Below are 44,973 nucleotides of genomic sequence, written 5' to 3' on the forward strand. Positions count from 1 at the left end.
CAATGACAGTCGTCGATCTCAACTTCAAGCTGAATATCGCGCTACCTCAGGATACTGGCATTTTGGAAGCTTTCGGATACTGCATCTGTTGCAATACCATCCTGTTTATCAAAATAATTATCTTTTGTAATATCCAGTTCTTGGCGTGCCTTTCGAGCACCAAACAGATGCTTTACTGTCAAAGATAGTCCCTTGAAAGCAGTTGTTAATGCATGAAAAGCCGTTTTGAATATCATATCGAATTAACCAAATTAAACAATTACTAAAATTCTCCAGATCGCTGATATAGCCATACATAAAAACGCGAGAGGTGTTAAAACCTTCCAGCATAAATTCATCAGTTGATCTGCACGTAAACGCGGTAAAGTCCATCTGATCCACATCTGAACCCCAACTAAAAAGAGGGATTTGGAAAAAGTCCAAAATATTCCCCAGCCAAAGCCTGTTGTCCAGTCAGCCAGTTTTAATGGGCCAATATTCGGAAGAGGTGTATTCCAAGCGCCTAAGAATAAAACGACCCCCAACATGGATACCAGAAACATCATAGCATATTCAGCTAGAAATAAAAATGCAAACTGTATCCCCCCATATTCGGTATGAAAGCCACCAACAAGTTCTGATTCTGCTTCCGGAATATCAAAAGGAGCACGGTTACACTCTGCCAAAGTCGCTATAAAAAATATAATATAGGTGACGATCATATGGGGTGCTTGAAAAATATTCCAAGCAAATATACCACCGACATTTTTAACAGACCAAATACCTAAAAACTTGATTTCTTCTGTTGATAATACACCTTGATTCGTCGCAATATCATTCAGATTTAGCGTCTGCGTAAGCATCACGGCTGCGATTAAGGATAATCCTACAGGAATTTCATAAGAAACCATTTGTGCAATTGCACGCATAGAACCAAGCAATGAAAATTTATTGTTAGAACCCCAACCGGCCATTAAGATACCAATAGCATCTATGGAGACTATAGCCATAATTAGGAATAAGCCAGTGTGTGTATTAACTGGAATAAAATCCTTAGACCATGGCATAACAGAAAACCCCGTGAAAACAGCTACGAAAATAACAATAGGAGCCATGCGGAATAAAATTTTATCCGCTAGTAGCGGAGTAATCAATTCCTTTTGTAGGAGCTTTAAAATATCTGCTATGGTCTGGAGAGATCCATATTTTCCCGTTTCCATAGGACCAAGTCTATCTTGAACAAAGCCTGCAATTTTACGTTCCGCATATACCGCAAACAACGTAAAAACTGCTATAAACATGAATATAGCAACAGGAACAAGGATATGATGAATAAATCTAACAATTCTTATTTGTAATGATTATTAATAAGTGAAATTCTAGTAGGCAAATTTAATGAAAAGGTATGAATTAAGAGAAGGAAAAACAAATTATATACTGGTTTAATAGACATTTGTTTATGGAAATAAAAAAAGCATCTCGAAAGATGCTTTTTTATTAAAATATTTTAAGAATTAACGTTGTGTTATTTCAACATAATCACGTTCCGTCGGACCAGTATATACTTGTCTTGGACGACCGATAGGTTCTTTGTTTTCACGCATTTCTTTCCATTGTGCAATCCATCCCGGAAGACGACCTAAAGCAAATAATACGGTAAACATTTCCGAGTTGAATCCTAATGCACGGTAAATAATACCTGAGTAGAAATCAACATTTGGATATAATTTTCTATCGATGAAGTATTGATCATTTAATGCCGCTTCTTCTAATTTTTTAGCGATATCTAAAACAGGATCATTAACACCTAATTTTTCTAAGATATCATCACATGCTTTTTTAATGATTTTAGCACGAGGATCGAAGTTTTTATAGACACGGTGACCGAATCCCATCAAACGGAAAGGATCATTTTTATCTTTTGCTTTCGCTAAATATTTTTCAGCATCTCCGCCATCATTTTTGATCGCTTCAAGCATTTCAATTACAGCTTGGTTTGCTCCACCATGTAACGGTCCCCAAAGGGCATTGATACCAGCAGAAATAGAAGCATATAAATTTGCGTTTGATGAACCTACAATACGTACTGTAGAAGTCGAACAGTTCTGTTCGTGGTCAGCATGCAAAATCAATAATTTATGCATTGCATCAATCACAACAGGATCAAAAGTTTTATCCTGATTGACTTCACCAAAGATCATATTTAAGAAGTTGTCGATATAACCTAAATTAGTTTTAGGATATACAACAGGATGACCTAAAGATTTCTTTTGAATCCAAGAAACAATCGTAGGCATTTTAGCCAATAAATTGATAATTGTTTTGTCTTCTTCTTCAGGTATTGGATTTGGATCTAAAGATTCAGGGTAAAATGCTGATAAAGCTCCAACTAGACACGATAATTGTCCCATTGGATGGGATTTTGAAGGAAAGCCTGCAAAGAAGTTTTTCATGTCTTCATGAATCATCATCTGTGATTTGATGTCCGTTCTGAATTGTTCTAAAACTGCTTTTGTTGGAAGGTCTCCGTATATCAATAAATAAGCAACTTCCAAGAAGTTGATTTTTCAGCTAATTGTTCGATAGGGTAGCCACGGTATCTTAAAATACCTGTCTCACCATCAAGGAAAGTGACAGCACTTTTTGCTGCACCAGTGTTTTTAAAACCTGGATCTAATGTAATATATCCAGATTGATCTCTCAATTTAGAGATGTCAACTGCTTTTTCGTTTTCTGTACCAGTAATAACTGGAAATTCGTATGACGAACCATTTAAAATAATAGATGCTGTTTCAGACATAAGCTTCTTATGTTATCATGTGTTTATGCAAATGTAATAAAATTGAGGGCTAATATACTAGGTTTTCGTAATAATAATGCCATAATCTAAGCATTTTTGACATTATTTTTAATTAAAAATCTTAGTTATTACTGATACGCGCCATTTGTTTATCCAAAAGTTTTCAATTGGTTGATAAGGTAAAAATCTAATTTTTTAAGCATAATGTTGCTTATGCACATAATACAAAAAAAGCCCTTACAATTTGCCTCTTCGATGAGTATAAAAGGAAAGACTTTTTTGATTCTTCCACGCAGAAACCTGAAACAAAATTTAGGCAATGCTAAAGCTTAATCTACCTGAAAACCATATTTTTTATAAATGTTTTTTGCAGAATCTGATTGGAGGTAAGCCATAAAATCACTAGCAGCTTGTTTATTTTTAGATTTTTTCAATTTACCAGCCATATATTTCGCCGTAATGTTTTCATTATCCGGAATGGTAATACTTTCTACCGGATGATTGATCATTTTTTGAAAAAATGCCTCTGAGTACCATACTGGAGCAACATCGGCTTGACCTTCTAATATTCGAAGTGGACTTTCTCGATGATGTATTTTAGTGAGATAAGTAGATTTATCTGCAACCTTGTCTTCCATAATGGTATGTACGAGTTCTTCTCCACCAACTTTGCGATAAGCGGTTTTTATCTGCTCGCCAACACCTTCCCAAGCTGGATTCGGCATGCTGATACGAACATCCTTACGTTTTAAATCCTTCAAGGATTTGATGTTTTTCGGATTACCCTTTGGAACCATTAAGGTAAGTTTGTTGGTTGCATAAGCAATAGTCTGATCAAAATAGTCAGCCATCTCTGTGATCCGTCTTTGACCCGCAGTGTAAATATCTGGCGTGTGCGTAATCTTCAAATTGCCGATTGTTAGTGATCCACCTTGAATTTGTTTTGCCAGTATTCCCGGAGGTAATGTTTCGACAAATATGCGCTCGTACTGTGGATGTTCTTTCTTGAAAGTTTTGATCAGATCATCGATAACCATAAACTGGTTTCCGGCAAAGAAAATAACCAATTGTGGCTTTTCAATTTCACCATAAAGATCAGGGATGTTGTCAATCCCAGGGATCGTAAAATTAACAGCAGATTCAGGAGGGGTATTCCAAGGAGGATGAAATTGATGATCTTGTGCATAGGAACATGAAGTTCCAAGTAACAGAGCAAGTATAGTTTTAGTGAGTTTTTGCATGTCTTGTTTTCAAATTATGGTTTAACAATTGTCCAGCCTTGATGAGCTCTGATCACCAATTCACCATTACCGCTGGGAACATAACCGATGAAATCAAACAGTTGTTCCTTGGTCAGATTACGTTCTTTTAACGAGTTGGTACATTGTGCTACTTGGACCCCTCTTGCGATTAGTTTTTTGAACTGTTCTTCATATTTAGAAGTACTTTTTAAAAATGCCTCAGTACCACCAGAAAAAGCTATCAGCTCAAGCGTTAATTTTCCTTTTAATCGTGGATCATCCAGCACATTGTTGATGTTGCGAATTGCTTTCTCAATTGTTTTTGGATCATTGCTATCCAATTGGTAGATCGCATGATACGATTTTTTTTCAGCAACAGCTCCTTGAAATGACGCATTTTTCACCAATGCTTCCTCTTGCGTTTGTGCCGCTAATTTACCCATGCTACAGATAGCAAGGATCATAATCATAATTGTTTTATTCATTTTTTAAAAATTAAAAGGACCGAATTTATGTTGTATTGCACTTATCTCGTCGTTATAAGGTGGATAAGGTGAGTCTTTTGGTTTTTTTGCTAAGTTAGGATAGTCATTTTCCTTATTTGCTTTGATTGGTCTAGAAAAAGAATTGATATAAGCAGCCACATCAAATGCCTGTTCATCTGTTAAAATCGGACTGTCGTGAGTAGCACCTAAAGGCATATTTGCTTTGATAAATTTCATTGCTGTTAACATACGTGCCATTCCTGCACCATCATTGTAGGAATCATTTCCCCATAGAGGTGGATATTGGTATCCTTTAGTTCCAGCAAGTTTTTGGCCTTCTCCATTTGTACCATGGCAACTTTGGCAATGCTGTTGAAAGACAGTAGCTCCATTCTTTTGATCGGCAGCTCTTTCCGGAATGGTCACTTTGACAAATCCCTGCCCAGTAATTCGCTTTCCAATTGGCGTATCTTTACTGATATGTTTAATATAGGTAACAATTGCCCTCATTTCGGTACTGTTCACATCAATAGCTTTTCCGTTCATGCTACGTTCAAAACAACCGTTGATACGCTCTTCTAGTGATTCCACTTTATCTTCTCTGCCAATGTAAATCGGGAAAACACCTGTAAGCCCAACATAGGGAGCCGCAAATGATTTTGTTCCGCCATTGAGGTGGCAATTGGTGCAGGCCAGATGATTACCAATTTTACTTCCATCTTTTTCATAAAAATAGTTGTAAGTCTCCCTTATCAGTTTTTCACCATAGCTTGCCATTTTATCTTCGGCATTGTCAGCATAAGGTGTCAGTTTTAATTGATCAACATGGTTAATTATTTCGCTCTGTTCAGACTCTTTATCAGGAGATTTATGCGCAAAAGCATTTGTCATATAAGCAGATAAAACAATGAAGCATAATAATATGCTCGTCACGATAATAATGGTATTGCTGCTCCTCCTAATTTTTTTAATATCCTCTTCCATTCATACTAGGTTTTAAACAAATGTACCCTATTACAGAATGCTGTTATAATTCATAATTATTATCTGTTATAACGAAATGTTATGAGTAGATTTTACCCTTATGCTGTTGAATAAAGTTCATGAATTTTAGTGGAAGGCTAGCAAGTCCTCCAACCAAATGGGTGATGTAGAAATAACGCTCTATGCTAAAATCTTCTAACTCAATGATTTTTAAATCACCGTTTTTAAGCTCTTCTTGTATCGCATGGATCGAAAGAAATGCTGCGGTATTACTGTATTTAAGATACCTTTTAATACTTTCGGAGGATGATAAAATAATTTCTGTATGGAGATGCTGTAACGAAATTCCAGCTTCTTTCAATTTGCAATCGATGATATCACGAGTTCCAGATCCAGGTTCCCGGAATACGAGTGCTAATTTATAGATGTCATTTAAGACAAATCTCTCTTCTTTACATAAAGGATTAGTATAGCGGGTGACCAAAACAATTTCATCTTTGATATAGGGTGTGAATTTTAATGATCTATTATCTGGCAATCCCTCTGTAATCCCCAGATGAATTTCGTTCTTGATGAGAAGTTGCTCAACCCGTTTTGAATTAGCCTGCGTGACTTTTATTTCATTTTGTGGAAAATGGAGATTAAACTCCACTAACATTTTAGGAATTACATATTGAGAAATCGTTGTGCTGATTCCCAGGAAGAGATTTCCATTTTGCTTTCCTGTTATTTCGTTGATTTCATAAGTCGCCTGATTGTATTGTTCCAAAATGACCTGCGCATGTTTATAAAGAATCTTTCCAGCAGGAGTAAGGGCAAGCCGGTTGCCTAATCGTTCAAATAACGGTGTACCAATGGAGTTTTCAATCTCCTGTATATTTTTACTTACAGCTGGCTGTGAGATAAAAAGCTCTGATGCCGCTTTTGTGAAGTTGAGCGTATTGGCTGCAACGTAAAAAACTTTTAACCTAAAATCGAAATCCATAAATGAAATACCCTTATCGTAATGAAATGTATAGAACCAAATCTAAAAAAAATTGAATGCGTTTTTAGCTATTAACAAAATTGTCACAATTATAAATGTAAGTTGTTTTCAAATTTATTGAAGATTTGAATAGCATGATAGAATATGGTTTGGATTTAGAATATTAATTCAGGCCCAGTCAAAGCATGTTTATCAGCCATAGATCTATTGACAGTTTACTTTTATCGGGAATTACTAGACAAGGTGGATATCTTGAACTTGATCACAATATTGAATTCTGATAATAATGCTCTTAAACTATAAGCAAGGACAGCTTTGGCATTTCGTGTTTCATTTTTTTCAATGGAGAAATAGTATTTGAAAATCCAGAGAATAAAAAAAAGAATTATTAATTTGAATTATTACGATTATTTCGTAGACTTGTGTATAATTAGTAGTTTAATAATCAGGTATGGAAAAGTTAACAGCACAAGAAGAACAGGCGATGCAGGCCATTTGGAATCTTAAGGCATGTTTTGTGAAAGAGATTTTGGACAATATCAAAGGCGAGAAGATGCCTTATACGACATTGGCCTCTACAGTTAAAAATCTAGAAAAAAAGGGATTCGTAAAGTCAGTTAAGTATGCAAATGCAAATCGATACGAACCGTTGATTTCTGAAGAAGATTATAAAGAGACATTTATGCATTCTTTCGTAGGAGACTATTTTAAGAATTCATATAAGGAGATGGTTACATTTTTTGTGAAAGAAGAAAAGCTATCTGCATCCGAATTGGAAGAAATCATGCAAATGATCAAGGAAAATAAAAGCTAGTAACCATGGAAAATATCCTAAATTATGCGATCCAGATTAATGTATTACTAAGTGTTGTATACTTAGGATATGTATTGTTATTAAAGAACCTGACATTTTACCTGCTTAACCGCATGTATTTTATTACAGGTATTTTATTTTCATTTACCTATCCGTTCTTAGATATTCAATCTTGGTTTAGAAAACCAATTCCATCAGTAGGGGAGATCGCGATGGATTGGTCAATGGATCTCGGACAAGAGGTGGACAAATCGGTCTTTACCTTAAATAATGTATTGATCCTTTTACTTTTCATAGGGGTAACGATTTTATCAATTCGCTTCTTAATTCAGATGATTAGCCTATTGCGAATTCATATTTATTCTGAACCTGCACAGTGGCAATCTTATCTTTTTAGAAATGTTTTTATACCCATTGTACCCTTTTCGTTTTTAAATAAAATATACGTTAACAGAGATCATCATCCAGAACCGGAGCTCATGGATATTTTTAAACATGAAGATATTCATGTAAAGGGTTTGCATTCTATTGATATCCTGATCAGTGAGTTTACTTTAATCAGCAGCTGGTTCAATCCTTTTGTATGGCTCATGCGAAAGGCAATCCGTGAAAATTTGGAATTTCTAACAGATCAGCAAGTACTCAATAATGGCGTAGATAGACAGACCTACCAGTATAGCTTGCTACGTGTCAATGCTAGCGGCGGGTCGGCGACATTAGGAAATCAGTTTAGTTTTAAGACACTAAAGCGAAGGATAATGATGATGAATAAAAAAAGATCTGCAAAAATACAGCTCGGAAAGTACGCATTTATGTTGCCTATTTTTGTATTGACAGCTGGTGCATTTACTCTAAATAAAGCAGAGGCTAAGATAACGCAAGCGACAGATGCCGCGAAAGAGATTGATTTAGAGCCTGCAGTATCCACTTTTCAGTCCGCGAAAAATACCATTGAAGAAGCGGGTTTAGTTCAAGATACGTTAAAAGGAAAAGTAATCGGTGTAAATGTAAAAGAGGAAGCCGTTTCAATTATTGGAATTAAGACAGATACCTCAAAGTTTACTGCTCATGGAGCAAAGACTAATATTGGTACAAGCCTCGACATTAAACCTACAGATTTATTGTATTTTGTGGATGGGAAGGAAGTTGATTCAGACGCATTTAAAAGCTTAGACAAAAATAATATTGAAGCGATGACTATTCTTAAGGATAAAGCTGTATTATTAAAATATGGAGAAAGGGGGAAGAAGGGTGCTATTGAAATCGTAACTAAGGGAAAAAAGAGTGCATCTTCCATTTCGAATGACTATAAACAAACAAAAACCGGATTTTTTAATACAAAAGGAGATAAAATTGGATTGATCCTTTTGGATGGTAAAGAAGTGACGATGGATGAGGTGAATAAAGTTCCAGAAAATAAATTAAGTATAAAGGCACTTAGTACTGGTGATTATGCAATTCAACAATATGGCGAAAAAGGTAAAAATGGCGTTGTTGAACTTAGAGATAGATCTAGAACAAAAGCTTTAAGAGATACTTCAGTACGCATTATATTTGGTAAATCGAATAAGCTTCCACCATTATATGTACTTGATGGTAAAATCTATGAGGGCGATATCAATACAATAAAGCCCGATAATATAGAAAGTATAACTGTATTAAAAGATGCTTCTGCTCAAGCTCTTTATGGTGCTAGAGGTGCTAATGGCGTAATTTTGATTGTCACCAAGGCTGGAAGTAAAAATAATCAGGTATCTGAAGAGTCTAAAACTAATGAAGTTATGGTTCTAGGGTCTGGGAAAATAAAGAAGTCCGAAATTGATTTTTCTAAAAAATATAGCTACATGGTAGATAATCAGGAGGTTTCTTTGAATTATTTCACATCTATTCCTGAAAATAGTATACATTCCTATTCAATTGTTAATCCAAATCAAAAAGTGTCAAAAATAAAAGTGGATGGTAAAGAACTTGAACATGTAGGTACTGACGGGCTAGTTATGGCAATAAGTAAAGCTAAACACGATAGAATGCAATCAAGAGCTAGATAAAATGATTAAAATCCTCAAAATCCATAAATTTTGAGGATTTTTTGTGAAAGAATTTTTATCTCGGTTCAGCTACCGTGAAGGGTTGATAAGGACTTAGGTTAAAAGTAAAGTTGCCATTTGAATCAGTACCGCCTACACTTCTAACTTGCGCTCTGATTGTATATTTTGCATTCGGATTGTACTGTCTCACTTCAAAATTGAAGAAGAAAGGTTTAATCTTATTTGTCCCTCTAAATTTATCTGCTAATGCGTGATGTTTGTCTGCGCTGATCACCTGACCATTTTCCAAAAGTTCGACACCATCTATTTCCAAAAAGTTTTACCTGCTGTAAAGAGGAAGCCCGCCTGCACACGACCTGTAGTATACACCTTTTTAGTCATATCAATTGTCATTTCTTTAAACTCTTCAGTAACTGTTGCAGGACTCCATTTAGCTACCGTAAAACCGCCCTTTTTATAGTAGTCGACTTCAGTTCGTCCAATCGATCAGAATGTTTTTCCAATCGGGCTGTAAAATCTGCAAAATCTTTTTTATTCTTCACTGTCCATCCCGTCTCAGCTAGTGCCAGTAAGCGCGGGAAGTTATGGATATTCATATCCTTTAGTTCTTGTGTTAATGCAGTCCATTGATTAGCCTGTACACCTAACACCAGTTTTTCCTCATCTTTAGTTAATCCTTTACTCGGATCATACTCGTATACTTTTTCAAGCGTATTGATATTACCGTAGGCTAGATCACTCATAGTACCGTCATTTCGATCTGCTTGTGTAATATCAAAATACAAAGGATCAGTTGGCGTTGTTACACTTTCAAATCCATTTTCTACAGCCTTTTTGATCGCATCAGCTCCGAGCCAGCTCATAATAGCTGTTTCTTTAGGTAGATTTTTAACATCTGTCAAGATATCATTCCATCCCAATGGTTTTCTCCCTTTACTCGTGATAATTTTAGAAACGCGGGTCACAAAGTAACTCTGTAATTCAGTAACCGTTTTAATATTATTCTTTTTCATGAAGTCGATCACGTGTTGTTCCTTTTCCCATAGGTCGTGTCGTACCTCATCACCACCGAAATGTATGTATTGGCCTGGAAATAATGCGGTAACTTCCGTAAATACATCATCAAGAAATTTATAAACAGCTTCTTTTGTTGGGTCTAAAGTATTCGGTGTAAATTGATTTCCCCAGTATCCCCAAGAAGAGAGAAAAGGAAATACATGATTGGGGTAGCTATTATTATTAACGCCGAGTTCCGGATATACCAAAATCGTTGGCCAGGAGTGTCCCGGAACATCAATCTCAGGAACAATCGTGATATGTCTTGCTTTGGCATAAGCCACAACATCCTTAATTTGCTCCTGAGTGTAGAAACCACTCCTTTCAGCAGGTTGGTGAGTTGTATGGTGGAAAATTGTTGCTTTTTCAGATGTTAGTTTAGGATATTTTTGATCTCTATGCGCCAACCCTGATCGTCAGTTAGATGCCAGTGAAAAGTATTCAGTTTATAGAGTGCCATTACATCCAGATATTTTTTGATCACATCCACGCTATAAAATGTCCGGCTTACATCTTGCATATAGCCACGCCAGTTGTACCTTGGAGCATCACTTACCGACACGTTGGGAATAGACCACTGAATCGTATTTATAGTAGATTGACTTTCAATAGCACTTGGTAACAGCTGTCTGAGCGTTTGGGCACCATAATACAAACCTGTGGCAGTTCTAGCTTTCACAACAATATTATCCGATTTAACATCCAGCGTATAGCCCTCTGCTGAACTGTTTTTTAAGCCCTTGTCCAAAACAAAGTGTATCCCTTTTTTACCGGTATTTTCCTGTTCTATTTTAAGATCAAAACCTGTAGCAATTTTTATTAAACCTGCCAGTTCCTGTATTTCAGATCGATTTTCCTTATTGATGAATATCTTGGTATTGGAGGTTAAAGAAAACGCTCCATTTTGAGCAGTTAGCTCACTTGGTTTCGGTATAATAGAATAACGCGAATCCTGGGCCTCTACCTGATGAGAAAGCAATAAAATGGCTAATACAGTAAGACATTTCTGCTTTGTTTTTTGGAAATAAAACATGCTTTAGTCGGTTTTATATTGATTTAAGTCTGCTTAAAGGTAGAAAATCATTTTAAATTAAAACCAGGCTTTCGAATATCAAACGTTTGCGCTTTTTGAGCATCGCTTTATAAAAGAAACAAAGCCGTTAACAGGTTAACGGCTTTGTTTTATTTTGTGTTCAGATTGGTCATGGTCAGTTCAATACCGATATTGACAAAGCTATTGATCATCTTTACAGCATGATCGATAAGCTGTGGCAGTTCTTTTTGCTCTTCAGGATCAAATGGCCCAAGCACATAATCCACCTGTCTGCCTTTGGTATAATTATCACCAATTCCAAAACGCAGACGCGGGTATGCCTGCCCGCCACATAGTGCTTCAATAGACTTTAAACCATTATGTCCGGCAGCAGAGCCCTTAGGCTTGATACGTAAGGATCCAAAAGGAATAGCAAGATCATCCACAATAACCAGCGTATTTTCGATAGGAACTTTCAGCAGTTGCATGTAATAATTCATAGCCTTACCGCTTAAGTTCATATAAGTAGTCGGTTTAATTACATATACATTATGGCCCCGTTGCTTATACTCCGCATATGACGCAAGTTTTAACGTTGAAAAAGAAGCGTTAGCTTCCTTAACAAGTTGATCTGCGACCATAAAACCGATATTATGACGTGTGTCGGCATATTCCCTTCCGATATTGCCCAATCCTACGATAAGATAATTCATTGTTTAATACTTAGCCTGCAAAAGTAAGGAAACCTTTTCATATACAATAGTTCTTCCATGCTTTAACAAACAAAATAGCACACTCAGTTCTTATCCAAAGTGTCCGCTAATATAGTTTTTCGTAATTTCATGTTGCGGATTGTTAAAGATATCATAAGTAGCACCCTCTTCCTTCACTTCACCCAGATACATGAAGATCGTTTTATCAGCCACACGTTGTGCCTGTTGCATATTATGTGTCACAATAACAATCGTATACTGTTCTTTTAACTGATGGATCAGTTCCTCTATTTTTAGGGTACTAACCGGATCCAAAGCCGAACAAGGTTCGTCCATTAAAATAACATCAGGACGAAGTGCAACTGCACGGGCAATACACAGACGTTGTTGCTGTCCACCAGATAAACGGGTTGCCGGTTTTTTAAGATCATCTTTCACCTCATCCCACAGATACACCTCTTCAAGAGCTTTTTGAATAACAGCAGGACTTGCATCTAGATTGTTCATCTTCAGACCGTAAGCGATATTTTCCTGGATACTTTTTGGAAATGGGTTCGCTTTTTGGAAAACCATGCCGATTCTCTTGCGTATATCCGTAACCGAGATACCTTTTTCATAAATATTTTGACCGTCGATACTGACAGTTCCTTCAATTCTAGCATCAGGAACGAGGTCATGCATGCGGTTAAAGGAGCGAAGTAAAGTACTTTTCCCACATCCGGAAGGACCGATCAATGCCGTTACTTTTTTCTCAGGAAACTCAATATCAATTCCCTTTAAAACATGTTTAGAACCAAACCAGATATTCAGATCTTTGGTATATAAATTATTGGTCATTTTTTCTGTATTTATAACGAATGTAAAATGCGGTTAAATTCATTAAGAAAACCACGATAATAAGTACGAGTGCAGTTCCATAAGCCAATGGACGCACTTCTTCTATAGATTGATGCTGTGTCGACAGCATGTAAAGGTGATAAGGCAAAGCCATAAATTCCTGACTAGTGTTAACAGACACATCTGTGATGTAGAATGCAACACCAGTAAACAAAATTGGAGCTGTTTCACCTGCCGCCCGCGATAATGTTAAAACAACACCCGTGAGGATACCGGGCAATGAAGCCGGAAGCACAACATCTTTAATCGATTCAAATTTTGTAGCCCCTACAGCAAGTGCCGCTTCACGCATACTCGCAGGAATACGTAGTAAGGCCTCTTCCGTTGTCGTTATGATATAGGGCAAGGATAAAAGCCCCAATGTCAAACCAGCAGATAAAAGTGAAGTTCCAAAATGTAGGCCCTGCACAAATAATGCTAATCCGAATAAACCATAGATGATCGATGGTACACCTGATAAGTTACGGATAGAAGCTCTGATGGTACGTGTCAGCCATGTATTTTTGGCATATTCATTTAAGTAGATCGCACAGCAGACACCAAAAGGAATTGAAAATAGCGCCGTTATCAATGTCAAGATAACTGTTCCGATTATTGGCGAAAGCACGCCACCTTTAGTCATACCATCGGTTGGTAATTCAGTGATGAAAGACCACGAGATCGCAGACCAGCCTTTTGAAAAAATTTCGTAAAGGATGACAATAAGGAAAAAACAGACTAATCCAGTAGAAAGCAATAATGAACCCCATTCAATAATGGGAGTTATTTTTTTAAAATTAAGCCGCATGATATTTTCTAAAACGATTAATAAAATATTCACCAACCAGATTGGCTATTAAAGTCATGAAGAACAATACAATTGCGATGGCAAATAAAGCAAAGTAATGTGTTGTCTGAAAAGGCACTTCCCCCATTTCTATAGCAATTGTTGCTGTAATGGTTTTGACCGAATCAAAGAAATCCTCAGGAAAAAGTGCGGCATTGCCAGTCGCCATTAATACCGTCATGGTTTCACCGATGGCTCTTCCAAGTCCGAGCATAACGGCTGCAATGATTCCGGGAGCTGCTGCTGGAATAGTAATTTTGATCAACGTTTGCCACTTACTTGCGCCAAGTGCATAGCTACCTTCGCGATATGTTTTTGGAATAGCATGGATGGCATCTTCAGAAATTGTGATGATGGTTGGTAATGCCATAATAGCAAGTAAAAGAGAACCGTTTAAAGCATTTAGTCCATTTGGAAGATCTGTAAGCGATGCTATTTTGGGTCCTACCAATACAATTCCTAAGAAACCAATGACAACAGAAGGAATAGCAGCAAGCATTTCGATTAAGGGTTTCAATATATTTTTAACTTTAGGACTTGCATATTCCGAAATGTAAGCTGCTGTACCAATTCCCAAAGGGATCGCAATTACCATAGCGCCAAATGCAACAATTGTTGTACTCACGATCAATGGTAAAATACCATAGGTAGGAATTGCAGCTGTAGGGTTCCATTCACGTCCCGTTAGGAAATCCAATGGTTTTACTTCTAAAAAGAAAGAAATAGCATTGTAGAGTAACATTCCGAAGATACCACCTAAAAGTGCTAACACAAGATATCCTGTCAATTTGAAAGTGTGCTGGGCGACACGATCAATTAAAATTCTATTTTTATACTTCATAACCTTTATTAATGAATAACGTAATACCCCGACGATTCGATTAAAGCTTTGCCTTTCGTATTTTTTTCAAATGAAATGAAAGGTTCTACTTTTCCCATGATGATTCCGGAATAAATTGGAATAACGGACGCTGGAAGTAGTATCGATTTTGACGGATGGCCTCTTGGTCTAATGGCGATACAGCTGTATTCGTTTTATCAATGATTTTTAAAACTTTGATTCCTTGCTGAACATTGGTGTTTTGAGATATATAACCTGCGCCAACATACCCAATACCAGATTTATCCAGTTTTACGCTTTCTAAAATCTGCGAATTACCAGTCATCTCCTTCGCTGCTTGACTGAATTTGATTTTTAATTTTTTCTTGACAAAAGAATAAGTTCCAGAACTACTCTGTCTTCCGTAGATGGTGATCGGTAAATTGCTATTTGACAATTTAGACCATGAATCCTGTGTACCATCTAAAATTTCTGCTAGATCTTTTAGGTTGATGGAGTCAATAGGATTGTCTTTATTCACCACAAATGCCGTAGCATCTTCCGCAAACACAACCGTTCTTAAAGGAATATTTTTTTCTTTGAAGAGATCAATCTCGTCCTCTGTAAGTGGGCGTGAGGAATTTGCAATATCAGCCTGCCCATTGAGGAGAGCAGTGATACCTAGACCTGAACCTCCACCGGAGATAGCTATACTGAAATCAGCGTTTTCCTTAGAGAACTCTTCTGCAAGATTAACAGCTAAGTTCACTTCGGTGTCTGAACCTTTCATTTTGATCGCATGATCGGAATCAGCACAACTTTGAATCAAAATAAGGATGGAGAACAGGAATATCTGAGGATATCCAAAAATGTGTTTTTTCATTACTTTTATAAAACAAGTCGAGACCTGAAGATGATCTCAAAAGTAATGATACACTGTTAATTCGTGATAAATTCAATGTTAAGATGGTGTTAAGAATTAATTCCCTAAACTTTTCTTAACAAAAAAAGGCATCGATAATTCGATGCCTTTTAATAAGCTGTTTAATAAATCCCGAAAGATTATTTTTTACCACCTTTAGTTGCTTTCGCAGCTTCTGTTTCTGCTTGACGTAAAGCACGTGACATGATAACAGATACGATCGTATCGTCAGAGTTGTTTAAAACTTTAGCGTTTTCTAAAACTACTTGAGCTACGCGGAAAGATTTACCAACTTCTAAAGATTCCATAGGAACTGCAATTTCTTGAGGTAAGTTTCCAGGTAAAGCTTTAACACGTAATTTACGTAATTTTTGAACTAATTTACCTCCTAATTTAACACCTGGAGAAGTACCAGTTAATGTTACAGGGATATTTAACGTAACTTCTTTCTCATCATTCAACTCTAAAAAGTCAACGTGAGTAACTAAGTCAGTTAATGGGTGGAATTGAGCGTCTTGAACGATAGCCTTTACAGTTTTTCCATCAAGGTTTAATTCAATGAAGATAACCTCTGGAGTGTAAAGTACTGCTTTCAAATCAGCTGCGGATACAGAAAGGTGAGTTTGTGTAGAACCACCATAAAGAACTGCAGGAATATTACCTTCGTAACGCAATTCTTTCGCATCTCTTTTCCCTACGCTCTGTCTTACAGAACCGCTAATAGCAATTGATTTCATCTTTAATTTGATTAAATTTTAAGGTGCAAAGATATGTTTTTTTTGTTATAATGTTATTGTAATTGCTAATATTATAACAAACCTTCCTCCATAAAGAGAAAGGTTTATATATGTTTTGAATTCTAAGTGGTTAACTTATTCAACTTCGAATAAATCAGAGATAGAACCGTGTTGGTTAACATTCTTAATTGCTTTTCCAAATAATTCTGCAGTAGATAACACTCTAATTTTAGTCGACTGTTTCATTTTTTCTGGATCCAATTGAATGGTATCAGTAACAATCATTTCAGACAATACAGAGTTCTCAATTGTTTCGTAAGCTTTACCTGATAATACAGCATGTGTACATACTGCTCTTACAGATTTAGCACCGCTTTCCATGATCAATGCTGCAGCTTTTGATAATGTACCTGCAGTATCACAGATGTCGTCAATCAAAACAACGTCTTGACCAGTAACATCACCAATGATAGACATTGATTCAATTTCGTTGGCACGTTTACGACGTTTGTCGCAGATGATTACTTCTGCATTGAAGAATTTTGCAAATGTACGTGCGCGGTAAGAACCACCCATGTCTGGAGATGCAATCGTTAAGTTAGGAAGATTTAATGATTTGATGTAAGGAACAAAGATAATCGAACCGTCTAAGTGATCAACAGGAATATCGAAGAAACCTTGGATTTGCGCCGCATGTAGATCCATTGTCATGATGCGGTGTGCACCTGCTGCGGTAATTAAATTAGCAATCATTTTAGCGCCAATGGCTACGCGTGGTTTGTCTTTACGATCCTGACGTGCAAAACCGAAATAAGGAACTACAGCAGTAATGTAATGGGCTGAAGCACGCTTTGCTGCATCAATCATCAACAATAATTCAAATAAATTGTCTGTTGGTTGATTTGTTGATTGAACAATAAATACATCGCTTCCACGAACTGATTCATTGTAAAAAGGTTGGATTTCTCCATCGCTAAAACGAGATAACGTTTTATCTCCTAGAGGTTTCCCGTAGGAGGTAGCGATTTTTTCTGCTAATTCTGTAGTGCCAGAACCGGCGAATAACTTAACCGTGTTGAATTGCAAAGGCATGGTTTTTTATTTTTGATATAGTGGATTAGAATAGAATTTTCTGTTTGTATGTTGCCAATTACTTTCTAATGACTTAAAAAAAAGGATTGTTTTTATAACAATCCATTTTTTTCTTTTTAAAGTTGCTCGACCTGGATTCGAACCAAGACAAACAGTACCAAAAACTGTCGTACTACCCTTATACTATCGAGCAATCTATCTTATAGATTCGATTGACATGTCAACCTTTATCCTTTCGATGGTGCAAAGTTAGATAAATGTTTTTAATTTCAAAATTTCAATCGAAAAAAAAATGTAAAAATTTAAATAATGCCTCATTATGAGCAGGAAAAAGTAAAAGTCAAGCAGATTGCATAATTTTGTTATTATAATAGTTCGACTGTTACCCACGATATTTTTAGTGTTAAACAAGTGTAGAATTTCAAAATCTTATCCCAAGGTGTATAATGTATGATAACCTCTTTTGAATAGTATCTACTAACAGGTGTCATATTTACTACTGGTGGAAATATTTATTGAGAACTATCTTTTTGGTGTAGTATACATTATGGACATACTCCCTTTAGACAGGATTGGATTAATACATCATGAAAGTATTTTTGAAAATGTATTAAAACAAAAAAGGCTTACCGAAGTAAGCCTTTTTTAATGTTGCCCGACCTGGATTCGAACCAAGACAAACAGTACCAAAAACTGTCGTACTACCCTTATACTATCGGGCAAACATTCTCAAAAGTGTAACACTATGGAAGCGTGTTGGTCACTTTTGATGATGCAAATATACGGCACTTTTTTATTTCTGCAAATAAAATGAACGGTAAATGCCTTTTAATTGATTCTCAGGCTAATAATTTTTTAATTTATTCTGAAAGACCAGTTCTTGGCCTAGTACAGAGCCTATCTGGCAGTAACAAATTTGAGTTTAAGCGTATAAAAAAATATAATTTATTCGTTTCTTATTAAATATCCTTATTTTCGGAACGTATTATAATCTTTATACAGTATAATTATATGAACTATACTAAAATTAACAATGTTTTAGGGTGGGCCTGCGCAATTATTGCTACCGTCACTTATATGTTAACCGCAGAAAGGTCAACGAGTTGGTGGGACTGCGGTGAGTTTATCGCTTCAGCATATAAAATGCAGGTGGTTCACCAACCAGGTGCTCCGTTATTTTTGATGATTCAAAATATATTCTCGAACCTTGCAGGGGGAGATGTTACAAGAATTGCTTTTTGGATGAATGTGGGATCTGGAGTATGCAGTGGTATTACCATTTTGTTTTTATTCTGGACCATTACAGCATTAGCTCGAAAAGTGGTCACAAAATCTGTAGATGGAACATATTCAAGTGTAGATTTGATCAAGATCTTCGGATCGGGATTGGTAGGAGCTTTAGCATATGCATTCTCAGATACATTCTGGTTCTCAGCAGTAGAATCCGAAGTATATGCCATGTCTTCTTTATGTACAGCTGTCGTATTTTGGGGTATTCTAAAATGGGAAAACCATGCAGATGAACCTGGTGCTGACCGTTGGTTGATTTTTATCGCTTACGTAATGGGACTTTCCATAGGCGTTCACTTATTAAACTTACTTGTTATCCCTGCTATTGCAGTTGTTATTTACTTTAAGAGAGCAAAGACAATTACAAGCAAAGGAGCTATTCAATCATTCTTATTAGGAGTAGTGGTTTTAGCGGTGATCTTATGGGGTATCATTCAGTACTCGGTTAAATTCGCGGCTTATTTTGATTTATTCTTCGTCAATACATTAGGATTGGGATTTGGATCAGGATTCACATTTTTTGTTGTGTTATTGGTGGCATTATTAGCTTATGGTATTTGGTATTCGATCAAAAAAGTAAAACCGATCTTAAATATCGTAATGATCAGTGCTTCTTTTATTATTTTCGGATACAGCTCATTTGCCATGATTATGATCCGTGCAAAAGCAAATCCAACGTTAAATAATAGTGATCCAGAAAATGCCTTTACTTTCTTAAGTTATCTAGGACGTGAGCAATATGCTAGTGAGCCATTATTTAAAGGTCCTAACTTTGATTCTAAAGTTACAGGAGTAGAACCTACCTATTCTTACAGAAAGATAAAGATAAGTATACAAAAATCCAGACAGGATCTACTTACCAATACGATAAAGAAGTTTTATTCCCTCGTGTGTATAGTAATAGAGATGGTCATCCTGGCTATTATCAGGACTATTTAAGATTAGGTGAAGGACAGTCTCCAACATTTGGTGATAACTTAAAATTCTTCTTTAATTACCAGATCGGTCATATGTACGGTCGTTATTTCCTTTGGAATTTTGCAGGTCGTCAAAATGATCAGCAAGGACACGGCACTTTTACAGAAGGAAACTGGATCTCTGGAATTAAACCGATCGATCAAATGTTGGTCGGTGGACAAGATGCGCTTCCTGACTCTTTAAATACCGATCCATCAAATAACAAGTATTTCTTCTTACCGCTAATTATAGGATTGATAGGTGCTTTCTGGCACTTTGGTAAAAGACAAAAAGATGCTGGTGTTGTTGGATTGTTATTTTTCTTTACAGGCTTAGCAATTGTTCTTTATTTAAATCAAAGTCCTTTACAACCACGTGAACGTGATTATGCCTATGCTGGATCGTTCTATGCATTTGCCATCTGGATTGGATTAGGGGTTTTTGCGATAGCAGATTTCTTAGGTAAGAAAATGAATCCTAAAACAGCGGCAGGACTTACGACAGTGGTTTGTTTACTTGCAGCACCCGTTTTATTAGCAAAAGAAAACTGGGATGATCACGATCGTTCACATAAATTAACGGCGCGTGATCTAGCTAAAGATTACTTAGAATCTTGTGCTCCTAATGCTATTTTATTCACTTACGGGGATAACGACACTTATCCATTGTGGTATGCACAGGAAGTGGAAGGTATACGAACAGATGTACGTGTCGTAAACTTAAGTTTGTTAAGTGCCGATTGGTATATGGCTCAAATGCAGAAAAAGGCAAATGATGCTGATGCGTTACCGATCAATATTGATAAAGAGAAATTTAAAAAAGGAGTGCGTGATGTGATGTACTTTCAAGATGTTCAAATTCCAGGACATGCTGATTTAAATTTAGTTTTACAGTTTATGCTTTCGGATGATGCTAAAAATAAGGCACAGCTGAACTCTGGTGAATTTGAGAACTTCTTACCAACTAAAAATCTTGCTTTAGCGGTAGATAGAAATGCGGTTATCCAAAATAAAACAGTACCAAAGGAATGGGAAAATACGATTCCAGATACTTTAGCATGGACTTATAATAAGAATTATGTAACCAGAGCCGAACTGTCGATCTTATCTATTTTAGCAGATAACAATTGGAAACGACCTATTTACTTTGCCGCTACAGTTCCAAATGATAATTACTTAGGTCTAGACAAGTACCTAGTGCAGGAAGGTTTTGCATATCGTTTGATGCCTATTCAGGTTGCAAAAGAAAATGCAGGAGCGCTTGTAAATACTGAAGCTGCTTATACTGATATTACCAAGAAGTATGCTTGGGGAAATATGGCAACATCACCTTACTTGGATCCAGAATCATACCGTATGATTGGTTTAATTGTCAACTCAATAACGGGAAGTACTGCAACACAGCTCTTGGAACAAGGAAAAGAGAAAGAAGCGAAAGAAATCGCTTTGTTAGTGTACGACAAAATGCCGAAACGTGTTTTCTTGATGCGCGATGTTTTAAACTATACACCGATCATTAATGTTTTATACAGTGTCGGTGAAACTCAAAAAGCAAACGACATTGTTAAGCGTAATTTGCAGTTCTTAACTCAAAATATGTCTTATTATAATGCTATTGCGCAGACAAAACCAGAATTGGAATATTCAAATATTGAAACTGCTTTAAGAACACTGGGTGTTTATAAGAGTATTTTATCTCAGACAAAAGAGACGAAATTACTACAAGAAATACAACAGCTTGAAGAAAATTATAAAAAGCAGTTTGGAATATAATGGATTAGTAGAAAAAAAGAGGGGCTTGCAATTTTGTAAGCCCCTCTTTTTTTCTCTATTATTTTTGTTAGCAGACAGCTACTAGAACAAGTGATCGACCATGGAGGTATTTTTTTACAAGATTAAAAATATTTGAATGAACAAGCATTAATACTGACATTTTAAAAAGTCATTTTCTTAACTGCACCTTTATACTAACTTTATTTTAGTCTTGATATGGTTTATGGTTATAAAAAGGGGATGATGGGAGGGTAATTGTAAAGGCTTGTTTACAAAGCGCTAAAACGATAAAACGGTTTTGTGATTTTGAGTAATTTTACCTAATTTGTCCTTTCATCTATACAATTAATTATAACCAAACAGATTTGAAGTGCATGTTGTTTTATTTTTTTCAATCGTAAGATAAACGGCTTCTAAGAAAATTAAAAATTGATTATGGTAAATTATCAAATAAAGGAAAGTACAGAAGTCTATGATGCTATTGTCGTCGGTTCGGGAGCCGGTGGTGGTATGGCGGGTTATATACTTGCCAATGCAGGCCTTAAAGTGCTGATGTTGGAAGCTGGTCCTTTTTATGACCCGGCAAAAGATTCTCAACAGCTACGCTGGCCTTGGGAATCTCCCGACGCGGTGCCTCGACGACCCGTCCTTTTGGCGACTTTGATGCCGCATACGGAGGATGGCAACTTGAAGGAGAGCCTTATAGTAAAGTAGGAGGTACTGAATTTGAATGGTTTCGTGCCCGTATGTTAGGCGGTCGTACCAACCACTGGGGCAGAATATCATTGCGCATGGGGCCCGATGATTTCAAACCTAAAGATGGTGTTACTGATGCATGGCCAATTACCTATGATGAAGTTAAACCTTTTTACGACCGTGTAGATCGCATGATCGGTGTTTATGGAACTGTAGAAGGCATTCATAACGAACCTGATGGAATCTTTATGAAACCACCAAAGCCACGGTTAAATGAACTTTATATTGCTAAAGGAGCGAAGAAAGCCGGCGTGCCCGTTATTCCAGGACGTGGAGCAGTATTAACAGAAGTATCCAAAGAAATAAAAGGTAGAGGTACATGTTTTTATTGTGGTCAGTGTGGACGTGCCTGTAAAGTATATGGCGATTTTTCGTCATCTTCCTGTTTAGTAATACCAGCAATAAAAACCGGAAATCTAAAAGTTATTGATAATGCAATGGTTCGTGAAGTATTGACCAATGATGAAGGAATTGCCATTGGAGTTTCATACGTTGATACCAAAGATTTACAGGAATACGCGGTTAAAGGTAAAACGGTTATTTTAGGAGCTAGTGCATGTGAGAGCGCACGAATTATGCTGAACTCAAAATCTAAAGCACATCCAGGTGGTGTCGGAAATAGTAGTGGTGTAGTCGGGAAATATCTTCATGATTCAACGGGAGCAAGTCTCTCCGGTTTTTACCACAATTGTTAGACCGTAAACGCTATAATGAAGATGGAGTTGGAAGCGTACATATCTACTCACCATGGTGGGAAGATAATAAGAAGCTTAATTTTCCTCGTGGCTATCATATTGAGTATGGAGGAGGTTTACACATGCCTTCTTATGGTTTTTTAAACTGGGTGCCCAATGTAAATAACAATGCAAAAGGTCCTGATGGTAAGCAAAAGCCATTAGGTGGATATGGAGAATCTTTAAAACAGGATTATAACAGTTTTTACGGTGCTAATGTAGGTATGGCAGGAAGAGGAACGGCATTAGCCAGAATAGATAATTATTGTGAAATAGACCCCAATAAAGTCGATAAATTTGGAATACCCGTCTTGCGCTTCCATTATAAATGGGCAAACGAGGAGATTGCACAGGCAAAGCATATGCAAGAAACATTTCAGTCTGTTATGCACGAAATGGGAGCTGTGATAACCTCAAAGATTCCGGGAGCAGATACATTGTATGGTTTAGAAGCACCAGGAAAAATTATCCACGAAGGTGGCACCACACGTATGGGAAATGATCCTAAAACTTCAGCTCTGAACAAATGGGGGCAAGCACATGATTGTAAAAATCTGTTTGTTGTAGATGCCGGGCCATTTGTACAACAGGGTGATAAAAATTTGACTTGGACTATCCTGGCCCTGTCAATGCGTACAGCAGAATATATTTTACAGGAAAAGAAAAATTTAAATAGCTAGAACTCATGAATAGAAGAGAATCACTAAAAGCATTAGGGCTGATCGCTGCTGGGACTGGTCTATTGGCAGGCTCCTGTAAAACCGATAATAGTAAAATTGCTGTTGCAGATGCAGCAGACAGAATCCCCGGAATTCAGGATTTTGAATATGAACGTACTAAAGCATTACAAGAAGAAAAATTCTTTAATGAACATGAGTTTGCAACAATAACTGTTTTAGCAGATATCATCATACCAAAGGATGCATCTTCAGGAAGTGCTACAGATGCTGGAGTACCAGATTTTATCGAGTTCATTGTAAAAGATTTACCAGATAATAAAATTCCAATGCGTGGCGGATTGAAATGGCTGGATGTACACAGTCAAAAGAGATATGGACAAGCGTTTGTAAACTGTAAACAACAGGAGCAATTGGCGATTGTAGATGATATTGCATATCCCGAATTAGCAAGACCTGAAATGCAACAAGGAGTTGCTTTTTTCTCGCTGATGCGTAACCTAACTTCTTCTGGATTTTATACCAGTGAAATCGGTGTAAAGGCTATCGGTTTTAAAGGAAACACACCAGGAGTGTGGACAGGTGTGCCCGACGATGTTTTGAAAGAACATGGTTTTGATCCATCTAAGTTCTTTGGATAGGACTAAAATTCACTTTAATAAAGCGTTTAAATATACGCAAAACTGTTATGCCTTCATTTCTATTTTAGTTAGAAATGAAGGCATTTTTTATTTTTCGACAACCTGTTGTTTTTCAGGAATATTTGTAAGTTTGTTGTCAGGTAACCAACCTAAAATATATGAATCGACAACTCAAACTTTGGGATGCCATTATGATTGTAATGGGATCAATGATTGGAAGCGGTATTTTTATTGTTTCATCGGACATGATGCGGCAATTGGGTTCCGGATGGTGGGTGATTATTGTTTGGATTATTACTGCAATAATGACTGTATCGGCGGCAATCTGTTATGGTGAGTTATCAGCTTTATTTCCAAAAGCAGGAGGTCAATATACCTATTTAACGGAAGTTTTTGGAAAAATGACGGGCTTCCTATATGGTTGGAGTCTCTTTACCGTCATTCAGACAGGAACTATTGCTGCGGTCGCTGTGGCATTCGGTAAATTTACAGCCTATCTCATTCCTGAACTTAATAATGCCCCTCCCTTATATGAAAATGGATCATTTAAGATCACCTGGATTCAGGTATTAGCCATGTTCATTATTTTAGCCCTCACCTTTATTAATACGAAGGGAGTGCGAAGTGGTAAAATGATTCAGTCTTTTTTTACATCATCAAAAATAATTGCATTAATTCTGTTGATCATAGGTGGTATATTTATGATTAAAGAGAATCATTTTTCAGAAAATTTAAGTTATGGATTAAGTTCCTATCAAAATTTAAAAGGCCTTGGTTGGACGGATATCAGTGGTGGTATCCTTTTAGGAGGTATAGCGGCGGCAATGGTTGGATCGGTTTTTAGCAGTGTAGCCTGGGAAAATGTAACATTTATAGCAGGAGAAATTGAAAATCCAAAACGCAACGTCGTACGTGCAATGGTGATTGGAACTTCTTTAGTTATGGTATTGTATCTGCTATGTAACTATGTTTATCTTGCCGCTTTAAGCAGAGATGAAATTGCATTTGCAGTCAATGATCGGGTTGCAGTAGCAACAGCACATAAAATTTTAGGGGAAACAGGTACGATCATTATGGCCATTTTAGTCATGATATCCACATTTGGTTGTGTCAACGGTATTGTGTTATCCGGCGCAAGAGTATTTCAGCGTATGGCTAAAGATGGACTGTTCTTGAAACAAGCAATCCCCAATAATAAGTATGAAGTTCCCGAGCGCTCTTTATGGTTGCAAGGTATATGGGCATCCTTGCTATGTTTAAGTGGTCAGTATGGCGATTTGCTCGATATGATATCCTTTGTTATTGTGCTTTTCTACATGATCACGGTGTTTGCCGTTATTTGGTTAAGATTTAAAGCACCAACATTGGATCGCCCTTATAAAACTGCGGGTTATCCCATTGTTCCGGTTATTTATCTTGTTATTGGCGCCACTTTCTGTATTTTGCTCATCCTGTATAAACCACAGTATACCTGGCCAGGATTTATTCTTATTATTTTAGGACTTCCTGTATATTGGTTGATCAATAAAAAGAAAGCATCTCCGATTGAATAAAGATTAGGGACGTTGGATATATTAAATTCATCTTTTATTCGGATTTTTTCAAAAAAAGTGGTACGTTTGCTTAAACATTCCCTTAATGAAACAGTCGACTTCATTCAACTATTTTATCTATCTTTGAGGCACTTTAAAGGTGTTATTGCTCCTGGTAAACATACTAAAATAGCACTAAAAACAGGGGTAAGGGACACATTTAGGGACACATAGTGAATGTGTATAAATATAATATAACTATTTGATTATGAGGATGGAGAATGAAGTTAATAAAATAGGAAACCCTTATTTAATTAAAGAAAAAAGAACAGGTCTTTGGAAAGTATGCTTTAAATATACTAATAATAAGGGTAAACAGGCTAAATATTATTACTCTGATGGTTTGAATGATATCACCTTTTTGCATTAGATAGAGAGGGTAAGAAGAAAATTAATGCAGATGGTGCAATATTAAAAAACATAAAAGAAAGGGAAGCATTAGCAAAAAAAAGGATTGAAAGATTAAATCTTGACTTAGCAACTAGAATATTTAACATAAATAATGATAAACCTTATTTTGTTGTTGGTGACATGGATAAGTCAATTGTTGAATTGATGAGAGAGTTCGTAACCTTCAAACAAAATGAGAATACTGTGAATGAAAAATCTATTTGCAATACATTTCAAAAGTTAATGGGTTTGAAAAATGGTTAGAAATGACTAATAGAGATGGTATTGGATTAAAAGAATTAACAAAAGAGAATATTTCAGATTTTTACACTTATTTATTCACAGAAACAGACACTAAAAAAGCATTTAGTAAAAAATATAGGAATGATTACAACAGGTTTTTTATAGCTTTTTACAACCACCTAACAAATTACAAAGAATTAGATGTTAAAAACCCTGTAAAAAATATTAAAAACTTAAAAATAGGGAAAACAGTAATGCATAAAGCTACTAACATAGAAGATTTTGAAGAGTTAATAAATGAAATAAAGACATCAAATTATTATCTAGGTGTAATGTATGAGTTCCAATTTTTTACACTAAATAGAATAGAAACATTAGTGAATATAAAAAGAGAATATATTGATTTAGAGAGGAATACAATCTTTCTCCCTGCATCAATAATGAAAAATAATGAAGAAAATGAAATTGATATTGCAGAAGAATTACAAGATATTTTAAAGGATTATTTAAGTAAAAATGAAGTATCCCAACAAGATTATTTGTTTGGTAAAGATGCTAATGGTGTAACTCAATTATTTGGAAGTATACAATCTAGAGCTAATACATTTAGTGCATTATTCAGTAATTTGAAGAAAGCTAAATTAAAATCAAATACGCCTACGCTAATACACGCTAATACAACACTCTATTCAGCCAAACACTCAGGTATTAAGTTCCTTATGGACAATGGATATAGTGCTAACCAAATAATTACAATAAGTGGTCACAAAGATGTTAAGCAACTTGGAACATATGCAAAAGATTATAAGCCTGAAAAGATTAAATTTCCAGCAAGACCAAAGGTCAATAAATAACCTCGTAATAACCCCCTTTTACTCACATTTAACTACCATGTATAAGCCCTAGGAGGGCTTTTTTCATGGTTAATGTTTAGGTATCCCCCTACTTAATCCCTCCTGTACTCCTGTATGCCCACATATGTAGTGACTGCACTTTCAAATCACCTAATAAAAAATTTTCTATAATTTTTCGGCTCCCCATATAGCACTTTTAAGCCCTTTTTTTCTGCTCCTATATTACTTTATCACTTTTATATTTAAATGCTTTATAGAGCTTGTCAGTAGCCCTATTTTCAGTGTTATACATTAGATTATCCCAATAATATTAATAACAATAAGGTATGTCCCGATATCCCAATATGCTTAATTGAATAAATATTGATATAAAGAACTGGTTTAAGATAATTAGGTGAAATTAATCTGTCTCAATATCAATAAGTTAGCAAATAGTTTGCTGTTGGAACTTGATAAATGCTCTTTTGTATATTATATTAATTAAAAAGAAACATATTTATTTAAACAAGTTGCGTAGTTAATAGTCAGGAAAATACTTCTTGATTCTATTAGTATAAAAAAATGACTTGACATTAATATAATAAATATAGATGAATGTATAAATAAAACATTCTAAAAGACATGTAACAGGTTGATTATTATCTACTTGATTCTGATAGGTCTGAAATAATAGGTAGATAGTAATTAATTAAAATATGATATATAAACTAATTAAAAATAGTAAAAAAGATGAATTAACAATAAAATATAATACGAGATACGTCACTACGGTAACAAGTAATGATATTAAAATAGTATTAACTCATAAAGTTAAAGAAAGTATAATAAAGGTTGTGAAAAAAAATATTAAAGTAGGTAGGGTAACAGTGTTAACACCCCTACAGGCTAAGCAAAATATACTAGAATCAAAAAATAGATGGAAGAAGAAACAGCGTAAAAATACTAAAATATTCCAACCATCAAATAAAAAATTACCATCAAATAAAAAATATCATATAATTTGATGAATACATTGAGCAGATTTGACTATGATTATTTTGTTACACTTAATTATTGTGATAGATATGTTTTAGATAAATTCGATTCTAAGGGCACTCTTAGTCAATTAGAATACGCCTACTTTATACAGCAAGACAAATATGTTAAGCAAGGTAATATTACATTACTAGGCTTAAAAGAAAAGGTAGAGGAATACATTACATTTATTAAAAAAGAAAAAAAGATAACATTACAATATTATATTATTAGATATGATAAGACAAAAGCAGGTGATTGGCACGCTCATCTCACAATAAAACTAAAAAACACAAGAAACTTAAATATATACAACTACTTTAATAACAGATGGAAGTATTCAATAATTAAGAAGAAATCAGTTAAGAAGATTAAAACAGAAAATAAGCATAATCAAATAAGAAATGTGCTAACATATATGTTTAAAAATATAAATCATTATGATAATACAATAGTATATGAGTTACACGACATAGATAAAGATACGCCTATTATTTACCTTGTTAAAGAAGTAAGGGGAGATAATAATTACAACATAGATAATCAAATTACATTTATGTTACAGCAGAAAATAACAGCTTAGTTGCTACAATAATATGTTACCACCACAGCCCCTTAATCTTGGGGCTTTTTTTTGTGCTTAATATTTTAATTATGTCTAGAAAAGACTAGACAATAATATGCAATATGACGAACTAAATAAAATGCATATATATTATTGAAACGGGCTATCGTCTTCGTCTAGGAGGTCTTTAGCTTTTATCTCCAAGATAGTAGCGATATTGAATATGATAGATACGTTTGAGTTAACTATACCACGTTCCATCCTGCTAATTTGAGAGTAGTCTAGGTCTAGTTTGTCTGCAAGCTGTTGTATTGTCCAACCTTTTAACTTTCTATGCTTGCGGATATTTTTGGATAAAATATTAATTCCATGTTCATTACGCTTGTGTTTTTTTGCTTTGGACATGAGTGCAATAAAAGAAATAGCTTTATTTGGTGAAAGGGATTAAAATCCCTATTTTTGTATTGAAAAGAAATTAAATCATTAAATTAATCTACTTTAAAATGTTAAAATCAATTAAGTGCATCTTTATTCTATCACTTCTAATGTCCGCTTTCTCATGCTCTAAGAGCAGTAATAGTACAGACGAAGGTTCAAACCTATTAGTTGGAACTTATAAGTTAGAAAAAACAGGGACGAATTATTATGAAAATGGAAAGATAGTGAAGCGAGATATTAGTACGGAAAAGATAAATGGGGAAATGACATTGTTAACCGATAAATCCTTTCGTATTGTGTTCACTTCCGATGGTGAAAGTGAAGTTGTTGTTGGTACCTATGATTCCGAAAATAAGATTTTTACTGTTCAGCAAGATGGAGAATTTGTGAAGACATCCTATTTTTTGAGGATAATTTCTTAGTTTTAATTACTGAAGATAATGGAGATAGTAAAGATGTCGGTTACTTTAAAAAGAAATAGAAATCATCAATTTAAAAAATATAAGCTCCTAATTAAGGAGCTTTTTTATTTGTGATGATTGAAGATTATGTCTGTAAATATCATTTACGAAGTATAAATATCCCATTAAAATGATGGTATAATGCTTTATATTTACACCATGGAACAACCTTTAAGCATATCTATATTAGATTACTTCAAAAGAGTACATGAAATTGAATTGATGACATCTAATGCAGAATTATTGTTAAGTGCATTAAATTATTTTAAAGTAGTACATACAGGCTATAAAGAAGATTTTAATATTCGTAAAGCTGGTGGTAACAGTTATGAAACAATATTAGAAATGTTAGTGCAAGATATACATAGGATAGAACAATCACATGCTTTATATATAGCTAATGGTAACCTTATAACAGAACTTACTAAGCAATACACAATAGAACAAAATAATAAAGCATACACCAATACACTTACAACTACACAGGATATAGATTACAATAAAATAGAGCAGATAGTAAAAGTAAACACGCCTACAGCAAAACAAACAGGTAAAGCAGTGTACGAGGAATTATTTATCAGTAATGTGAAAAAAGATAAAAAAGATAATAGGGATAATGATGATTATTTACGAGATTTGCAGTTAGTAGAACAACAAGCTAAAGCACTAGCAAAAGCTAAAAAGTAAATACCCAAAGACCTTAGGGACACATTTTGGGACACGTAGTGAAATAAAACAACTCATAATCAAGTAGTTACAACTAATATAATGAAGCAGTCGATTTTATTAGATGGACCAAAATTTCAGATTACCATTCAAAGACTTTGTCGTCAATTGATTGAGAATCATGGAGATTTTTCAAATACAGTTATAATTGGTATACAGCCTCGCGGAACTTTCTTAGCCAAATGCATTGTCAAGGAATTAGAGAAGATGTTAGGTACTTCAATTTTAAGTGGTGATTTGGATATTACATTTTATCGTGATGATTTTCGTAGAAAAGGAAACGATGGTCCCATTTTAGCTAACAGCACAAACATTAATTTTATTGTAGAAGGTAAGAAAGTCATTTTAATGGATGACGTCCTTTGGACTGGTCGAACCATTCGTTCTGCAATGGATGCAATCCAAGCATTTGGTCGCGCTGAACGTATCGAACTATTGGTTCTGGTTGATCGCCGTTTTTCGAGACAGATTCCGATCCAGCCCGATTACATTGGAATCCAAGTGGATTCTATTGATTCTCAGAAGTCATTGTGAATTGGAAAGAGTTGGATAATCAAGATAGTATCATCTTGGTAACAGAAAAGAAATAGAATAAAGAAAATCTGAATACATTAAAAATGTCATCAACAGCTGAACAATTAAGTACACGTCATTTGTTAGGAATAAAAGATTTAAATGAATCTGATATTCAATTAATTTTAAATACAGCGAGTAACTTTAAAGAAGTTTTAAACAGACCGATTAAAAAAGTTCCTTCACTTCGTGATATTACAATCGCAAATGTCTTCTTTGAAAATTCTACACGTACACGTTTATCATTTGAGCTAGCTGAAAAAAGACTCTCTGCAGATATCGTTAATTTTGCGGCCTCCTCTTCTTCTGTAAGTAAAGGTGAGACATTGATCGATACCGTCAATAATATCTTAGCGATGAAGGTTGATATGATTGTTATGCGTCATCCTTATGCCGGAGCAGGTGTGTTTTTAAGTAAGCATGTTAACGCACAAATTGTTAATGCCGGCGACGGAGCACATGAACACCCGACTCAAGCTTTGTTAGATTCTTTCTCGATTCGTGAGCGCTTTGGAGATGTCGCAGGACGTAAAGTTGCCATAATAGGTGATATCACCCATTCACGTGTAGCACTATCCAATATTCTATGTTTACAAAAACAGGGAGCTGAAGTGATGGTGTGCGGACCAACAACATTGATTCCTAAATACATTACTTCATTAGGAGTAAAAGTGGAGCATGACTTAATGAAAGCTTTGAACTGGTGTGACGTAGCCAATATGTTACGCATCCAGCTGGAAAGACAAGATATCGCTTACTTTCCATCCCTAAGAGAATATACCATGTTGTATGGATTGAATAAAACACTGTTGGATTCATTGGATAAAGAAATAACAATTATGCATCCAGGACCTATTAATAGAGGGGTAGAGATTACTTCGGACGTTGCAGATAGCGCGCACTCTATTATTTTAGATCAAGTAGAAAATGGCGTAGCAGTACGTATGGCTGTACTTTACCTATTGGCAGGACAGCGCGGATAGCATTAATTGTCGATATAGATCAATATGCCTGATTTTTTATTTTTAAATCAGGCATATTTTTTTTGTATTAAATACGTTATACTTTGGATAATGTTAACAATTGTGAATAACTTTTGAGGAAAACTCCTTATTTTAGGCTTAATTTAGTACTTTGAATATTACTATGAATTTTACTTCGCTTTTTTGAGCTAAGTACTTGCAATACAAAATAAAAACATATAAAATATTTCACATATTATGTATAAAAAGATTTACCAGGTAGGGTTTGCGCTAAGTTTGATGGCGACACCAGCTTTAGCACAGCAAACAGAATGGCAACAAATCAACAAAGCATACAAGTCCGGGATGGAGTTGTTTGAAAGAGGAAAATTTACTTCTGCTTCAGAACAATTTAATCGTGTAGAAGCGTTACGGACAAAATCCTCTTTGCAATTGGATGAAACAGAAGAACTCACGCTGTTGAAAGAAAATGTACGCTATTATCAAGCTGTATGCGCTTTAGAATTGGGGGAAACAGATGCCGAAGCACAGTTTTTGAAATATATCAAAGACTATCCAAGTAGTGCTAACGCAAAAGCAGCATATTTTCAAATTGGAAAATCTTACTATGCTAAGAAAGATTATGTAAAAGCTATTGAGTGGTTTACCAAAATCGATAGTAAAAATCTGGCAGGTAATGAAAGTTTAGAATATCGTTTTAAATTGGGATATTCTTACTTTACAACAAAGAATTATACTGCTGCCAAACCACTTTTTGAAACATTAAAAGATCAAAAGTCTGAATACCAGGAAGCATCAATATATTACTACGCTTATTTATGTTATTTAGATGCGGAGTATAAAACTGCATTAAATGAGTTTGAACGTTTGAATGGTTCAAAAACATTTGAAACAAGTTATCCTTATTACATTACAGCTTTGTATTTCTTGGACAAACGTTACGATGACGTTTTGGATTATGCCTTGCCTATCATGCAACGCACGAAACAGGAGAATGAAACCGAATTGTTCCGTATTGTGGCGGCGACCTACTTTATCAAAGGAGATTTAAAATCATCCAAAAGTTACTACGATAAGTTCCAGGCACAAGATCAAGGAAAAACACAGAATAATCAAGATAGCTACCAAATCGGTTATATCGCTTACAAATTGAAAGATTATGATAAGGCAATAACTGAATTGGAAAAAATGACAGAACCTGATGCATATTATCAAAGTGCGATGATTACATTGGGAGATTCATTCTTGAAAAAAGGAAATAAGCAAGCAGCACGTAACGCATTCTTCAAAGCCTCAAAATTAGATTTTGATAAAGATCTACAAGAAGAAGGATTATTTAACTATGCTAAGCTTTCTTACGAATTGGAATTCCATCAAGTAGCATTAGCTTCCACTCAGGAATATCTGAAAACTTATCCAAAATCAAAACGTCAGGAAGAAGCGAAAACTTTATTAGCTGAAGTTTTATTGAGTACAAAGAACTACCGCGAAGCTGTTGATATCTTAGAGACCATTCAGAAAAGAGGTAGAGAAGCAAATGTCGCTTATCAAAAAGTAACTTACTATAGAGGTTTAGAATATTATAACGAACGTGCATTTGAAAATGCAATTTCATTATTCATGCGTTCTGAAGCAAATCGTTATGATGAAGAAATCTATGCGTTAGCTACCTACTGGAAAGCAGAGGCGATGTATGAAGTTCGTAAATATGGAGAAGCCGTAACCAATTTTAATAAATTTTTACGTCTACCGGCAGCAGCTAAAACTGATGTTTACAACTATGCCAATTATGCTTTAGCATATGCTGCATTTAGAAATGGAAACTACAATACATCTGCAAATTATTTTGAACGCTTTTTAGCGACAGGTGGTTCAAAAGGAATCGAGTTGAATACCCGTAACGATGCTATTGCTCGTTTAGGAGACTCCTATTTCTCAGCAAAGAACTACGGTAAAGCAATGGAACAGTATGATCGATTGATTAATGGAAAAGCAGCAAGTCAAGATTACGCATTATTCCAACGTGGTATCATTCAGGGGCTACAGGGAAATAATGAAGGTAAAATTGCCACGCTGAAGTCTGTAATTGCTAAATATCCGACATCAAATTATGCCGATGACGTTTCTTTTGAGATCCCATACACTTATTTCTTAATGGGACAGTCCGACCAAGCTATTTCAGGTCTGCAAACGATGGTGGAGAAATATCCACGTAGCAGTTATGTACCTCGTGCTTTGGTAACAATCGGTTTAGTACAATATAATCAAGATAATAACGAAGCTGCTTTAAAGACTTTCCAACGCGTAGTGGATCAATATGCAACAACGGATGAAGCTAAGCAAGCAATGCGTTCTATTGAAAATATCTATTTAGACAATAGTGATGCTACTGGTTATATCAAATATGCTACTGGTACCAATATTGGAAATTTAACAACATCTGAGCAGGATAGCCGTACATTTTCGACAGCAACAACACTATTCTCAAGATCAAACTTCCAAGGTGCAGTTGAAGCCGTGAATGCTTATTTTGATAAATTCCCTAAGCCTATTCAAGAGAAATATGCACGTTTTATCCGCGCTGAAAGTAATGCTGCTTTAGGTCATACTGATGAGGCCTTACATGACTATAACATTATCTTGAATGACTGGACAAGCGCTTATACAGAACGTACTTTGGTGAGTGTATCGCGCTTATATTTGAAACAGAAGAAATATAATGAAGCAACACAACTGTTGAAAAAATTAGAATTGACTTCTGAGTATAAATCTAATTACAGCTATGCGATCAACAATTTAATGGTCAGCTATTTCGAGATCGGTGACTATAAAGAAGCATTGAATTATTCCAATGCAGTAAGAAATTACGAAAAATCATCTGAGGAAGAGATCGCAAATGCATCACTTTATGCAGGTAAAGCATATTTGAAACAAAGTAAGCGTGCAGAAGCGCTGAAGGAATTTAATTTAGCGGCATTGAAGAGCCGTACAGTTATTGGTGCCGAAGCACGCTATAATGTTGCTTTGATGCAGTATGAAAATAAAGAATACGAAGCCGCTATTAAGTCTGCTTTTGATGTTTCAGATTCGTTTTCATCTTATGATTACTGGGTTGCAAAAAGTTTTATCCTAATGGCAGATGCTTACGTAGGAAAAGGAGATAACTTCCAGGCGAAATCTACTTTAGAAAGTGTGATTGAGAATTATGACGGTAAGGATGATATTTGCCAACAGCAAAAGCTCGTCTAGAAAAATTGAACAAAAAGAAATAGGAAATAATGAAGAAGTTGCACAATACAACAGTGAAGAAATATACATTAGCAACCTTGTTATTGGGAGCTGGAATGCACTCCTTTGCACAAGAAACACCAAAAAAGTTGATCCTGCTACACCAGTGACAATTGATTCTTTTGATGTCGTACGTGATTATAAACCTATTCTTGCAGATGCGGTAAAAATCCGTCGTAGTCCTGATATGACCAATAAAAGGGAGTATCAGCCTAAGTTGAGCTATAATAATATTTCAGATAAGAAACTCGATATCAATACTGGATTGCGTGAGTTAAATGTGAAAGAATTGCCTTTCTCACAACTTGCTGATCAAACAAGTAACTATGTTAAATTTGGTGTAGGAAACTACAATACCATCTTAGGAGAAGCATATTTGGCCGTCGATAAATTTGAAAATACACGATTCGGATTATTTGCCAAGCACTTAAACCAAAAAGGCAGTATTGAAGGTCAGAAGTTCGCTACACAGGATGTCGGTATTTTTGGCCGTCGTGTTTACGAACCTTTTACAGTAAATGGAACTTTAGGATATAATCGTTATTCGACAAACTTCTACGGACAGGTGTTTGATAACAGTTCTAATTTAATCAATACAACGCCAGAGGCACAAGCTTTTAATGATATCTATTTCAACGGTGAACTGACAAGTAATGCAGATGTGGATAAGGCCGGGGCGGTAAGCTATTCTGCGAAAGCAGATGCTTATCTTTTTAAAGATAAATATGATGCTAAAGAAAATTCATTCGCCATATCCGGTTATGTGAATAAAAAAGTCAATACATTTAATGTGGGGGCTAATCTAAGTGCTAGCTTTAACTCAGTTGAAGATGTTAAGGTGGCAACAAAAAATCATGTAGCATCGATCAATCCATACATTAAATTTAAAGGTGATAATTATAATGTTACTTTGGGTGCCAATCTCGTTTCTGAGTTTGGAGATACCAGCCGTTTTAATGTTTTTCCAACAGTGGAAGCTGATTTTGCAGTTGTACCGCAGTATGTATACTTATTTGCAGGTGCAAATGGAGGTGTTAAACAAGGATCATTACGTGGTTTTGCAAAAGAAAATCCTTACTTAAATAGCAATATTGATGTACGCAATACTCTTGAAAAACTAAATGTATATGCAGGATTAAAGGGTAATGCAGGAGCAAATTTTGGCTATAAAGTAAAAGCATTTTACAAGCAGATCGAAGGACTTCCTTTGTATGTGAATAGTAGAGAAGAATTAGGAGGCGGTTTTGTTCCCTACAAATTTGATGTCATTTATGATGGATATTCAAGTAAAGCAACTCATTTTGGTATAGAGGGTGAGATGAATGTCCGTGTTTCACAATTGGTTAATTTAAGCGGTAAACTTAATATCGATGATTACAAAGTGAAAGATAATGAAGAGGCATGGTCATTGCCGAAATTCCGTTTCTTAGCCAATGCAAGATTCAATATTTCGGATAAATTCTTTGTAGATGCTGAATTATCTACACAAGGGCAGACTTCCGCTTTAGCTTATACATATACAAGTTCAACAGTAAGATCTGAAAATCCAAGTAAAGTAACCATCCCTTCTTTTGCAGATTTTAATGCAGGAGCAGAGTACCGGATTAAAAAGCAATTGGGTGTTTTTGTAAAGGCTAATAATATCTTTGGAAAAGAGTACGAGCGCTATCAATACTACCCACGTTTAGGTTTTAATATAATTGGTGGTATAAACTTTTCTTTTTAATACAAGAAGATTATAACTTTGCGTTAGCAAATAAGGAACAAGAATGAATTTAGGTAAAAACATCAATAATCTATTAAAGCGTTACGCTGAAGTTTACGTTAAGGGCTTGGGGGTGTTCAAAAGAAAGCATTCCGCAGCTCAATTCGATAAGCAGCGCGACCTGTTTTTACCACCTATTTCTTATGTGGAATTTGATTCTACAGCTGAAAGTGGTTTTAATTTTATTCATTATATACAACAACAGCAAAACCTGAATCTTGATGCCGCAACTCAGGTGTTGCAGGATGCTGTTGCTGATTTAAAGGATCAATTGATCCAAAATGGACAGGCTAAACTTGAAGACTTAGGACACATTGTGAGCTATGGTTCAAGTTTAGTTTTTAAACCATTAGATCTCTCAGGTTTTAATTTTGAACCGATCAGACATGTTATTGCTCCAGAAATAGAGACTGTTATTCCCGATCGTGAATTGGAAGAAAATATTCCATTTTCTCCGACTGAACTAGAGGAACCCGTGGAAGATATTATCGAGGATGAACCGGCAGATACAGAGCAAGTAGAAGAGGAAATCGTACCTGAAACGGTAGTGGTAGCACCTTCACAAGTTGAAACACCTGTAGCGCCGATAATACATGAACCTGTATCCGAAACGATTGACGAAAGAGTAGAAACTGATCCAGCGGTATTTTATCAGGAAAGAAGTACTAAATCAAATACAGTTTGGTATTATATTTCAGCAGCGATCATTATTGTGGTATCTGTTATTGTTGCTTTCCTGCTTAATCCCTCATTGAAGGATCAATTGTTTGGAAAGAAACAAGCAACAGCACCGGTCGTCGTTCCCGCACCAGTGGATACACTACCTAAAATCGATAGTACACAATTGAAGCAAGATTCAACTGCAATAGTTGATTCTTTAAAAGTGGATACAGCTGCACTTCAAACAACACTAAAGGAAACGGTAGTCGTAAAAGAATCAGTACCTGTAGCACAGCCAAATTATCAATTGGTTATTGCCACGCCAAAAACAATGGAGTTGGCAGAAGAGGAAGTGCAGAGGTTGCGTAAAAAGGTTATCAAACTGTGCGGGCAGTTGATAGCAAATTTAAAAGAAATAAAAAACGTGTGATTTGGGATACCTACATGACAAAAGAAGAAGCAGATCGGGACCAGGCAACTGTCGCGAAGACTTTTTCAGGAGCATGGGTAGAGAAAATAGCGAAATAGTCTAATATAAACAATTTTAAAATTATAAATTATTATGTCATTGATTCAAAGCGACAGCAATCTTTTGGACACCGTTAATCAAGCTGCACAGCAAGCAGTACCTGTAGTAAGAGACGAAAATTTGAGCTTAATTCAAATGATGATGAAGGGGGGATGGATTATGGTTCCCATTTTATTATTGTTGTTTATTGGTTTGATCATCTTTTTGAGCGTTTTCTGACTATTCGTAAAGCTGCAAAGTATGATGTTTCACTAATGTCACAAGTAAAAGCAAGTGTGCTTTCTGGTAAATTGGACGCTGCTTTAGCAGTTTGCCGTTCAAGTCACTCAGCATTGGGACGTATGTTGCAAAAGGGATTACTACGTGTAGGACGTCCAATCAAAGATATTGAAGGTGCTATTGAGAATGTAGGTAAACTTGAGGTTGCTAAATTGGAAAAGAATATTAATATTCTAGGTATTATTGCAGGTATTGCGCCGATGCTTGGTTTCGTAGGAACAATTTTTGGAGTAATTACAATTTTCCATGAAGTAGAGATGGCTGGTGGTATTGATATTGGTTCAGTATCCGGAGGTCTTTATGTGAAGATGGTAGCTTCGGCATCTGGCTTAACAGTTGGTATCTTAGCATATATTGGTTACCATATCCTAAATATGATGGTTGAGCGTTTGATCTTACGTATGGAGACAGATGCAGTTGAATTTATTGATTTATTAGATGAACCTGGCGCATAATCGCAGGGTCGTATAGCTAATTAATCAATTAAAATTTAGAATAATGAATCTAAGAAGTAGAAAAAATAAACCAGCAGCTGAAGTACATACTTCAGCATTGAACGACATCATGTTCTTTCTGATGTTATTCTTTTTGTTGGCATCTGCTGTTTCCAATCCGCAGGTTGTGAAGTTATTACTTCCAAAATCCAGTGCTGGAGAGCAGTCTGTATCCAAAAAACATTGACGGTTTCGATTACCTCGGATTTAGCTTACCATGTTGAAAAGGCAGTTGTACCTTATGATGCATTAGAAGCAGCAATCCAATCGCAAATGAGAACAGGAGAAGAATTGACGATCATGATGTATGTTGATAATTCAGTCCCTATTCAGAATGTGATTTCAGTAATGGATATTGCCAACCGCTTGAAAATAAAAGTTGTTTTGGCGACAGAACCAAAGAAAGATTAAAGAGTTTTAAACCTTTTTTAAGGTTTAAGTTCTAATTTTAAAGAATAGGAGATAAATACATGGCTTACCATCTTCAACATGAGGAAAATAACTTCCCCAAAGCATTAGGGATTTCTACTGCTATAATGGGGATTTTGGTATTGATAAGTTTCTTTGTCATTTTTGGAACTAAAATGCCCGATGAATACGGTATGGGCGGTATGGTTGTGAATTATGGTACAGCAGAAGAAGGCATGGGCGATGATTACATGAGTGTTGAAGAACCTTCTGTAGATCCCAATGCTAATAATGTAAAACCAGATCGCGTCGTTCCAGAAGAAATACCGACACCTACACCTTCACAGCAGGTCGCTGACAAAGCAGTCGTGACACAAGATGTTGAAGATGCTCCCGTTGTTACGAAGCTTCAAAGCCCGTAAAAACAGTTGCACCTGAAACAACAAAAGAAGTGAAGGACAGTAAACCTGCAGTAAATTCGAATGCCCTTTATAAAGGCAAAAAGAATAACGGCACAGGTTCTGGTGATGGTACAGGAACGGTACCTGGCAATCAAGGTAGTAAATTAGGTGATCCTTTAGCCAGTAATTATGGTGAAGGTGGTTCTGGAAACGGTAATATGATGCTTTCAATTGAAAACAGAAGTTTTACGCAGAGACCTCAGATTGATGATAATGGACAGCAGGCTGGTAAAGTAGCTGTTGAGTTCCGCGTCAACCAATCGGGTGTGATCATTTATGCACGTGCCGGAGTGAAAGGTACAACCATCACGGATCCAAGCTTATTGGAAAAATGTGAAAGAGCTGTTCGTGGAGCTCGATTGAATCAATTGCCAAATGCGCCTGACTCTCAGACAGGCAGAATTGTATTCAATTTTAAACTAAGATAAAATTTATTGTCAATGCATAATTATAATGAGGTAATCGAGTATTTATATGCTCGATTACCTATGTTTACCCGTGACGGGGCATCCGCCTATAAAAAGGATTTAGATAATACCTTAGCATTACTTCATGCGTTAGGAAATCCACAAGATAAATTCAAATCTATTCATATTGCCGGTACGAATGGGAAAGGTTCATCCTCTCACATGTTGGCTTCTATCTTTGCACAGGCAGGATATAAAACAGCCCTGTATACTTCACCACATTTATTAGATTTTAGGGAACGTATTCGTATCAATGGACAGATGGTCGATGAGCAATTTGTTATTGATTTTGTGAATAATCTGCATGCACTGATTGAAGAGATTCAACCCTCATTTTTTGAGGTTACGGTGGCTATGGCATTTGATTACTTTGCAAAACAGCACGTTGATATTGCCATCATTGAAGTTGGTTTAGGTGGTCGTCTTGATTCTACAAATGTCATCATGCCACTGGCATCCTTAATCACTAATATCGGTTTTGACCATATGAATATGTTGGGTGATACGCTTCCAGCTATAGCATCTGAAAAAGCAGGTATTATAAAAAGATACTCCTGTTGTCGTATCGGAATATCATAAAGATACTGCACCTGTATTTCTAGAAAAAGCTAAGCTTGAAAATGCAGCGCTTGAGTTTGCATCCGACAAATTGCAATCAGAAATTAAAGCCATTAATGAAGATCATTTACAGATTGAAGTCAAGGATAAGGAAGGTCATATCGAGCAATACGAATTAGATCTAAAAGGAACGTATCAATCAAAAAATATATTAGGTGTCTTGCGGATTGTTGATCATATGCGGACACGAGGTTATGATCTGTTACAGGACGATGTAAAAATGGTTTGCGAAAAGTACAGTCTTTTACCGGCCTTCAAGGTCGATGGCAGACACTTTCCAAAAAACCTTTTATCATTTGCGATACTGGACATAATGAGGATGGAATTAGGGAAGTTCTGAAAAATTTAGCCCATACAAACTATCGGCAATTGCATTTTGTAATAGGAGCAATGAAGGATAAAGATTTAGGACATATGCTCCCATTGTTACCTACAGATGCGATCTATTATTTTAGTAACCCTGATATGCCTAGAGCGATGCCTTCAGAAGAACTTGCAGCTGAAGCACATCTATTGGGACTAAAAGGAAATGCATATGGCCCTGTCGTAAAAGCTTTTGAAGCAGCAAAAAAACAGTATCAGGACGGAGATTTAATTTTTATAGGAGGAAGTAACTTTGTGGTATCAGAAGTGCTTGCCGCTATAAACTAATGTGCTGCCTGATAAGACAGCTATTGTAAAGTAAAGCAAAAAAAAAGAGCGAGCAGATCTTTAGATCTGCTCGCTCTTTTTTATGCCACAAGATTGTAGTTAAGTAATTACCCAATTTTCGAATTTTCTTCAAGTGCTGGGAATTTTATTCTATGTAAAATTTATCCAAATTCAATTCAGTTTATGAAGAAATTAATCGTTGATAGTCAATTCACCTCTGATATCCTTTTCGATCCAATAGGCAACATCTTTTTGATCTTCGCATTCACCCTGTAGGTACATGAGCTTTGTTACAGCAGCTTCAAAAGTCATATCGTAACCATTGAGTACTCCAATCGCTTTTAGTCCAGTGCTCGTCTCATAACGCCCCAGTTCAACAGAACCAACCTTACATTGTGATATATTTAAAATATTCTTACCGTTATCAATGGCTTCTTTCAGCAAATCTAAAAACCATTGATCGGTAGTGGTATTTCCGGAGCCAAATGTTTCCATAACAATAGAACGGACATCTGAATTTAATACTGCTCTGATTGTACTAGGACTTATACCTGGAAACAATTTCAGAACACCCACGCGATCGTCAAGTTTGGTATGCAAAATAAACTCTTTACCACTGTTGTTTAATAAAGCATCTTGATTGTATTGGAGATGAATACCTGCCTCTACAAGAACCGGATAATTGGGGGAACGGAAAGCTTCAAATTTTGCCGAATTATATTTGAAAGAACGGTTACCTCTAAATAATTTATTGTCAAATAGAATACATACTTCTTGAATCATGGAGACCCCAAAATGCTTTGTAGACGCAATTTCTAAGGCAGTCATCATATTTTCTCTTGCATCGGTGCGAATTTCTCCGATCGGTAATTGAGAACCTGATAAAATGACGGGTTTTTGTAACCCTTCCAGCATAAAGCTTAAAACCGAAGCCGAAAATGACATGGTATCCGATCCATGTAAGATGACAAAACCATCATATTCATCGTAATTATCCTTAATGATCTGTGCCATTTCAATCCATATTTCAGGCTTCATATTGGAAGAATCAATAATGGGATTAAAGGAATGTACGGTTAATTTATAATTTAATCGACTTAGATCTGGAAGATTGCGCTTGATTAATTCAAAGTCAAAGGGAACGAAAGTTCCCGTTTCGTCTTTGACCATTCCTATGGTGCCACCTGTGTATATGATAAATATGTTATGCATGATGTGAGTTAGATTCCAAATATTCTTTTTGAGTTTTCAGTTGTTATTGCCGCTACTTGTTCTATTGGTAATTCTTTAATGTCAGCTATTTTTTGTGCTATATAGTATAGATAACTACTTTCATTTTGTTTGCCTCGAAACGGCATCGGAGCAAGATAAGGCGCATCAGTTTCCAGTACAATATGTTGTAGGTCTATCTGTTTAACCACTTCGTCAAGCCCCGCTTTTTTAAAAGTGACAACTCCGCCAATACCCAGTGCGAAACCCAGATCGATAGCATGTTGCGCTTGTTCAATGTTTCCTGTAAAGCAATGTAGTACCCCAAAAAGTTTTTCATCTTTTAGTTCTTCTAATAATTCAAATAATTCGTCAAAAGCCTCACGACAATGAATATCTATTGGTAAATTAAGATCTTTAGCCCATTGTACCTGCTGACGAAAAGCATCTTTTTGAATCTCCAAAGTAGATTTGTCCCAATACAGGTCTAGGCCAATTTCTCCGATAGCATACACTTTGTGTTGCTGCAGTGCCGCATAGATTTTTGTTAGTTCTTCTTGATAGTTTTCTTTTACATCACAGGGGTGTAAACCGAGCATCGGAAAACAGTTGTTTGGGTATGCATCAACAGTTTTCATGACTGCAGCTATCGATGCACTATTGACATTTGGAAGAAAAAGGCGATGAATATCTTTATCAAAGCAACGTTGCATTTGTTCTGCTAATGAATCGTTTTCGGTGTGGTAGTATATATGGGTATGGGTATCTGTTAGTAACATGGATTATAGTTATAGCGACGGTAAAAATAAATGTTTAGGATGAAACGACCTAATTTGATGAAACTTAGTCATTATCACGGTGATGGATATAGCGCCAATGCTTTGAAAATTAGAAACTCATATAGCTGTTTTATTACGAATATAAAACTGCACAGCTTTTTTTTGATTTTTTGTTAAAAATGAGAAATATTTGATCAAAATTTTAACTGTTTTATTATTTAGAACAGGATAAAATTCCTGTATTTAAGAATATTGTAGCTAAATCACCTAAATAATGCATATTCCTTCCTTTTACTATGGGATCAATAGCACTCATCTATCCCGTCAATTAGAAAAGATGTAGTCACTCATCCATCCATTTATTTAATATAAAAATCAAACGCTTACTTATTCTTATTTCCTCTTTATTTGTTTAAGTACACTTTGTCAGGTCGCCATGTCAAGCAAATTGCTAAAAGTTTTACAGATAATAAAATTCTGATAATTATGGACTTAACCAAGCCAATTTTGCGTAATGCCCAAGCTAATTATTGATCCTTATCGCATTGAAGGGTTTATCAACATTTGGAAATAGAAGACCAATGAAAAAGGGCTTATTGAATTACCAATAAGCCCTTTTTGATAAATATTTATGTCCTTATTTTTTTACTGGTGTAGCAGGTGTCAATTTTGTTGCAGGAATTGTTGTTGGAGCAGCTGCAGGAGCTTTTCCAGGAATAATGTCAATAACTTCTACGTCAAAAATTAACGGCGAATATGGAGGAATCTCTCCAGCCTGACGTTCGCCATAAGCTAAATTAGAAGGGATAACCAATGTTGCTTTTGAGCCTTTGTTTAATAACTGGAAAGCCTCCGTCCAGCCTGTTATAACACCATCTACACCTAAATGTAGACGAAGAGGTTCATAAGGTCTTTGTGCATTGAATTTTTTATATTTTTTAGCAAGATCAGCTTGATTGGTATCAAATACTTTATCGTTTGCTAATTTCCCAACGTAATTAACAACTACTGTATCACCAACAGCGGCATTTTTACCTGATCCTGGTTTTGTAATTACATATTGTAAACCGGAAGCTGTTTTCTGAGTTGCTAATTTATTATTCTTTAAGAACGCTTCAACTTTCCCAGCTTCAGCCCCTTTTAACTTAGCGTTCTGTTCTTCAAAATATTTCGTAACCTGCTCGCTTAATTGCTGATCGGTAAGTTTTACCTTTTTTTTTTGAAGTGTTTTTTGAACTTAATGTATAGATGATGTATTTGTCAGCAA

The 44,973-nt window shown here is 35.7% G+C and carries 40 protein-coding genes, 1 tRNA gene and 5 pseudogenes; 25 read left to right on the forward strand and 21 right to left on the reverse strand.

Annotated elements, in window-relative coordinates; translation table 11 throughout:
- Positions 1-41 precede the first annotated feature (41 nt).
- From L950_RS08415 to L950_RS08445, 7 genes and pseudogenes are all read right to left on the reverse strand, one after another.
- Positions 42-236 (reverse strand): hypothetical protein, encoded by a 195-nt coding sequence (locus L950_RS08415; RefSeq protein ID WP_021188700.1) that lies wholly within the window; start codon positions 234-236, stop codon positions 42-44.
- A 15-nt stretch (positions 237-251) separates the two neighbouring features.
- Positions 252-1,280, reverse strand: a complete 1,029-nt coding sequence (locus tag L950_RS08420) for a complex I subunit 1/NuoH family protein (RefSeq protein WP_021188701.1) — start codon at positions 1,278-1,280, stop codon at positions 252-254.
- A gap of 213 nt (positions 1,281-1,493) precedes the next feature.
- A pseudogene (locus L950_RS08425) lies at positions 1,494-2,779 on the reverse strand (citrate synthase).
- A gap of 329 nt (positions 2,780-3,108) precedes the next feature.
- A complete protein-coding gene (locus tag L950_RS08430; RefSeq protein WP_021188703.1) occupies positions 3,109-4,020 on the reverse strand; it encodes a molybdate ABC transporter substrate-binding protein in 912 nt (303 codons plus the stop codon).
- A 14-nt stretch (positions 4,021-4,034) separates the two neighbouring features.
- Positions 4,035-4,505 (reverse strand): DsrE family protein, encoded by a 471-nt coding sequence (locus L950_RS08435; protein ID WP_021188704.1) that lies wholly within the window; start codon positions 4,503-4,505, stop codon positions 4,035-4,037.
- A gap of 3 nt (positions 4,506-4,508) precedes the next feature.
- Complete coding sequence (locus L950_RS08440) at positions 4,509-5,489, reverse strand: c-type cytochrome (RefSeq protein ID WP_021188705.1); 981 nt, start codon at positions 5,487-5,489, stop codon at positions 4,509-4,511.
- A gap of 79 nt (positions 5,490-5,568) precedes the next feature.
- Positions 5,569-6,474: a LysR family transcriptional regulator gene (locus tag L950_RS08445; protein ID WP_021188706.1), complete on the reverse strand. Its 906-nt coding sequence runs from the start codon at positions 6,472-6,474 to the stop codon at positions 5,569-5,571.
- Between the two features lie 451 nt (positions 6,475-6,925).
- Between L950_RS08445 and L950_RS08450 the strand changes: the two genes are divergently transcribed.
- Both L950_RS08450 and L950_RS36360 read left to right on the forward strand, forming a co-directional pair.
- Positions 6,926-7,288, forward strand: a complete 363-nt coding sequence (locus L950_RS08450) for a BlaI/MecI/CopY family transcriptional regulator (protein WP_021188707.1) — start codon at positions 6,926-6,928, stop codon at positions 7,286-7,288.
- 5 nt (positions 7,289-7,293) lie between these two features.
- A complete protein-coding gene (locus L950_RS36360; RefSeq protein ID WP_021188708.1) occupies positions 7,294-9,336 on the forward strand; it encodes a M56 family metallopeptidase in 2,043 nt (680 codons plus the stop codon).
- Between the two features lie 55 nt (positions 9,337-9,391).
- On the opposite strand, the gene L950_RS29730 is transcribed toward L950_RS36360, so the two are convergent.
- The 10 genes and pseudogenes from L950_RS29730 to L950_RS08510 form a co-directional block, all read right to left on the reverse strand.
- A complete protein-coding gene (locus tag L950_RS29730; protein WP_021188709.1) occupies positions 9,392-9,649 on the reverse strand; it encodes a hypothetical protein in 258 nt (85 codons plus the stop codon).
- A 121-nt stretch (positions 9,650-9,770) separates the two neighbouring features.
- Positions 9,771-11,425, reverse strand: a pseudogene (locus tag L950_RS37195) (beta-N-acetylhexosaminidase).
- Positions 11,426-11,574: 149 nt separating this feature from the next.
- Entirely contained in the window at positions 11,575-12,138 is a 564-nt protein-coding gene (gene pth, locus L950_RS08470; RefSeq protein ID WP_021188711.1) for an aminoacyl-tRNA hydrolase, read from the reverse strand.
- 90 nt (positions 12,139-12,228) lie between these two features.
- Complete coding sequence (gene pstB, locus L950_RS08475; RefSeq protein ID WP_021188712.1) at positions 12,229-12,975, reverse strand: phosphate ABC transporter ATP-binding protein PstB; 747 nt, start codon at positions 12,973-12,975, stop codon at positions 12,229-12,231.
- Positions 12,965-13,822, reverse strand: coding sequence for a phosphate ABC transporter permease PstA (gene pstA / locus L950_RS08480; protein ID WP_031287565.1), 858 nt, complete (start codon positions 13,820-13,822; stop codon positions 12,965-12,967). Before pstA ends, pstB begins: the two co-directional genes overlap by 11 nt.
- Positions 13,812-14,702, reverse strand: a complete 891-nt coding sequence (gene pstC, locus L950_RS08485; protein WP_021188714.1) for a phosphate ABC transporter permease subunit PstC — start codon at positions 14,700-14,702, stop codon at positions 13,812-13,814. The genes pstA and pstC overlap by 11 nt, the downstream gene beginning before the upstream one ends.
- Before the next feature lie 85 nt (positions 14,703-14,787).
- Complete coding sequence (locus tag L950_RS08490; protein WP_021188715.1) at positions 14,788-15,564, reverse strand: PstS family phosphate ABC transporter substrate-binding protein; 777 nt, start codon at positions 15,562-15,564, stop codon at positions 14,788-14,790.
- A gap of 179 nt (positions 15,565-15,743) precedes the next feature.
- Positions 15,744-16,340, reverse strand: coding sequence for a 50S ribosomal protein L25/general stress protein Ctc (locus tag L950_RS08495; protein ID WP_021188716.1), 597 nt, complete (start codon positions 16,338-16,340; stop codon positions 15,744-15,746).
- A gap of 135 nt (positions 16,341-16,475) precedes the next feature.
- Positions 16,476-17,432, reverse strand: coding sequence for a ribose-phosphate pyrophosphokinase (locus L950_RS08500; RefSeq protein ID WP_021188717.1), 957 nt, complete (start codon positions 17,430-17,432; stop codon positions 16,476-16,478).
- A gap of 651 nt (positions 17,433-18,083) precedes the next feature.
- Positions 18,084-18,154, reverse strand: a tRNA-Gln gene (locus L950_RS08510).
- A gap of 289 nt (positions 18,155-18,443) precedes the next feature.
- On the opposite strand from L950_RS08510, the gene L950_RS32495 reads away from it, so the two are divergent.
- From L950_RS32495 to L950_RS08545, 9 genes are all read left to right on the forward strand, one after another.
- Positions 18,444-19,661 (forward strand): DUF2723 domain-containing protein, encoded by a 1,218-nt coding sequence (locus L950_RS32495; protein ID WP_231577000.1) that lies wholly within the window; start codon positions 18,444-18,446, stop codon positions 19,659-19,661.
- On the forward strand, positions 19,613-21,451 hold the full coding sequence (locus tag L950_RS32500) for a DMT family transporter (protein ID WP_231577001.1): 1,839 nt from the start codon (positions 19,613-19,615) through the stop codon (positions 21,449-21,451). Before L950_RS32495 ends, L950_RS32500 begins: the two co-directional genes overlap by 49 nt.
- Before the next feature lie 611 nt (positions 21,452-22,062).
- A complete protein-coding gene (locus tag L950_RS32505) occupies positions 22,063-22,902 on the forward strand; it encodes a GMC family oxidoreductase N-terminal domain-containing protein (protein ID WP_231577002.1) in 840 nt (279 codons plus the stop codon).
- Entirely contained in the window at positions 22,896-23,621 is a 726-nt protein-coding gene (locus tag L950_RS32510; RefSeq protein WP_021188719.1) for a GMC oxidoreductase, read from the forward strand. The genes L950_RS32505 and L950_RS32510 overlap by 7 nt, the downstream gene beginning before the upstream one ends.
- 5 nt (positions 23,622-23,626) lie before the next feature.
- On the forward strand, positions 23,627-24,259 hold the full coding sequence (locus tag L950_RS08525) for a gluconate 2-dehydrogenase subunit 3 family protein (RefSeq protein WP_021188720.1): 633 nt from the start codon (positions 23,627-23,629) through the stop codon (positions 24,257-24,259).
- A gap of 158 nt (positions 24,260-24,417) precedes the next feature.
- On the forward strand, positions 24,418-25,812 hold the full coding sequence (locus L950_RS08530) for an APC family permease (RefSeq protein ID WP_021188721.1): 1,395 nt from the start codon (positions 24,418-24,420) through the stop codon (positions 25,810-25,812).
- 650 nt (positions 25,813-26,462) lie between these two features.
- Positions 26,463-27,338, forward strand: a complete 876-nt coding sequence (locus tag L950_RS08535) for a tyrosine-type recombinase/integrase (RefSeq protein WP_197086320.1) — start codon at positions 26,463-26,465, stop codon at positions 27,336-27,338.
- Between the two features lie 695 nt (positions 27,339-28,033).
- Positions 28,034-28,342, forward strand: coding sequence for a hypothetical protein (locus L950_RS08540; RefSeq protein WP_021188725.1), 309 nt, complete (start codon positions 28,034-28,036; stop codon positions 28,340-28,342).
- Positions 28,342-28,935, forward strand: a complete 594-nt coding sequence (locus tag L950_RS08545; RefSeq protein ID WP_021188726.1) for a hypothetical protein — start codon at positions 28,342-28,344, stop codon at positions 28,933-28,935. Before L950_RS08540 ends, L950_RS08545 begins: the two co-directional genes overlap by 1 nt.
- A gap of 132 nt (positions 28,936-29,067) precedes the next feature.
- On the opposite strand, the gene L950_RS08550 is transcribed toward L950_RS08545, so the two are convergent.
- Positions 29,068-29,322 (reverse strand): helix-turn-helix domain-containing protein, encoded by a 255-nt coding sequence (locus L950_RS08550; protein WP_021188727.1) that lies wholly within the window; start codon positions 29,320-29,322, stop codon positions 29,068-29,070.
- 140 nt (positions 29,323-29,462) lie between these two features.
- Here L950_RS08550 and L950_RS08555 point away from each other — a divergent pair, with 140 nt between their 5' ends.
- The 14 genes and pseudogenes from L950_RS08555 (at position 29,463) to L950_RS36385 (ending at position 41,718) form a co-directional block, all read left to right on the forward strand.
- Entirely contained in the window at positions 29,463-29,777 is a 315-nt protein-coding gene (locus L950_RS08555) for a hypothetical protein (RefSeq protein WP_021188728.1), read from the forward strand.
- A 198-nt stretch (positions 29,778-29,975) separates the two neighbouring features.
- Positions 29,976-30,503 (forward strand): hypothetical protein, encoded by a 528-nt coding sequence (locus tag L950_RS08560; protein WP_021188729.1) that lies wholly within the window; start codon positions 29,976-29,978, stop codon positions 30,501-30,503.
- Positions 30,504-30,584: 81 nt separating this feature from the next.
- Positions 30,585-31,132, forward strand: a pseudogene (pyrR, locus tag L950_RS08565) (bifunctional pyr operon transcriptional regulator/uracil phosphoribosyltransferase PyrR).
- Positions 31,133-31,159: 27 nt separating this feature from the next.
- Complete coding sequence (locus L950_RS08570) at positions 31,160-32,098, forward strand: aspartate carbamoyltransferase catalytic subunit (RefSeq protein WP_021188731.1); 939 nt, start codon at positions 31,160-31,162, stop codon at positions 32,096-32,098.
- A 237-nt stretch (positions 32,099-32,335) separates the two neighbouring features.
- Positions 32,336-35,347 carry a tetratricopeptide repeat protein gene (locus L950_RS08575; RefSeq protein WP_156169607.1) on the forward strand — a complete coding sequence of 1,004 codons (3,012 nt, stop codon included), beginning with the start codon at positions 32,336-32,338 and terminating at the stop codon, positions 35,345-35,347.
- Positions 35,316-37,112 (forward strand): TonB-dependent receptor, encoded by a 1,797-nt coding sequence (locus tag L950_RS08580; RefSeq protein WP_021188732.1) that lies wholly within the window; start codon positions 35,316-35,318, stop codon positions 37,110-37,112. The genes L950_RS08575 and L950_RS08580 overlap by 32 nt, the downstream gene beginning before the upstream one ends.
- Before the next feature lie 43 nt (positions 37,113-37,155).
- A complete protein-coding gene (locus L950_RS08585) occupies positions 37,156-38,241 on the forward strand; it encodes a hypothetical protein (protein WP_021188733.1) in 1,086 nt (361 codons plus the stop codon).
- 132 nt (positions 38,242-38,373) lie between these two features.
- Positions 38,374-39,074, forward strand: a pseudogene (locus L950_RS08590) (MotA/TolQ/ExbB proton channel family protein).
- Between the two features lie 43 nt (positions 39,075-39,117).
- Positions 39,118-39,524: pseudogene (locus tag L950_RS08595) on the forward strand (ExbD/TolR family protein).
- 59 nt (positions 39,525-39,583) lie between these two features.
- On the forward strand, positions 39,584-39,943 hold the full coding sequence (locus tag L950_RS36365; RefSeq protein ID WP_316930578.1) for a hypothetical protein: 360 nt from the start codon (positions 39,584-39,586) through the stop codon (positions 39,941-39,943).
- A gap of 29 nt (positions 39,944-39,972) precedes the next feature.
- Positions 39,973-40,410: a hypothetical protein gene (locus tag L950_RS36370; protein WP_316930579.1), complete on the forward strand. Its 438-nt coding sequence runs from the start codon at positions 39,973-39,975 to the stop codon at positions 40,408-40,410.
- Between the two features lie 12 nt (positions 40,411-40,422).
- The gene (locus L950_RS36375; protein ID WP_316930580.1) at positions 40,423-41,028 is read left to right on the forward strand and encodes a bifunctional folylpolyglutamate synthase/dihydrofolate synthase; all 606 of its coding nucleotides are present in this window, start codon (positions 40,423-40,425) and stop codon (positions 41,026-41,028) included.
- 70 nt (positions 41,029-41,098) lie between these two features.
- Positions 41,099-41,407 carry a hypothetical protein gene (locus L950_RS36380; RefSeq protein ID WP_021188734.1) on the forward strand — a complete coding sequence of 103 codons (309 nt, stop codon included), beginning with the start codon at positions 41,099-41,101 and terminating at the stop codon, positions 41,405-41,407.
- Positions 41,293-41,718, forward strand: a complete 426-nt coding sequence (locus tag L950_RS36385) for a glutamate ligase domain-containing protein (protein ID WP_316930581.1) — start codon at positions 41,293-41,295, stop codon at positions 41,716-41,718. Before L950_RS36380 ends, L950_RS36385 begins: the two co-directional genes overlap by 115 nt.
- Positions 41,719-41,910: 192 nt before the next feature.
- Here the strand turns inward: L950_RS36385 and L950_RS08610 are convergent, their stop codons facing one another.
- The 3 genes from L950_RS08610 to L950_RS27685 form a co-directional block, all read right to left on the reverse strand.
- Positions 41,911-42,930, reverse strand: a complete 1,020-nt coding sequence (locus tag L950_RS08610; protein WP_021188735.1) for an asparaginase — start codon at positions 42,928-42,930, stop codon at positions 41,911-41,913.
- An 8-nt stretch (positions 42,931-42,938) separates the two neighbouring features.
- Positions 42,939-43,706, reverse strand: coding sequence for a TatD family hydrolase (locus L950_RS08615; protein ID WP_021188736.1), 768 nt, complete (start codon positions 43,704-43,706; stop codon positions 42,939-42,941).
- 637 nt (positions 43,707-44,343) lie between these two features.
- Positions 44,344-44,760: an FKBP-type peptidyl-prolyl cis-trans isomerase gene (locus tag L950_RS27685; protein WP_084825405.1), complete on the reverse strand. Its 417-nt coding sequence runs from the start codon at positions 44,758-44,760 to the stop codon at positions 44,344-44,346.
- Positions 44,761-44,973 lie beyond the last annotated feature (213 nt).

The organism is Sphingobacterium sp. IITKGP-BTPF85, assembly GCF_001006065.1.
Taxonomy (GTDB): Bacteria; Bacteroidota; Bacteroidia; order Sphingobacteriales; family Sphingobacteriaceae; genus Sphingobacterium; species Sphingobacterium anhuiense.

Excerpts from the sequence above, each read along its gene's own strand:
- L950_RS08435 (WP_021188704.1), bottom strand. The coding sequence starts at position 4,505 with ATGAATAAAACAATTATGATTATGATCCTTGCTATCTGTAGCATGGGT.
- L950_RS08415 (WP_021188700.1), bottom strand. The coding sequence starts at position 236 with ATGATATTCAAAACGGCTTTTCATGCATTAACAACTGCTTTCAAGGGA.
- L950_RS08540 (WP_021188725.1), top strand. The coding sequence starts at position 28,034 with ATGATATATAAACTAATTAAAAATAGTAAAAAAGATGAATTAACAATA.
- L950_RS08570 (WP_021188731.1), top strand. The coding sequence starts at position 31,160 with ATGTCATCAACAGCTGAACAATTAAGTACACGTCATTTGTTAGGAATA.
- pth (WP_021188711.1), bottom strand. The coding sequence starts at position 12,138 with ATGAATTATCTTATCGTAGGATTGGGCAATATCGGAAGGGAATATGCC.
- pstA (WP_031287565.1), bottom strand. The coding sequence starts at position 13,822 with ATGCGGCTTAATTTTAAAAAAATAACTCCCATTATTGAATGGGGTTCA.
- L950_RS08450 (WP_021188707.1), top strand. The coding sequence starts at position 6,926 with ATGGAAAAGTTAACAGCACAAGAAGAACAGGCGATGCAGGCCATTTGG.
- pstC (WP_021188714.1), bottom strand. The coding sequence starts at position 14,702 with ATGAAGTATAAAAATAGAATTTTAATTGATCGTGTCGCCCAGCACACT.
- L950_RS08530 (WP_021188721.1), top strand. The coding sequence starts at position 24,418 with ATGAATCGACAACTCAAACTTTGGGATGCCATTATGATTGTAATGGGA.
- L950_RS08560 (WP_021188729.1), top strand. The coding sequence starts at position 29,976 with ATGGAACAACCTTTAAGCATATCTATATTAGATTACTTCAAAAGAGTA.
- L950_RS08420 (WP_021188701.1), bottom strand. The coding sequence starts at position 1,280 with ATGTTTATAGCAGTTTTTACGTTGTTTGCGGTATATGCGGAACGTAAA.
- L950_RS08445 (WP_021188706.1), bottom strand. The coding sequence starts at position 6,474 with ATGGATTTCGATTTTAGGTTAAAAGTTTTTTACGTTGCAGCCAATACG.
- L950_RS08585 (WP_021188733.1), top strand. The coding sequence starts at position 37,156 with ATGAATTTAGGTAAAAACATCAATAATCTATTAAAGCGTTACGCTGAA.
- L950_RS36375 (WP_316930580.1), top strand. The coding sequence starts at position 40,423 with ATGCATAATTATAATGAGGTAATCGAGTATTTATATGCTCGATTACCT.
- L950_RS08495 (WP_021188716.1), bottom strand. The coding sequence starts at position 16,340 with ATGAAATCAATTGCTATTAGCGGTTCTGTAAGACAGAGCGTAGGGAAA.
- L950_RS08555 (WP_021188728.1), top strand. The coding sequence starts at position 29,463 with ATGTCCGCTTTCTCATGCTCTAAGAGCAGTAATAGTACAGACGAAGGT.
- L950_RS32495 (WP_231577000.1), top strand. The coding sequence starts at position 18,444 with ATGAACTATACTAAAATTAACAATGTTTTAGGGTGGGCCTGCGCAATT.
- L950_RS08615 (WP_021188736.1), bottom strand. The coding sequence starts at position 43,706 with ATGTTACTAACAGATACCCATACCCATATATACTACCACACCGAAAAC.
- L950_RS36360 (WP_021188708.1), top strand. The coding sequence starts at position 7,294 with ATGGAAAATATCCTAAATTATGCGATCCAGATTAATGTATTACTAAGT.
- L950_RS08490 (WP_021188715.1), bottom strand. The coding sequence starts at position 15,564 with ATGAAAAAACACATTTTTGGATATCCTCAGATATTCCTGTTCTCCATC.
- L950_RS08430 (WP_021188703.1), bottom strand. The coding sequence starts at position 4,020 with ATGCAAAAACTCACTAAAACTATACTTGCTCTGTTACTTGGAACTTCA.
- L950_RS36365 (WP_316930578.1), top strand. The coding sequence starts at position 39,584 with ATGGCTTACCATCTTCAACATGAGGAAAATAACTTCCCCAAAGCATTA.
- L950_RS08545 (WP_021188726.1), top strand. The coding sequence starts at position 28,342 with ATGAATACATTGAGCAGATTTGACTATGATTATTTTGTTACACTTAAT.
- L950_RS08575 (WP_156169607.1), top strand. The coding sequence starts at position 32,336 with ATGTATAAAAAGATTTACCAGGTAGGGTTTGCGCTAAGTTTGATGGCG.
- L950_RS08580 (WP_021188732.1), top strand. The coding sequence starts at position 35,316 with ATGATATTTGCCAACAGCAAAAGCTCGTCTAGAAAAATTGAACAAAAA.
- L950_RS08500 (WP_021188717.1), bottom strand. The coding sequence starts at position 17,432 with ATGCCTTTGCAATTCAACACGGTTAAGTTATTCGCCGGTTCTGGCACT.
- L950_RS08525 (WP_021188720.1), top strand. The coding sequence starts at position 23,627 with ATGAATAGAAGAGAATCACTAAAAGCATTAGGGCTGATCGCTGCTGGG.
- L950_RS08440 (WP_021188705.1), bottom strand. The coding sequence starts at position 5,489 with ATGGAAGAGGATATTAAAAAAATTAGGAGGAGCAGCAATACCATTATT.
- pstB (WP_021188712.1), bottom strand. The coding sequence starts at position 12,975 with ATGACCAATAATTTATATACCAAAGATCTGAATATCTGGTTTGGTTCT.
- L950_RS08610 (WP_021188735.1), bottom strand. The coding sequence starts at position 42,930 with ATGCATAACATATTTATCATATACACAGGTGGCACCATAGGAATGGTC.
- L950_RS08550 (WP_021188727.1), bottom strand. The coding sequence starts at position 29,322 with ATGTCCAAAGCAAAAAAACACAAGCGTAATGAACATGGAATTAATATT.